Source organism: Polynucleobacter sp. CS-Odin-A6 (assembly GCF_018882095.1).
Classification (GTDB): domain Bacteria; phylum Pseudomonadota; class Gammaproteobacteria; order Burkholderiales; family Burkholderiaceae; genus Polynucleobacter.
The window spans coordinates 1-55,629 of the sequence record NZ_JACVPD010000003.1; the positions used below are offsets into that span (position 1 = coordinate 1).

A 55,629-nucleotide genomic window follows, 5' to 3' on the forward strand; every position below is an offset into this window, starting at 1 on the left:
AATTACTCACAGGCTAAGCTTAATGCCATAGCTAGGAAACTGAATGAGCGCCCTAGAAAGACACTAAACTATCAAACACCGGCAGAACGTTTTGCCCAATCTGTTGCGTTGACCGGTTGAATCCAAGGTCGTTAGCGGTCAATGGCCAAACAAGCGTTACTTTAGTAACGCTTATGCATTACACAGTTTATTGCACAGTACCATTTATATTCTGTAAGTCATTGAAATATATACATATTCCAGCAGCCACGAATTCTTCTAAGGCGTAGGTCGCACGTTCGAATCGTGCTGGGCAGGCCAAACTTTCCGATTAGATAAAGTCAAAATACTCTGTTTGTTAGGCTTTATTGACCAAGCTTACTTATTTTATGGGGCGCCGTAATAGGGCGTAGTATTGAGTAATTATTTAAATAAGGGGCGGGTATGTCAATACGCATTAATGATCTTTCACCAAACTTTACTGCTGAATCAACCGCTGGTAAATTAACTTTGCATGATTGGATTGGGGATAGCTATGCTATTTTGTTTTCACATCCTAAAGATTTCACACCAGTATGTACTACTGAGTTTGGTGCAGTAGCCCAACTGGCTCTCGAGTTCGCCAAACGAAATACTAAGGTAATGGGTATCTCAGTTGATAGTGTAGATGATCATCAAAAATGGAAAAAAGATATTGCTGCTTTTGCTGGTGTTCCTGCAGATTTTCCAATCATTGATGACACCTCACTAACAGTTGCTAAGCTCTATGATATGTTGCCAGCTGATGCCTATTTGCCAGATGGTCGTACTCCTGCACATAGCGCAACAGTTCGTACCGTATTTATTATTGGCCCTGATAAAAAGTTACGCTTAACGATGTCTTACCCAATGTCTGTTGGCCGTAATTTTGCTGAAATTCTTCGGGCGCTAGATGCTATTCAGATAACAGACGGTGTTCCATTGGCAACGCCAGCAAACTGGGTTCCTGGCCAAGATGTAATCGTGGCGCTGGCTTTAAATGATGATCAAGCCAGCGCTCGCTATGGCGTACTAGATATTAAGTTGCCTTATCTACGTTACGCTAAAGATCCAAAAAAGTAGCCAGCATTGATTTAAACTCAAGAGGTCCACTAAATAAATTAAGCTTTCTTAGCGTAGGCAGAACACCAACCCTTGCTTGAAACTTGTTTGCCAGCGAAGAGGGCGCAACCACCTGCAGCAGAACCTGCGGCACCTTGATACAGGGCGCAATTACTGCAAGCCTGTGGGGCAGCATATTTTGCGAACTTGGCTTTATCTACAGTCATAGCGTTTGCTTTGTAACCTAAAGCGACGGCTTGTGGATCAGTTTCAGCAACCATGGCTTGGGCTTGAACTTTACCGTTTAGAGCTAGAGTACAAGCACCAGCAGCTGACAAAATCATAAATTGGCGACGACTATTTTTCATATTGACTCCAGGGTTAAAAAATAAAAAACTTCAAATACTTCTTAAAACGCATATTTAAGTTAATAACATTACCATGAATAGGGGTTTTTAGTATTAAGTTGAGTAATTCCTGAAATCACTCTGGGAGCAAATGCATCTATGCGAATATATGGACTCAAATCGTGCCCACCTAATTAAAAGCTGACACATCGATAGGTGGACACTCTAAGCCTATGTAATCCTTATGATTTATTTTTTATATTCCCCTTTATTGTAAATAGGAATAATTCTCATTATAATATCGAAATGAGAATTATTCTTATTCGGTAAACGGAAAAGGTGGTCGTATGATTGATTTTTTTATGGTCCTATTTCGCGAAGGCGTTGAATCCTTTTTGATCGTCGCAATTGCGATTGCCTTTATTAAGCAGTTAAAGCAAGAGCAGTTGCTACCAACCGTCTATGGCGCAATTGCTTCGGCTTTACTTTTCTCAATTGGGTTAGGTATTGTATTGGCCTATATTGGCGCCTTAAGTCCTTTATGGGAAGGTGCATTAGCCTTTCTTGCTGCAATCTTAATTCTTAGTTGCACAATTCAGATGATTCGTTTGGGCCCAAAGATGGGTGCAATGATTCGTCAACAGTTAAGCGATATTACAAATAGAAATGAAAGCCTCTCTAGAGTCGGTCTTTTTGCGTTTATATTTTTAATGATTTCAAGAGAGGGTATTGAAAGTACCACCTTGGTTGCATCAATAGCTCAACAAAATAATACTGAAGCAATGCTAGTGGGTTGCGCGCTTGGAATAGTTGCTGCGACGATCTTATCCCTACTTTGGGTTCGTTATGGCAAGCAGATTAATCTAACTCTATTTTTTAATGCTAGCGCCATTTTTATGTCGCTATTTTTTATTCAATTGGTAGTTTATTCAATTCATGAATTTTCTGAGGCGAATGTATTGCCCTTGGTGGATAACGTAAGAATTCATTTATTGACTGAGCCATACGGGCCCGAAGGAGAAATTGGTACCTGGATCTCGTACATCATTGTAGTAATTCCAATGCTGTATGTTGTTGTTCAAATGCTCAAAAATTCTGGAAATAAAAGCGTTTCAGTTTGATTTAGCAAATAGCGGATTAAAGAATTAAAGATGGCGGTTCGTATCTGTTTTTTATCAATGTAGATTCAGATTCCAGTCTTCTGTCAGTTTCGTCTCGGGCGACCAAGACTCTCAATAGTCCACTTGTGGGCTATTTGATTTCATGGCTCAGGTCACACGCTATTAGTCTAGGATATTTTCACCAAGAACTGTCTTTTAAAAGGATGGTTATGAGTAGGGGGATTTTGACATCCTTGTAGTGATCGAATACCGGTTCAGTGACGCTGATTTAAGGTCGTTGCTGGTAACGTCGGGTAAACCGACATTTATGATTGCGATTAAGGGTTAATCCTAGCTATATTCAACCTCACTGAGGGCTAAATTGAATTGTCATAGTAAAAGCCAATTCAAGATTGTTATCGGTTGGAGGAGACACTAACCACCCTCGGGTGGTTTTTTATTTGTATAGGTTGGTGTGGCGTGTCGTTTAAAACGACAAATTTAGCAATCGGGTATAGTATCTGAACCATGTTGCTTCGCAAAAAAACGCTGGTTTTATTCATATGCTTTTTCATGATTGCATTCAAGGCGGCCGCTGGAAGTATTTTTATTCAAGCCGCAATTGAGCGGGCAGAGCTTGCTTATAGTTACGCCAACGGTTCAATAGTGATGCAAGTACAGAACATTGCAGAATCAGCAGATGACAAAGAGCCGGTTCACACCATGTACCTCATGAGTCATGTAACTGCAAATATTACCGAAATTGGGATTACTGTTTTTTCTCCACCGATTTCAGTTGCTACGTTTTCTATTGCAAATGAAGTTTTGTTTTCGCAAAACTTCCCCGACTCAGCCTTTAAGCCACCCAAAGTTACAGCCTAATTTTCTTAGGTGGGACATGCTTTAGCGGCATGCCTCTTTGCTATTTGGCTATAAATGTGTAGTCATGTTTGGGAAATTTCATCATGTTTAAATTTGTAAAAGTATTGCCTTTGGCGTTATTGGTTTTATTCGTTTCCGCTTGTAGTAGCGTTAAGTTAGATGAAACCAATGATGTCGCTACTGTAAATGCTGGCGGCTCAATGACTTACGATCCCATTAGTGATCCCAAGTCTAGTGTGTATGGCAAGCGATCCATTTATTTTGAGTTTGATAGCTATACCGTTGATCCGAAGTATGTTTCAACTATCTCCGCACACGCTGCTTACTTAAAATCGTTTCAAAAGCAAAAAGTCTCCGTGATCATTCAAGGCAATACCGACGATCGTGGAACTGCGGAATATAACTTAGCCCTAGGTCAAAAGCGCTCCGAATCTGTTAAGAAAGCCCTAGTTGCTCAAGGCGTTAGTGAATCTCAGTTAGAAGCCGTAAGCTTTGGTAAAGAAAAGCCTGCTGACCCTGCTCAGACAGAAGCGGCATTTAAAGAAAACCGCCGTGCTGATTTCGCATATCGCTAAACATAAAAGGCTATTTAATGAAAAATATATTCAAACTCAGTTTGATAGGGATTGCCTTCCTAAGTGGATGCGCAACAAACACTACATCCACTAGCCCGGTGCAGTCTGTTAAAGCGCCAGCACCAACGAAAGCAATAGCACCAATTCAGTCGGCCGCTGTTGCTAAACGACTCAATGACTGTATTGTGCGAACCAATCAAAGCGCCGATGCAACGCTGGTAGATAGTCAGATCATCGCCGTTACAAGGAACAATCCTCATGCAAAGGCTCTCTTTAATTCAGCCGATAAATTAACTGACCAGCAGATAATTGCGCTAAAAAGCTACTTGTCAGAAGCCAATACCTGTCGCCCAGTTGCTACTGAGGGCTTAAGCCCTGAGTTGAACTCAATTTATCAAGAGTTCTTTAAAAAAATTGATGGCGTCTATGCAGATCTCATTGCAAGAAAGATCACCATTGGTGTGGCTAATCAAGAAAGGCAATTACTCATTCAAGATGCTCGCATGAAGCGGTTAGCCGTGCAATCCAAAAAGAGTTAGCGAGCTTAATTTATGGCTAGATATAAATTTACATGCCACTCTTGCAGGTTCGAATGTATTAGTGGCATAGGTAGAGAGGTTGGGCCCCACTCCTCCAAAGTGGTGATGGTCTGTAAATCCTGCTCAACCATTGATGCTTATAAGGTTGCTCTCCCAGGGAGTATTAATACAGAAATTAGTATTTCACCTGCTTGTACAAGTTGCCTCTCGGGCAAGCATTTGGCGGAGTGGGATGGGCTTACTTGCCCACATTGCAATATGAATATGAGGGCAATAGGTGGTGATATAGATGCTGAGAAGACACGTTTCAAATACTGGTGAAGGTGAATTCTAATGAACATGAATAATAGAACTTTGGAAGAACTTTTTGAGCAATTAGGGCTTTCGTCACAAAAAATTCATATGGAGAGATACATAGAAAGGCATCAGCTCAAGCCAGGGTCAGCTCTTCACGATGCCATTTACTGGGCGCCAGATCAAAAAGCATTTTTGATTAAAGCTAAGGCCCAAGACTCAGAGTGGTCAGAGGCAGTTGATCAATTTGCTAATTTGCTCATAAAAAAGTTATCTGTTTGATACCTCGGCGATGAAGACCTTACAAAATAGTATTGCTATGAGTTTTGCTTATATTCCTGCCGGAAGTTTCTTAATGGGCAGTAATGAAACAGAAAATTCATTAAGACAAGATTTTCCTCAATATGAATTAGCCCGGCTCTCTGAATTTCATGATGAAAGCCCACCGCACAAGGTAATCATTACTAAGCCATTTTGGATGGGACAGCATCCTGTCACTATTAAGCAGTTTGAGTTATTTTTGACTCACTCTGGATATATACCCGAATCAATCCGTGATGGAACTGGTGGATATGGATTTAATCCACTGGATACTCACTTAAAGACTTCGGATGATGAGGTATTTGATGGTCGAAATATCCAGTATGCATGGGATGAAGCAGGGTTTACTCAGGCAGACGATTTTCCAGTGGTGAACATTACTTGGAATGATGCTAACGCTATGGCCAAGTGGTTAAGTGAGAAAGAGGGAAAAAAGTATCGACTGCCAACTGAAGCCGAGTGGGAATATGCCTGCCGAGCTGGCACGAATAGTAGGTACTTTACCGGTGACGATCCAAGTACGCTGATTTCACATGCCAAGGTATTTGACTTAGATACCCTAAAGATTTGGCCGCAGTGGAAACAGTATGCTCTTGACTTTCATAGTCATCATGAATTTGCCGCTCCCGTTGGGAGTTTTCTCCCGAACCCATTTGGTCTATATGACATGATCGGGAACGTATGGGAGTGGTGTTCTGATTGGTATGCTGAAAATTACTATCAATATTCACCTACCATTGATCCACAAGGTCCTAATGAGGGCGAGGCAAAAGTCAGGCGTGGCGGTTCATGGCACACATGGCCCTTATATTGTCGGTCTTCTTTTAGAAATGTGAATACGCCCGAGTCTCGTTACATCTTGTTAGGCATGAGGTTAGTATTAGAGGGCTCAGATTGAAAAAGATGATTTGGGTCTTTTATGACAGAATTGCCAAACAGTGGTATCCATAAAATAAAGCCAACGCTCCAGGACCATATGAAACTTCTTATTCTTACCATGATCATGATAGGTTCATCGTTAGCTATGGCTGATGACAAAATTTCTGATGATGAGATTAAGACAGTCTTAATTCAACAATCGATTCAATCCTATGGCGGCGAGTGTCCTTGTCCGTACAGTAAGTCACCCAAAGGCGTGCCATGTGGACTGAATAGTGCCTATTCCAAAATAGATCGATTTGCTATTTTGTGCTATCCATCAAATGTTACTCAAAAGATGATAATAGAATACCGAGACAAAAATGGGCTATGAAGGTGTGCTTTTAGTTATTGAATAAGGCATTGCACAGTTTATTACACAGTCCCGATTTAAGCGTCTAAGTCATTGAAATAATTGCATATTTCAGCAACCACGAATTCTTCTAAGGCGTAGGTCGCACGTTCGAATCGTGCTGGGCAGGCCAAACCACCATTAGTTCATATAAATCTAGGCTGAACTGGCTCGTTCCTGACCGAGCTCATTCATCTTATTGAGTACCCCAGAAAGGGCGTAGTAGATCTTGGAAGTCTCTCCGATGTGTCAACTAAACCAACCCTAAAGCTGATCCTGGCGGACTTTGGTCGACTCTGCGACTCTTTAAAGATCAGACCTTCTTTCCTTTTTTGTCCTTATTAAGAGGTTTTTTTAGATCGTTATTTGTTATAGTTAATCTAGAGTGCCCATTTCTTCAAATAGCCACTGTTTGGCATTATTATGTAAAAAAATTTAGCCCTGATTGATAACATTGTTCAACAAAACCTCAAACTTAACCCAATATAAAAAAATGCCTTTTCAGGGCATTTTGGGCGAGGGCAGTACCATTGAGGGCAAGCTAGAGGCCAATGGAAACTTCCGCATTTTGGGAAAAATTACAGGTGATATTTTGGAGGCTGATGGCGGGATTGGTATCCTAGTGATTGATAAATCAGCCCATATTCAAGGCAACATCTATTGGGCTAACTTAATTATTGTGGGTACCGTAGATGGCAATATTTTTGCCAGTGGTTCCGTTGAGATTTATCCGAGCGCTATTATTCGAGGTGATATTCAGTGTAAGCAGCTTAATATTCACCCAGAAGCCAAAGTCAATGGCAGGCTAAATTGCTTTGATCCAGACCAAAAGCTTGCTGATAATCTGCAGACTGTCTCAATAAACACAAACCAATCATTTGTCTAGATTCATAGTCTAATTATTATGAAAAATCACTCTTCTATCGCTTATATATTAGGGGAAAATTTCAAAAAAGCTAGAGAAGCAAAAGAAATATCAATTGAAGATTTAGCTAGAGAAGTTACTCTTTCCAAAACACATATTGAACAAATAGAAAATGGGCAAAGTAATGCCTTCTATTCTGAATCAATCAAAATGGTTGCTGCAAAAAAGATTGCATTAGCATTAGGATTAAGCGAAGAGGAGGCTTTTTTGATAAAGCAGCAAGCACTTGATTTGCAAATCATGCCAGAGACTCCTCAAGCTCCTGTCAAGGAGCTATTGACCCCAAAGCCTGTTACCTCAGAGCGGTTGGATCAAAAAGAGTTAGTAGAGAAAAGTCCCAAACCCATTACTAGTAAAAACAAAGAAAATTCTGCAGCAAAGATTGTGCGAAAAATTTCAATTTTGATTAAGGAAAAGATAGCCAGCTACCAAACTGTATTTCCTATACAAGCAGCTTTATCTTTGGGGGTCATTTTGGGGGTAGCGATATTGGTTATTTTATTTAAACCCCAGCCTGATGGGGCTGAGGCTAGACTAACTATTTCTGCTGAACCTTTGATTGAAGCCAAGGATGCCCAAGAGCCAATCAATAAAGCTCAAGATAATCCTGAGATAGTCAAAGAAAATGCTCCAGTAGTAGCTCCACCAGAAAGGTAAGTACGGTAAAGCCTTTTTTGAACTTGATGATTTACTGTCGGTTCGACCGACTCTACTTCTGTTAATGCTAGACACTAACCAGAGAATTCCACTACGAACCACAGATCTCGGTGCCTACTGAACACCTGATCTTGTCGGGCTTATGTCATTGTCTAAGCTATTGTTTTAGCTCATTTTTAAAGCTTCTAAGGCGTAGGTCGCACGTTCGAATCGTGCTGGGCAGGCCAAAACTTCCTTGGCCGATGACATAACACAAAAAAATCTTATTTCCAGTCGTTGACACGCATTCGTAATATTTCGTTGTCATATTGTCTGCATGTCATTATTTACCTGTGCCTTAGCTGACTTATACCAAGAAAAGGGCGATCTTTTTTATGATGGTGAAGGGATCTCTCAATTAGCCCACGCTTGGCAATGCGGGCAGCTTGCTAAGGCAGGTGGTGCCAGCCCTAAATTGCAATTAGCAGCTTGGCTGCATGACATTGGCCATCTTTTGTCTAAAAAAGAAGGCACTCCAACAACTTATGGGCACGATGATCGTCATGAGCATGTCGGCGGCAATTACCTCCTTAGCGTTTTTTCTGAAGAAGTGAGTCAGCCGGTACTGATGCATGTTTTGGCCAAACGTTACTTAGTGACTACATATCCAGACTATCGCAAAGCTTTGTCTGCTGACTCAATTAGAAGCTTAGAACTTCAGGGTGGCGCTATGTCTGAAAATGAGTGCTCCCAATTTATAGCCCTCCCTTTTGCAAAAGATGCCGTGTCATTACGAAGGTGGGATGATCTTGCTAAAAATCCTGATCTAAACATGCCCGCAAAAGCAGATGCGATAGCTGAGTTGCTCAATTTAGCCGAGGAGTGTCAATGAGTAGCGTACTGACAATCAAGGCAGCAACTAAGACATTCCATTCAAGCGGAAAGAAGAATCAGGCCTTAAGTAATGTCACCATAGATATTGTCGCTGGCGAGAGGGTGGCATTAATTGGTGCTTCAGGATCTGGTAAATCTACTCTGATTAGAGCGATTTCCGGCTTAGAGACTCTAGATAAAAGTAGCGGTGAATTATCCATTAATGGTCGCGAAATTCAGTCTCATGGACAGCTCTCTCATAACGTACGTCAAATTCGAAATGAAATCGGTATCATTTTCCAGCAATTTAACTTAGTCAATCAATTAGATGTAATGACTAATGTCTTAATTGGTATTTGCCCTCAAAAGAATATTTTCGAGATTATTTGTAGAAGATTTTCCTTAGAAGAAAAGGCTAGGGCATTGGATGCCCTAGATAAGGTCGGATTAGCTGATTTTGCCTATCAAAGGTCCTCAACCCTGTCTGGTGGACAGCAACAACGAGTGGCGATTGCTAGGGCATTGATTAAGGGCGCAAAAATTGTATTGGCAGATGAGCCGGTAGCGTCATTAGATCCCGAGTCCGCCAGAAAGGTAATGGAAACGATCGTTAATTTGTCTCAAAAATTGGATCTAACATTTATGACGAGCTTGCATCAGATTCCAGTTGCCAGGAAGTATTGCGAGAGAACGATCGCCCTGAATAAAGGCATTGTAGTTTTCGATGGTCCGACAAAGGATTTAAGTGCCTTCATATTGGCAGAGTTATACGGATCCAATTTGGAAGATTTGGAGATGGATGCAGATTCTTCTTCTCTTGAAGAGTCCAGTATTTCAGAGCCAAAACTCACATTAGTTCACTAGGTATTAATTTTTATTGGGAGATTGAAATGAAGTTAAGCAAAATACTAATGGCAGGCTTTATGGTTTTATCAGTTTGCTTAGTGCAGGCTAAAGAAATTAGTTTTGGTGTTATCTCAACAGATTCTGCGTCTGCGCAAAGGGATCGTTGGGAGCCGTTCTTCAGAGACATGGAGAAGCAAACTGGCCTCAAGGTCAAATCTTTCTATGCGCCAGACTATGCTGGAGTGATTGAGGCGATGCGCTTTAATAAGGTGCAAGTAGCTTGGTTTGGAAATAAAGCGGCTATGGAGGCAGTTGATCGTGCTAGCGGTGAAGTATTTGCGCAAGTAGTTTTTGCTGACGGCGCTTTAGGATACACATCCTATTTAATTACTCAAAAAGACTCCCCATATAACAATGTGGATGATGTGATTAAAAATGGTAAGAGCATTAATTTTGGCATTGGAGATCCGAATTCAACATCTGGATTTCTTGTCCCAACCTATTACATCTTCTCCAAGCGAAATATAGACGCAAGAGATACCTTTAAAACAGTAAGAAATGCAAGTCACGGTGCAAATCTTCAGGCGATCCTAGCAAAACAGCTTGATGTCGCGACCAACAATTCTGAAGAGATTGATCGCTTGACGGCAACTAAGCCTGAAGCAGCTCAGGAGATCAAGATTATTTGGAAAAGCCCATTAATTCCTAGCGATCCATTTGTATGGCGTACCGATTTAGATAAAGATACAAAAGAGAAATTAAAAAAGTTTGTATACAACTATGCTAAGTCAAATCCGGAAGAAAAGGCTGTACTCAAGAATATCTATAACTATGGCGGATTTAGACCTTCTACGAATGCTCAATTAAATCCTATTCGTCAATTGGAGTTATTCAAAGAGTTACGTAAGGTAGAGATCGATAACACGATTAGCGATGCAGATAAAGCTAAAAAAGTGGCTGAATTGAATGAGGCATTAGCTAAGATTAAATGAGCGACTACGCTTCAGAGCTCTCATTAAATCGAGTCAAAGTACGCGCTTTTGAAGAGAGGCATGGCCTATCCTATTACCTAGGGTGGGCCTTGTTCTTTTTAGTATTGACTTGGGCTTGGCAGGGTGCAGAAATGCGCCCCTTAGATCTGATTAAAGATTCTGGGAATATGAGCAAGTATGCCGCTGATTTTTTCCCGCCCAACTTTAAAGACTGGAAGCTCTATGTGAGTGAGATGCTGGTAACAGTTCAAATTGCAATTTGGGGGACTTTATTAGCAATCTTAGCTGCAGTACCTCTAGGTTTATTAAGTGCATCTAATGTGGTGAGTCCATGGGTATATCAACCCGTACGCCGCCTAATGGATGCATTTCGTGCCATCAATGAGATGGTATTTGCAATGTTGTTTATTGTGGCTGTCGGCTTAGGACCTTTTGCAGGGGTGCTTGCATTGTTTGTCCACACAACCGGAACACTGGCTAAGCTGTTTTCAGAAGCTGTAGAAGCGGTAGATCCAAGACCTATTGAAGGAATTAGGGCAACGGGTGCTCATCCTATTGCTGAAATTGTGTATGGAATTTTGCCCCAAGTAATGCCGTTGTGGGTTTCTTATTCCCTATATCGCTTTGAGTCAAATGTCCGCTCGGCGTCCGTTGTTGGCATGGTAGGAGCGGGCGGAATTGGAGTCATTTTGTATGAAGTCATACGCGGCTTCCAATACCCTCAAACTTGTGCAGTGTTGATTATTTTGATTGCAACGGTAACCATGATCGACTTGATTTCTTCCTATTTAAGGAAGCTTGCAAGTTAAATAATGTTTAAGCCCAGTATTTATTTCGGTGCCGGATCTATTCTAGAGTTAGGAAATCTTTATCCTGATCATGGATTTCATATTCTACGAATTCCAGAGATATCTAGCGAAGAGTTGAAAAAAATACGAACTGCCTTGCAAGGTAGGATTCTTTCTGAAACCCTCTACGAAAAGGGGATGCCAGATACTGCGACCATTCAAGAGCTTCAGGATGATTTTTGGAACCGAGCCGATTTAAAAAAATCAGCATTGCTGGGAATAGGGGGTGGCAGCGTGATGGATGTGGCGAAAGTATTGCGTTATAAGCCTGATGGAGCTGCTTGGTTGAGTAAACATCTTGATATATCAATGGATGATGAATCCTATCTCAAAATACCCTTGTTGCTAGCTGCAACAACAGCTGGAACAGGCAGTGAGGTCACGCCCACTGCAACTATCTGGGATTTTACAAAACAGCGTAAACATTCATTTTTTGGGCCTGAAGTTTTTGCTAATGTAGCGATCGTCGATCCTTGCCTATGTCTTGGTGCTCCGTGGGTCATTTCGCGAGATGCCGCAATCGATGCCCTTTCACATGCTTTAGAGGCGATTTGGAATAGCAATAGAACAGAAGAAACCACTCGTCTTGCCATCTTTGCAGCCAAAAAAATCTGTCATTACTTACCTCTGATTCAAGTTGATTTAGATAATTTAGAATCACGTACACATCTTTCAGAAGCAGCCTTATCTGCTGGTTTGGCCATGGCAACAACACAAACAGCACTCGTGCATGCTTTATCCTACGCTGAAACAGCAATAAATCAAAAAAGTCACGGTCAATCCTGTGCCTATTGGTTACCTTATGTATGGCAATTATTAATCGAGAGTGATTGTGATCCTAAGATATTGTTAAGCTTGAATCAGGCTGTAGATCAGTTTTTTTCAACTCCAGTAGAAATGCACCAATGGTTGCATACTTTAGGCTTGACTTCATATTCACCACTAGAGCGAGATAGAAGAGTGGAAGAGCAGGTCAACACAGTGAGGCTTTCTGCTCGTGGAAAGAATTTTGCAGGATTTAGGATAAATGGCGAATAAAAAGTATGACTTCTTAGTAGTTGGCTCTGGCATTGTGGGCCTAGCTCACGCTTATGAAGCTAAAAAAAGGGGTTTATCAGTCGCCATTGTTGAGCAAAATACTCGCTGTACTGGGGCCTCTATCCGTAATTTTGGTTTTATCACAGTGTCGGGGCAAGGTGCTCGGGATACCTGGCGAAGGGCAGTGTATTCAGCGCAAGTTTGGAAAGAATTAGCTGCCTTGGCGGAGATCAAAATCGTACATCAGGGTACTTGGATTTTATGCGAGCGTCCCGAGGCGGTTGAGGTTGCAAAAGCTTTTCTTCAAACTCCTATGGGTGCTAGCTGTGAGTACTATCCTCAAACTAGTTATTCAAAGTTAGAGTCTCTAGGGTTTAAAAACACTGCTAACCTCAATTTAAAGAATTCATTAGGTCTTCTGTACAGCCCCCACGAATTTCGAGTTGAGTCTAAAAAGGCAATTCCACAGCTAGCCAATTACTTGCAAAATGTCATCGGTGTGGATTTTTATTGGGAGACCGAGGTCTTATCAATTCAGGGGTCATCGGTTCATACGTCAGATCAACAATTTGATGCTCAAAGAATTGTGTTGTGTCCTGGCGCCGAGCTAACAGGAATAGCCAAACCCTATATTGAGAAACATGACTTAAAACTATGCACTCTTCAAATGCTCAGAATCAAAGTGCAGGATGGCTTTATCCTTCCGGGTAGCGTGATGACAGATAACAGCTTAGCTAGATACTTGGGGTGGTCGGAATTGCCTGAAGCTAAAGCTCTTAAAGAGCGGATCGCAATAGAGATGCCTGAATATGTTGAGAATGGTATACATTTGATTGTCGTGCAGAGTGCGGATGGTAGCCTCGTAGTTGGCGATTCACATCACTATGGATCTTCCGAAAATGTATTTGCGAGTGAAAAAATTGAACAGCTGATTATTCAATTACTGTATCGAGTTTTAAGCATTTCTGAGCACAGAGTGGTGGAGCGTTGGATTGGAGTGTATCCATCCTCAAATACATGCGATGCACTAATTCAAAAAGTATCACCCGAGATGAGGGTCGCCATAGTCAGCAGTGGAACAGGGGCAAGCACAGCTTTTGGGCTTGCAAAAGATAATTTTGATGAATGGTTAAGGTAATGATTAAAACTTCAGTTGAAGCAATTATTTTCGATTGGGCTGGTACAACAGTAGACTTTGGAAGTAGGGCCCCTATGGGCGCCTTCGTCAAACTATTCCAATCTGAAGGAATTGAGATGACCATTCCTCAAGCCCGTATTCCAATGGGAATCAATAAGTGGGATCATATTAATGCACTCTTAAGCCTTTCGGAAATTCAATCTCAATGGTTTAAGATGCATGGAAAATCGCATACTGATGCTGATGTTGATCGTCTGTTAGATATTTTTGTTCCCATGAATAAGGTCAGCATTCGAGAGTGCGGCCAACTGATTCCAGGTGTAGCAGAGCTAAGCAAAACACTCCGTGAGCGCCATATTAAAATTGGATCTACAACTGGATATACAAAAGAGCTTTTAGACATATTGTTGCCAATTGCTAAGGAGCAGGGATATGAGGCTGATGCCCTCTCATACTCCGGTGATACTCAACTTGGTAGGCCATCCGCTCAAATGATGCACAAATGTGCGGTGCAACTGGGATTAGATAACCCGCTCGCATTCATTAAGGTCGATGATACCGAGCCGGGGATTCAGGAAGGTAAGGCTTTTGGTTGCTGGACTGTTGGTGTAGCAGTCAGTGGCAATGCGCTTGGTCTTTCTTTTGAAGAGTTGAATGCGATGCCAGATGGAGAGGCTAATCGTCTTAAAAATTCAGCGAGACTGAAAATGCAAGAAATGCACCCTGATTACGTGATTGATTCTGTTGCGGATTTACTGCCCATTATCGATGAGATTAATACACGTTTAGACTTGGGTGAAAAACCAAACTCTTACAATAACTAGCTTAGGGTATCTGAGAAATAGGTTGCAAGTTCGAATCGTACTAGGCAGGAGAATTCTTGAGGGCAAAAGGAATGAGCTAACAGTTGATAAAAGCCCTTTTTAGCAATGCTGATAGTGCTTATTCTTCCAGCAAGCTCCTTAGCATCCAAGCGGTTTTCTCATGGATATCTTGTCGTTGAGTAAGTAAATCAGCTGTTGGCTGATCATTTGCTTTTTCTACCAAGGGAAAAAGTTTACGAGCAGTTTTCGCTGTGGCTTCTTGTGCTTTGACAAGATGTTGAATCATATCTATTGCCTTTGGTACCCCCTCAACTTCTTTGATTGAGGTTAGTTTTGCAAACTCCTTATAAGTGCCCGGTGCTGGCTCACCAAGTGCCCTGATGCGTTCTGCGATTAAATCGAGCGCTGCCCATTGTTCTGTGTATTGAGCCATGAACATGGTGTGTAGGGTGTTAAACATCGGACCCTTCACATTCCAATGAAAGTTATGAGTCATCAAATATAAGGAATAGCTGTCAGCTAATAGCCCTGACAATCCTTTAGCAATCGCTTTACGATCCTTTTCGCTGATCCCAATATTCATTTTTGCGCTCATTTCATACTCCTCTTTTCGTTGAAAACCCTGTTTTGAAATCATTGTTCCATCATCCGCCTATTTTGTTTCTAAAGGAATGAAATCACAATACAAAAGTCAATTTTTAAGCATTTGCAGAGGCTTTTTTACCGTCATGTAAATTTCATAAATCCAATTTAATATATTGCAGTGCAATATTGGTTGTAATTCCTATTAGTACTTTTTTAAGGAGAATCACGATGTATCAAACAGAGAAATTGATTGCAGCACAAGCAAAAGCCATTGAATCAGCGCAAGAGTTGGCACAGTTAGCTATTGATAATGCCAAGGCGATCACTGATATACACTTTGACGTTACTAAAGAGGCAGTAACTTCAACTCAAGCTAAAGCTGCACACATCCTTAGGATAAAAGATGCTAAAGAGGCTTTGGAGTTATTCAGGGTTGAAGAAGCTCAAGAAGTGATCTCTGAGGTGTCAGCTGTTCAGAGTAGGGTCAATAAAGTGATCAGTAAGAGTAATAAAGAGGTGGTAATAATGATTGAATCCGCCATTGATGACTCTCAAGCCGAATTAAGACAAATGGCTAAAGAGATCACTGGTATGGCTCCAGTGGGTTCAGCTTCAGCAGTAACTGCATTTGACTACATGTTTGATGCTGCCTTACAGAGCTTTGATCAGGCCTATGCGGTATCAAAAGATGCCTATACCAGTTTTGAAAAAACTATGGAAAGCACTTTAAGCGCATTTCAGGGGCAATTGATGTCAGCCAAAAAGACAGCGGCTAAAAAGACAAAGGCTATCGCTGCTTAACTGGTGCTATGACCTTAAAGAGCAAATCCCCGTCAGTAGCGGTCGGGGATTTGCTTTTAGCACTACTCTTAGTGAGGGATTATGAGTGGTGATTATGTTAATTCAGATACTTCTTTATATTAGAGCTATATGACCCAGTTGATCGAATTAACTTACATAAGCGAGCCTGCCCAAGAAATGTCCTTTCTAGGTCTAATGCGCTTGCTCTATCACTCGTATTTGAGTAACACTCATGATGGAATTACAGGCGCCTTAATTTTTGAAAATAATCGCTTTGGTCAAATCATTGAGGGACCCAAAGTCCAAATTGAAGATTTGTGGAAAAAAATTCAAAAAGATAGTAGACATAAAAATGTTCGTCTCATAGATTCAAAGCCAATTGACCATAGAAGTTTTAGTAAGTGGACAATGGTTTTTCAGGGCAGTGAGGAAGTGGCCCAACAATTACCTGAAGTCGCAGCAGCTGTTGAAGATGTGAATTTTCCAATTGGGCATCCCCTCCTAGTTGCTCTTAGGGATTTGAAGTAATCCATCGATTTCAATTGCTGAGATTTTAACTACCAAAAAGTTAAAAATAGCATACTTGAAATAAAGAACACATTAATGGGCTCCAAATACAAATTCGAATGTAGTTCTTGTAAGCTGCAATGCATTAGTGAAATTGGAGTCGAAATGAGTCTTCATCACATGACGGTTGCTATGGTGTGTCACTCATGCACTGACTTTGATAGTTACACATTGGCAAAACCAGGTTGTATTAACCCCGAGCTCAGTACCAGGCCAGCTTGTAAAACTTGCCACTCCTTGGACGGCTTAGAGCCGTGGGATGGTTTAACTTGCCCTCATTGCGAGGGTCATATGAGGGTGATCGGGAATCCCTTGGGGACTAAGAGATCTTCCAAATAGTAGTGAGGCAGGCCTGAGCACTGACTGTCGGCTTTACCGGCTCCAATCAATTCCGCTGCTCTGGGTGAATATCCCACAACTGATCTTGTCAGGTTTAAGACTTAGCTACTTAGCTACTTAGCTACTTAGCTATTTAGCCTCTGCTGAGTAGTGAGCGCTCGGCTTTTACTTTTAATTTCAATGAAGAATCACTTGGGACGTTAATACTGGAGACTTCTAGCCTCTATGTACTTATTTAGATCTTTGAGCAAAACGGTATTGTGCCGCTCACTTTTTTCATCAGAATTTAATTTAAAAGCAGTGCGCGTATCAATTAAGATCTCCCCCTTCTTTGCTCCGCGGGATAAATTCATGGCATGATCTCCGACCTCTCCAATTGCTGAATAGACCTCTCGATCAAGAACTTTAAACATATTTAACAGGGCATAGCCAGTTGCGATACCCGTCCCTAGGGACAACGATTCGGTGTAGCCCTTTTCGGCCCAACGAACCTTGAGATTAATAAAGGCAGTATTAAATCGTTTAGCCAAACTAACTGCCTGTAAGGTTGGGTTTTCTACGGGTATGGGATCATTAAAAAAGATGACAACTTCATCGCATGAAAACCGCTGCACTTTTCCAAAGAACTGACTGATTAATTTACCCAAAACTTGATGCACTTCACTCAAAATGACCATGACCTCTTCTGCTTGTCGGTCGCTGGCTAGGTAGCTAAAGCCACGTAATTCAATAAAAACAATGGTGATTTCACTTCGATGCGCTTGATGCAAATTGACTTGATTTTCACTGACGCTGATTTCTGCAGCGGTTGGCGATACGTATGTTTTGAGGTGATTTAAGCCCTCAATTTCTTTAGTTTGCTGGACAACCTTTTTCTCTAATTCTTTGCGAATATGAGCAATTTTGAGCAAGGATTCAATCCTTGCAAATAATTCAGCCTGATTAAGGGGTTTAGTTAAAAAATCATCTGCGCCTGCTTCAATGCCCTTGATCTTTTCAAGGGCGGGATCGAGTGCTGTTAGCATGACTACAGGTACTGACATTGTCGCTGGATCTTGTCGAATAGCTGTACACACCTCATACCCTGACATTTCGGGCATCATCACATCTAGTACCACTAAATCGGGTATCGACTCTTTCATAGCCGCTAAAGCCTCAGCACCACTAGATGCTGTGCGGACTTTATAGTTGCGACTCTCTAAAACCGCCTGCAGTAAATCGAGATTTACTGCTGTGTCATCCACTATTAAAATAGTTGCGTCATTCATCGCTTCCTTCATGTTGAATTTACATTAGCGCAAAGTATCTGCTGCTGGTTAAATGCGTCTTGAGCGTAAACTAGAATAGTTAAAGCTTATGTACGCGATCGAACATATAGGTTCACTTTTAAAGCTTCCAAGGGGTTGTTAGCACGCTCGAATCGTGATGGGCACCCAAAATCCAATAAAATCAACCTTGTTGATATCTTAGCTATTTAAATAGCCTTCAATAACACTTTGATAAGTTATAAGCATGAGTGAAATTCCTTCCTGGCTTCAAGCGGCACGAGACGCTTGGCATTGGCGTGGTTCAAGCAGGCCTGATTTTGCCCAATTGCCCGGACCGGGCCAAGTATCCGTATGGGATTTTCCGCGTCCACCGCAACTACTTTTAGATCATCGCGAGGTGATCGTGCGCTGGGGCAATGTGCCAGTTGCTCGAACAGATCGTGCGATTATGGCATTGGAGACTGCGCACCCACCGACCTTTTATTTGCCTTGGGCAGATGTTGATCAGAGCCTATTCCAGCTAGCGGGGGGAGGTTCTGTTTGCGAATGGAAGGGACCTGCTAAGTACTGGTCTTTGGTAGATGGTTCGCGCTCTTTAGTAAAGGTTGCGTGGAGTTATCCGAGCCCCTTACCTGGCGCTGAGTTATTAAAAGATTGTGTAGCGCTCTACGCAACCTCACTGCAGTGCACGGTTGGAGGTCAGCCAGTAACACCCCAGCCCGGAGGATTTTATGGTGGCTGGATTACACCAGAACTGGTTGGCCCATTTAAAGGGGGCCCTGGAAGTCATGGCTGGTAAAACCCGCTATAGCCCTAAGGTGAAAAGTCGCTTTCACATTTGGCCAATGATCAGTAAGACCTTCGGCTTTACTTTTTTCGATTCAAACGGATTGAAGCGTTTTAAGTTGAATGGCAAAACTACCTGCTTGATGATTAGAAATCAGGATGCCAAACTCAATGACATCAGAAAAGGATAGGATAGGTGCATTAACAAGCTGTCCACGAACAGTTGTTTTAAATTGACTTGCACTAAATTGATACGTTTGCCAAGTTGGTTCAGCAATGAAATCTGCTGCATAGGTTACCCGCGGCGCTAAGGCAGTTCGCAAGATGAGCTTATAACGTTGGCCATCCCCTTTTGTTAAAAGTTTAAGCAGTTGAGTACCCCGGGGGAATCCGGCTGATGAGCGCATAGAGGCAAATCCACCGTTATTTTCAAGTGAAACTAGGCCTTCAAAAACCATACCCTGCGCATCTTGACGCAGGCTTGATTGAGACATACCACCCATTACGCCATCATTCACAATCCAGCAATCACGCATCACATTTGGGTTAGTGAAATCCATATCAATTCCTTGCGCACGAGATAGTCCTGCCCAGCTTAAACAGTAAACGCTGCAGGTGAAAAGAAAGTGCCTTCTTGAGTTCAATGAGTTTAGAAATAAGCTGACAGGTGGACTATTGATTTGATTAGATAGACTCCATCAAGGAGTCTATCCCCCGTTACAAGCCCGGGTTCTTTCGTATACTTTCCACCAGAGATTTAGTCACATTGGGGTCAGCGCCATTTCCCCAGCTAGATCTGACGTAATTCGCAATCTCTAGAATCTCTTGATTGCTTAGTCGAGAGGCAAAAGACGGCATCGCAATGTAACCATCACGTCTTTTGATGCCTCGAACCATCACCTTAATAATGTTGTTGGGCTGGTCAGCCATGACTACTGGGTTGCCTGCCAAGGGCGGGATGACCCCATTAATACCTCTACCAGAGGACTGATGACAGCCGCTGCAATTCTCAACATAAAGCTTAATACCAGTCAGAGCCGTAGCATCCACCTTTTTGCGTTCCTCAGAGAGGCTGGAATTAGCGGGGATGGATTTGAGATACGTGCCCATTGCGAATAAATCCGCATCCGTCATTTTCCCAGTGCTGTTATGGACTACTTCCTCCATCGGGCCTAATACAGTGGTTTTATTCTCATATGAGCCTGTTTTCAAAAAACGCGCAATATCTGCGGCAGACCATTTGCCAAGACCTGTTAATGGGTTTGAGGTGAGATTGAGGGCATACCAGCCATCAATAACAGAGCCCGTATAGGCCTTTGAGTTTTCAATTGCCCCCATCAAATTGCGAGGGGAGTGGCAAGAGCTACAGTGGCCTAGACCCTCCACTAAATACGCTCCACGATTCCAGACTGTAGATTGAGCTGGGTCAGGCTTATAGGATCCCGCCTTGAAGAAAAGCTCCCGCCACACAATCATGCTGGCGCGAATATTAAAAGGGAAATCCAAGTTGTTGACATTCACGGGATTAGAAACTGCTGGAATCGTTCTTAAATAATCATAAATCTTGTCTGAATCTGCTCTAGTTACTTTGGTGTATGCCACATAAGGCATAAACGGATAGAGATCCTGATCTTTTTTATTCACACCATCATGCAAGACCCGAAAAAAATCATCTTTACTATATGCGCCGATGCCTGTTTCCATATCGGGAGTAATGTTTGGTGTTAGTAGATAGCCAAACTGATTTGCCATTTTGAGCCCACCGGCAAACGGTTTGCCACCAGGCGCAGTATGACAAGAAGTGCAATCGCCCGCGATAGCTAGGTAGGCACCTTCTTTTACAGCATCATTGGCAAGGGCACTAAAAGACAAGAGTGCAATGGTTACGCAAACAAATAAATTTTTGAATCCGTTGACTACAGTTGACAAAGTGCGCACCATCAGACTGACCTTTTGCAATATTAGAAAATGAGTAGATGAATTATCTTATAGATTTAGCTATGCATTTTAAATAACACGATAACCACAATGTCTGGCCATTATGAATCAATTGGATAGTGTGGATGTAGCCCCTAATGAATGTATCTAAGATCTAGTTCGCGCCTTGAAATCGCATCAGGCAGGTCAGAAAATCTAAGTCCAAAGTAGGTAAAGTTTTTACGGATTGGATGCCCCTGAAGCTAGGTACGCTCTACACAGTCTAATTTCTACATTTCCCCCCGTATTAGAACCATGTTTAAGAGGTCTTTTATATGGCGAATTCCTTTGGAGTGCGCTCTTTGACTTGTGTATAGCCCCTCTAAACGCATCAATTTGAGACATCCGCTAGATTAATATATTAAAGTCTGTTAAAACATGGAGGGTATATAGATGGTGATAAAGTTGTTAGCACCAAATTAATTGTTAATGGATTTGAAATTAACCATTTAGTAATGGTAAAGATTAATGAGTAAAAAGAATTTAAATTTTGGAGATTGAATTATGAATAATAAAATGCGATTAGTTTTTTTTAGCGCTTCATTAGTATCGATAGTTTTTTCTGGCGCCACTTTTGCCCAATCTACTATTGACAAGGTAAAGTCATCTGGCGGAATTACTGTCGCGTACAGAGAGTCTTCAATTCCTTTTTCGTTCCTCAACGATAATGGCCGCCCAACCGGATTTGGATGGGAAATTTGTGGAAGAATTGTTGATAAGGTTAAGCAGACTGCCGGCCTAAGCGTCATTGAAGTTAAATCTCAAGCGGTTACATCGCAGAACCGGATCCCGTTACTACAGAATGGAACAGTGGATATTGAGTGCGGTTCAACGACGAACAATTCTGAGAGGGGTAAGCAAGTTAGCTTTGCTACCAACTATTTCTACACTGGGACACGCTTTTTGGTTAAAGCCAATAGTGGTATCAAGGATATCAATAGTCTTAAAGGTAAAACAGTAGTTTCAACTACGGGCACTACTAATTATCAAATATTGAGAAAACTCAATACGGATTCCAATCTTGGATTTAATTTAATTGGCGCCAAGGATCATGCTGATGCATTCTTAATGGTTGAGACTGGTAAAGCAGATGCTTTTGGCATGGACGATATTTTGCTGTACGGTTTGCGTGCTTCGTCTAAGAATCCAGCTGAGTTTGCAGTAGTTGGAGCGCCTATTCAGGTTGAGCCGTATGCAATCATGATCAGAAAAGATGACCCGTCCTTTAAGGCATTAGTTGATGGTGTACTTGCTGATTTGATCAAGTCCGGCCAGTTTGAAGAAATGTATAAAAAATGGTTTATGTCCCCAATTCCACCTAAGGGCATCAACTTAAATGCCCCGATGAGTAAAGAGTTGAAGGACAACCTGAAGGCTCTGTCAGATAAGCCTGCAGCATAATTTACGTATTATTGTGTAGTGTTGATGTGATTATGAAACCCGGAGCTTAGGCTTCGGGTTTTTTTATAGGGCGTATATTTCAGTGCTAAAGTCAAAAGACTATCGCTTGGTAGGGGTGCTAGGAGGCATGGGCCCTCTAGCAACTGTAGACTTTATGACCAAGGTGATTGAGTCAACCCCTGCAAGTTGCGATCAGGACCATATTCCATTGATCGTTAGCTGTATTCCTCAGATACCCGATAGAACCCAAGCTTACAAAGGTGAGGGCGCCTCTCCCTTGAGCGAATTGATAGCGAATGCCAAACGATTAGTCGATGCTGATGCTCAGGTCATTGCAATTGCCTGTAATACTGCGCACCTTTGGTTTGAGCAATTAGAGAAGGCAGTTCCTATTCCAATCATCCATATTGTCGATTCTGCAATTGAGGCTATTTATAAGATAGGAAGCTCTCGACCTGTTGTGGGTTTACTGGCTACGGAAGCCACGATTTCTTCCGGTTTATACGTTGATAGGGGTAACTCGATTTTAAGGGCGCAGTGTAAAGAGCTTGCCTGGCTACTCCCATCACCAAAAGAGATTTCAGAGTGGGTTATGCCTGCAATTACAAGTATTAAAGAGGGTAATTTAAAAGTAGGGCATGCCTTATTGATAAAAGCCGCAAATGCCTTGAAAGATAGAGGCGCTACTGCAATTATTATGGGATGTACTGAGATACCTTTGGTTTTAAGGTCATCAGATATTGACGTGCCCTTAGTTGATCCGACGCAATCTCTAGCTTCTAAGGTGGTGGAGTGGTCAACTCAGCAGGATGTAAATTTAATTCAACCTAGACCTCGATCAATTGATTCAACCAGCAGATAAACTTGGCCACGTATGTGTTGTAGGTGCTGGCATCGTCGGTGCAGCAACTGCATATGCCTTATCTAGGGCCGGTTGGTTAGTGACGATCGTAGATAAAGAATCTGGCCCCGCACAACAAACTAGTCAGGCGAATGGTGGCCAATTAAGTTACTCCTATGTTGAGCCTTTAGCTACGCCCTATGCCCTAAAAAGAATTCCATTTTGGCTATTTTCAAAGAATAGCCCTATCAAGTGGGCTCCACAATTTTCGATGCGCCATTTTCGCTGGCTGCTTGCATTTGTACTGGCATGTAACACCAGGCAAGTAAGGCGCTCGACTATCGATCTATTGGCTCTCTCTGGCTTAAGCAGGGAGGTTTTGCAGCAATGGCTTAGTGAAACCGGAGTGAATGTAGATGACATTGGTTTTAGACGATCAGGTAAGTTGGTTATATTTAGAGATAACCAGCAGTTAAAGGCTGTTCAACAACAAGTGGCATTTCAGGCAAAGCATGGCTGTATTCAGCGAATACTAGATAAGCAGGGCTGTTTACTAATTGAGCCTGCTTTGAGGCATGATGAAGGTGCAATTGCCTTTGGTGTTTATACGGAGTCTGAAGAGGTGGTCGATTGCGCCAAACTCACCAAGTTACTGCTCGCTGCAAGCGGTGCAAAAACGATTTTTGCTAACGAGGTAGTCAATTTTAATATTGCACAGAGAAAAATTCAGTCTCTTGAGCTAAAAGACGGCACCATATTGAAGGCTGAGCAATTTGTTTTATCTGGAGGCAATGGGGTAAATCACTTACTAGAAAAGTTGGGAAAAAGCCTCCTAATCGAGCCAATTAAAGGATATAGCATCGATTTTGCTATCAAAGACACGTCAGCGGTACCCTCAACTTGTATAACGGATCAGGGTCATAAGGTAGTCTTTGCTAAGATTGGAAATCGCCTTAGGGTCGCCGGCTTTGCTGAAATCGTAGGGGACACGCTTGAAATTCCACAAGACCGGATTGATTCGTTAGCAGCAGATACCGAGACACTATTTCCCGGAGCCATTGATCAAAATGATGCCCTCCCTTGGGCGGGATTAAGGCCGGCCTCGCCAACAAGCCTTCCTTACCTAGGTCGAATTGCGTATGAAAACTTATGGATCAATGCAGGTCATGGCGCATTAGGTTTGACCCTGGCACCAGGCTCTGCCAAAGTCTTGGCCTTTATGATGATGGGTAAAGTTCCTCCAATTAATGTGGATAATTTCACTTGCCGATAAAACTAGCAGTTTTACTTATTATTAGGTCGTATCTATGAAATACACGTTTGAGTGGGATGTCTTTCTCAAAAGTATAGGCGGTAATGAAACTTATTTAACCTGGCTTATGACAGCTTGGCGCTGGACCTTACTTGTTTCTGTTTTATCTTTTGCATTGGCTTTCTTTGCTGGTTTTTTATTTGGGGTATTGCGCACCACAAACAATAAATACTTAGAACGTATTGGTAATGCTTGGGCGGAATTATTTAGAAATATTCCTCTTTTAGTTCAATTATTTCTTTGGTATCACGTAATACCTTCCCTGTTTCCAATCATGAATAAGATCCCCAGCTTTTTATTGGTGGTGATTGCATTGGGGTTGTTTACATCGGCTCGTATTGCTGATCAAGTGAAAGCAGGGGTTTTCACCCTTCCGACCGGTCAGCGATACGCCGCTCTAGCTTTGGGCCTCACAGTGGTTCAGTCCTATCGCTACGTTTTGCTTCCGCAAACCCTTCGAATTATCATTCCGCCACTGACGAGTGAGGCGATGAATATTGTTAAAAACTCTTCAGTTGCCTTTGCGATTGGAATTGCTGAGCTAACAATGTTTGCAATGCAGGCCCAAGAAGAAACTTCTCGGGGTATCGAAATATATTTAGTAGTAACGGGGTTATATTTTATTTCAGCTTTTATTGTCAATTTAGTTGCTCAGTTTATAGAGTATAAAATCTCCATCCCTAGTTCAACAGGAGCAAGAAAATGAGCCTGATGAATCTTGACTTTAGTTTTTTTACTTGGCACATAATCTCAACTTTTATTCTTAAGGGGCTCGTATTTTCTTTGCACCTTACGCTGGTAGCCATGATAGGAGGCATCATTCTTGGCACCATTTTGGCGATGATGCGTTTGTCTAGTCTGAAATGGTTAAGTGTTCCTGCTTTGGTATATGTGACTACCTTGCGTTCAATCCCACTGGTAATGGTGATTTTGTGGTTCTTTCTTCTGTTGCCCTTGCTCACCGGCCAGACCTTAGGCGCTGAATATTCAGCGCTCATTACCTTTACTGTTTTTGAGGCGGCTTACTATTCTGAAATCATGCGCGCAGGTATTCAAAGTGTAAAAAAGGATCAGGTAAATGCCGGATACGCTTTAGGGTTAACCTACTTTCAAAGCATGCGATACATCATTCTGCCTCAAGCCTTTCGAAATATGCTCCCTGTTTTGCTTACGCAAACGATTATTTTATTTCAAGATACTTCTCTGGTTTATGCCATCGGTGCTTATGATCTTCTGAAAGGTTTTGAGATACTTTCTAAAAATTACAACCGACCTGTAGAGGCATACCTAATAGCTGCCGTCTTATATTTCATCATCTGCTTTGGACTGTCATATTCAGTAAGACAAATTCAAAAGAAAATTCAAATTATTCGCTGAAGGTTTATATGATTGATCTAAAAAACGTTTCAAAATGGTACGGATCTTTTCAGGTCTTAACTGACTGCTCCACATCGATTCAAAAAGGCGACGTGGTTGTGATTTGCGGGCCATCGGGTTCTGGTAAATCCACTCTTATTAAGACAATTAATGCGCTTGAGCCATTTCAGGCTGGTGAAATTATGGTCGACGGAATTGCACTGCATGATCCAAAGACGAATTTACCTCAGTTACGAGCGCGAGTTGGGATGGTATTCCAAAGCTTCGAACTTTTTCCACATTTAAGTGTTACTGAAAACTTGACGCTGGCACAAATGAAAGTGCTCGGTAGATCAATTGACGAGGCTAAAACCCATGGCCTCAAGTATCTTGAGCGGGTTGGCTTAATGGCGCAAAAAGACAAGTTTCCAGGTCAGTTATCTGGTGGGCAGCAGCAGCGTGTTGCTATTGCTCGTGCCCTGAGCATGGATCCGATTGTGATGTTATTCGATGAGCCAACCTCTGCGCTGGACCCTGAGATGGTTGGTGAGGTCTTAGATGTCATGGTGAAGTTAGCCAATGAAGGCATGACGATGTGTTGTGTGACCCATGAAATGGGCTTTGCTCGCAAAGTCAGTCACCGAGTGATCTTCATGGATGAGGGAAGAATTATTGAAGACTGCAGTACGGATGATTTCTTTGGTAAGCCCGAGGCCAGATCTCCAAGAGCTAAAGACTTCTTATCCAAAATTTTGGACTATTGATTCAAACATGTATTTCGGTAAAGACTTCCTTTGTATGCCTAGGCTATTAAAGGAAAAATCTCCCTCTGAGTAAATTACTTTAGCCAAGCATGGGGCGCATGAACATGATTCAATTTTTCCGTTTAAGCTTTTTCCTAATCAGCTCATCCTTACTCCTTTTAGCCTGTAGCGTGGATAAATTGGAGGCTAGGCTCCAAGCGGATCCGCAGTGCAAGTCTGTTTTGAATCAAAAAACGGGTGCTCTGATGCCTTGTCCCGGAACCGATAAGGAGTTTTATCGTTCTATACCGGCTTTGAATGTAGTTGCTTCTGAGTCGAGCCAGACTCAAGCGCTTGCAAGCAAAACCCTTTCAAGCCAAGTAGCAAGTCCTAAGATTGCCGTCCCATCACCAGAGTGCAAGCCTCAGTTGCACCAAAAGTCGGGAAGTCTGATGCCGTGTCCAACCCCTTAGTCCCTGAAAGTGCGGTGAAATTTAGATTGCTATGTATGATGGACGGATTAGTCTAAAGGAAACTCCTTGGGCAAACCACTACCCGGGAATCAAAATGAAAAAACTTGGCACTGTATTGACGATGCTATCTTTAGCGGTGTTATTGGCTGCTTGTAGCAATACCCCCAAATTGGCAAGTCGGCCAATGCCAAAATCCGGTTTCTTGCCTAACTATTCACTCTTGGTTCCGATGTCAATTAGTGAGTCCGATACTCGTATTTGGAGATATCGCAAAGCTGGCATCAATCCTGGTTTTTACACGGCAGTAATATTGGACCCTATTTACTTAAATCAGAATGCCACCAAAGAAGTGACAGCCGATGTAATTAATCAAGCTAAAGTGGCTTTGCAAGCTTCGATGGTGGAGGCTATTAATAGTCGTGGCAATATCAGCATTGTTAATCAGCCAGGTCCAGGCGTAGCGCGTATCTCGGTTGGTATTACCGGTGCAGAGAGTTCAACAGATAGCATGCAACCTTGGAATTTTACTCCCATTGGCCTGGCATTAAGTGCGGCTGCTTATGCCGGTGGTGTGAACTCCAAAACGCCTGCTATGTTGGTAGAAAGCAAAATTACCGATAGTCAATCCAAAGAAGTGATTGGAGAGGGCTTAGTGACCATTGAAGGTGAATCGTTCAGAACGAGTGGCGGCTCCGTAGAATCATTTATAGCCATGGCTAAGAAGGTTGTGAGGGTAGCGCTTGAAACCTCAGCAGACCCAAGAACTACTAGCGCTAAATAATAGCGGCGGGCGCAGCCCTGTCTTTGTCACTGCTGCGGAAATTCAGGCAATGGCCAATTGCTAATCTATTTAGAGAGCTTCGGTAATTTTTTAGAATCCGCCGCCCAGGTCAATACGATCTTTGGATCAATCTTGAGGATTTTCTTATTCTTATTCGGGTAATGCACTCGGGTCAACAGATTGGCAATCAAGTTGAGGTGAGCTAGTTTCTTATCATTTGCGTTGATCACAGTCCAAGGCGCAAGGGTTGAGCTGGTCTGCTTCAGCATTTTATTGCGTGCATCCGAATATGTTTTCCACATCTTCTGAGCTTTTTGGTCAATCGGACTAATTTTCCATTGCTTCAATGGATCCTTGGCGCGATCTTTCAGTCGAATGGCTTGCTCTTCCTTGGTGATGTCGAGGTAATATTTAATTACTTGTATGTCGGAGCTCACCAACAAAGATTCAAACGCATTCACAGTCGCCATGAACTGCTTATATTGATAATCGGTACAAAACCCCATTACCTTTTCAACGCCAGCACGGTTATACCAACTGCGATTGAATAAGGTGAATTCACCGGCAGCGGGGAGTTCGGCAATGTACCTTTGAAAGTACCATTCACCTTCCTCGCGGGGGGAAGACTTATTGAGGGCAATTATTCGAGTATCTCTAGGGCTCAAATTCTCAACGATGCTTTTAATTGAGCCATCTTTACCTGCGGTATCACGTCCTTCTACGATGACTAAGAGACGCTTACCTTTATCAATGATGTGATGCTGTAATTTGACTAACTCAATCTGTAGCAGTCTTAAGTCTGCCTCGTAAGTATGCTCAGGGACTGCTGACTTACTCACGGGCAGATCTTGCTTATCATTAAATCTTATTCAGTGGGTGTTGTTGGAACTACTTTTTTTGCCGGAATCTTCTTAGCAACCGCTTTTCTAACTACCGCCTTCTTAGCAGGCACTTTTTTTGCCGCCACTTTTTTGGCGGGCGCTTTCTTTGCTACTGCCTTCTTAGCAGGCACTTTCTTGGCTGGGACTTTCTTTGCTACTACTTTTTTAGCCGGAGTCTTTTTCTCCATCTTGTCCAAAGCTTTGGCAAGCTTATCGATTAATTTTTCTCTATCGGCTTCCAACTTGTCTAATTTTTTTAATAACTGCTTAACCAATTTTTTTTGACTCATGATGTCTTCCTTTTAGGAGGGTGCTTTTAGTGAAATTTGATAAAAGGCTGGTGCCCACCCCTTTATCCTACGTTTAATTACAGCGAGATTCAAGTCATTATTGCAGTTAGGGTTATATTTAATTTGATGCTACATTGAGACGCTATGTTCAAAACTTTGCGATCTCTACCACATACGGTCTGGTTGATTGGTTTGATTAGCTTTGTCAATGATGCCGCTAGTGAAATGCTGTACCCATTGATGCCTTTGTATCTGGCAACTGTGTTGATGGCTGGTCCAAGAGCTTTAGGTCTGATTGAGGGGGTAGCGGAGGCTAGTTCGAGTATCTTTAAATTGGTTTCAGGTGTCATTGTTGACCGAACTAAAAAGACTAAGCCTTGGATCGTGATTGGCTATTTCTTGGCTGGAATTGGGAGGCCGCTCATCGCCTTGGCTAATTCTTGGGCATGGGTATTGTGTATTCGTTTTACTGATCGTCTTGGAAAGGGCTTAAGAAGCTCTCCTCGAGATGCGTTATTGGCGGAAAGTGTTGCCCCCAATCAACGAGGGCTTACTTTTGGATTGCATCGATCCATGGATAATGCTGGCGCGGTGTTGGGCCCGCTCATAGCAGCTTTTCTGCTATCGATGCAGGTGCCTTTGCGAGATATTTTTCTCTGGGCTGCGGTGCCTGGAGTTATTGCGGTGACGCTAGCGCTTTGTCTCCGAGAGCCGCCTCGAGACCACCGGCTAGTGCCCCCATTTTCTTGGTCACTCAAGGGCTTATCTCCGCAGTTTAGGCGCTACATTCTCGTTGCTGGAATTTTTGCTTTAGCTAATTCCTCAGACATGTTTTTATTGTTAAGGGCGAGAGAGCTTGGGGTGCCGCAGGAACAGATTCCTTTGCTCTGGGCAGCGATCTCCTTGATCACTACTTTATTTGGAACGCCACTATCAGCACTCTCAGACCGATTTAGCCGGAAGCATTTTATTCTGATTGCCTGGCTTGCTTTTGCATTCTTTTATATAGCGATGAGCTTTACTGGTATCACCATTTGGATTCTCTGCGGTCTATTTGCAATCTATGGGTTATTTAAAGCAGCAACCGAGGGGGTAGAGAAGGCACTGGTGGCTGACCTAGCTCCTGCAGGAATGGCGGGCACCGCCTTTGGCTGGTTCAATCTCATTACCGGATTAATGTTGTTACCAGCCTCCCTAATATTTGGTTGGCTTTATGAATCCTTCAATCCCCAGTATGCCTTCCTATTTTCAGGCTCCTGCGCCGTGCTGGCATTTATATTGCTTGCTTTTTGGGTATTTAAGAGTAAACCAGAAGATCGAGTTAACATTTAGCCATCATTTCACTTTAATCAGAAAATATCCCTATGCAGCTTCTCTTCAAAAACTTCCTCGTAATGAGCTTATTGCTGATCAGCGCTTTGGCTACGGCACAAAAAAATGACGCCATCATTCAGACTGCGCAAATGCAGGAAGCCCTTGCGCGCGGGGCAATCGTGTGGGATGTCCGCGATGAAAAAAGTTATTTAGAGGGCCATATTCCAGGCGCAATTAATATTGGCGAAGTGGGTAATGTACTCCGTGATCCCAACAAAGAGGATTACATCGCTACCGAGAAGATTCAGGCTATTTTTAATCGGGCTGGTCTTGATGTGAATCGCGATATCGTGGTGTACGGCTCGCGAGGAAACCCTTATGTATATTTCGGCTTGTATACCGTTAACTACTTTGGCGGTAAGCAGGCGCAAATCTATCACGACGGCATTGATGCATGGAAATCCGCTGGTTTACCGATTCAAAAAGAGCGCGCTACCTTGCCTACGATTTCGGTCACGCTCGTTCCTCAGCCTCAGTTATTGGTTACGAATGAAGAAATGCTCAAGATGGCCCAATCCAAATCGGTTCAAATCATTGATGCTAGAACGCCCGATGAGTTTTCGGGTAGAGATGTGCGTGCGATTCGTGGTGGCCACATTCCGAATGCGATCAATATTCCCTTTGAGAGCAATTGGCAGGATCCTGACGCTGCGATTAAGCTGAGCAAGAAGCAAGTTTCTGATAACTCAGGCATGACTCTCAAAAGTCAGGAAGACTTGAAGAAGCTCTATTCTGGCCTGGACCCCAATCAGGACACGGTCGTTTATTGTCAGAGTGGAGTGCGTGCAGCAGAAACGGCTACGGTCTTAAAAAACCTCGGGTTCAAAAAAGTCAAAGTCTATGACTCATCCTGGTTGGGCTGGGGAAACAACCTCAAAGCACAGGTTGCGGATGAAACTTTCTTAAATGTCGGCGCACTGAATGCGAAGATGTCGGCAATGCAAAACAAGATAAATCAGCTAGAGGAAGCCTTAAAGGCCAAAAATAACTGATGGATTGCTTGATGGCTTATTGATTGTTCGTTCTTAATTAAAAAACCCCAGAGAGTCAATTCTTCTGGGGTTTGTCTAAATAACGCCAATTACTCCGGGTGGAAGTTATTGCTAGCCATGAAGCTAATGGTGCGCTCGAAGCCAAGGATGCGGATATAGCGCCAAGCAATGTCACGATATTTGCTATCCAGGTAGCCAATAGCAACTTCAGGAGTCCTGCTTGACAGGTCGATTTGTTGAATAGAACGGGCCCAGCGTTTAAGTCTTGTTGACATATTTGTCACCTCCATGGGCATACAACGCCTAGAAAAGTGACTGAGATGACAAGAATTACAGAATTTTTTAATAAATTGTCTAAAAACAGCAATATTGCGGCTTTTTTTGTTCCTCAGTCCTGTATTTCAGAAGCAGCACGCTCCTTTTTAGCTGCTTTGGCACGCGCTTTAATGGGTTTTAGGTAAATAAGCAGGCTAATAAAGCCAACGGTACCTAGAATAGTTTCTAAGGCGGCCATCCAGAAATTAGCCCCCGTTTCCAGAATGCGGACCAAACCCTCGGTGATGTACAGCAGGATCATCAACGCAGCCCATTGCATGGTGTACACCTTGCCCTTCCACAGGCCGGGAATGGCAAATAGGAGCAGAATGCCTTTGAGTATTAACCAAGAGCCGCCTGGCCTAAGGGGGGAGATAAACCACTCCCAGGCAACGCACTGAATGAACAGCGCAACGAAGGCAGCAGTTGCAAGCAGTTGGTATGGATCTTTATTGCGCCAGTCCTTGAACATGAATTACCTTTATATGAGTTTGAGTGCGGCAGTGCCTAGGCGCTTGCCTTGGGCAATAGCCAGACGTTGCTCCTCTGCGCTAATCGGCGCTCGACCATCGGCGTGAGCCAAGTGGGTAAGGCCATAAGGACTACCTCCAGAAGAAGTGCTCATCAAATCTGGTTCACTGTAGGGGATGCCCATGATCACCATGCCGTGGTGGAGTAGGGGAATCATCATCGTCAGCAGGGTGCTTTCCTGGCCACCATGGAGGCTGCCGGTGCTGGTAAAGACGCAGGCTGGCTTACCAATGAGAGCGCCATTGAGCCACTCTGAGGAGCTGCCATCCCAAAAGTATTTCATGGGGGCAGCCATATTGCCAAAACGTGTGGGTGAGCCTAGCGCTAGACCAATACATTCTTGTAGATCGGCATACTCCACATAAGGTGCACCATCGTCAGGAACGGCTGCCTCAGTAGCCTCACAAACAGTTGAGATTGCCGGTACAGTGCGAAGTCTGGCGTTGACTCCGGGGATGCTTTCAATACCTTCGGCAATGAGGCGCGCTAAGTCACGGGTAGCGCCGTAACGGGAGTAGTACAAAACTAAAATATCAGATTGGCTCATATTCTTCTCTTATGATATGGGCGATGCGCCTCATTCGGAATCCTCAATTATGGCTCTCTCTTGGAAAAGAGATCTGGGAGCGTAATCGTGGTCAGAATTTGCAGCAGGTGGCAGCAAGCCTGGCCTTTACTACAACCTTGGCACTGGTCCCGATGCTGACAGTGGCCTCAATTTTGATTGGTTACTTGCCTAGCGTTGTGCGAATTAAGTATGCGATTCAGGATTGGCTGCTCGATACCTATATGCCTGGGGGCTTAAACCAGCAGGTCTTTAATTACCTAGATCAATTCTCTGCCCAGGCCAAAGGCTTAACTTTGATTGGCATTATTGGACTTGTCATCACCACGATCATGACAATGGCAGTCATTGAGGGCGCCTTTAATCAGATCTTTCGAGTCACCCAAAGGCGGCCTATCTTAAAAAAAATTAGTATTTATTCTGCTGCAACCATACTAGGTCCTATATTGCTGGGTATCGGCACGTACTTGAGCGGACTCTTATTTAGCGCCGCAGAGGGCTGGACTGAGGCACTCAGCTTGGGCTTGGGGCTGGTGGCAACGATTGTTCCAATTCTGCTGGCAATGTCGGTATTCTCGGTAGCTTATAAAGTCCTGCCTTATGCATCTATCCGGTGGCGCGATGCATTCTACGGCGGATTCTTTGCTACGCTCACCTTTGAAATCATGAAGTTTGGGTTTGGACTGTTTTTGACGAATGTCGCCTTTTACAAAACAGTCTATGGCGCCTTTGCTATCTTTCCTCTGGCGCTCCTGTGGATTTATTTAACTTGGTGGATCACCTTGGCTGGGGCAGTGCTGGTTGCCAATCTTCCCAGTGTCCGCAGCGGTCTTATCAGGGTTATTCGTTATTGAACTATCAAATTGATCCTTGATTCCATGAGGGCTTGAGAATATATTGTTTACATAGGCACTGATTCCTGGAGACGACATGAAGGTATCTGACATATTGCGTGTGAAGGGCGGCACACTATTCACCGTGGCGCCCGAGACGTCCTTGAAGACTGCGGTCTTGGTGATGAGTGAGCATGACATTGGTTCACTAGTAGTGATGGAGTATGACAAGCTTGTTGGCATGCTGACATTTCGTGAGGTCATGACAGCCTTAGCCCAACATCACGGTACATTGGATGATCTGAAGGTACATAGCGTGATGAATTCCAAGCCCCTCACTTGCAACATGGAGACGGAGATCGATGAAGTCCGCCGCATGATGCTTGTAGAGCATGCACGCTATCTACCAGTTGTCGATCAAAAAATGCTGATGGGGGTCATTTCTTTCTACGATGTTGCTAAATCGGTTGTGGAGTCACAAGATTTTGAGAACACCATGCTCAAGGCGTATATCCGTGACTGGCCTGAAGAGGCGGAAAAATCGGCTCCTTAGGTCGGCCCTAGCCCAAGCCCCAGACAGATGACATAATGTCGTTATGTCAGGAAATACTTTAGGCCTTCTCTTTACGGTCACCACTTTTGGTGAATCTCATGGTCCCGCGATTGGCGCTGTCGTCGACGGTTGCCCTCCAGGAATGCTTCTGTGTGAAGCCGATTTGCAGATGGATTTAGATCGTCGTAAACCGGGAACGTCGCGTCACGTGACTCAGCGCCAAGAGGCTGACATGGTTGAAATCTTATCTGGTGTATACGAGGGCAAAACGACTGGTACGCCTATTTGTCTCATGATTCGCAATACGGATCAACGCAGCCAAGATTACGGCGATATTCTGCAAACATTTAGGCCTGGCCATGCTGATTACACCTATCACTATAAGTACGGTTTGCGCGATCCTCGCGGTGGCGGTCGTTCATCAGCAAGACTCACTGCGCCGGTAGTGGCAGCAGCAGCCATTGCGAAGAAGTGGCTTAAAGAACAATACGGTACTGAGATTTATGGCTACATGAGCCAACTCGGTGAAATCAACATTCCATTTCAAGATGCTTCGCTGATTGGGAGCAATCCTTTCTTCTCTGCAAACGCCGAAATTGTGCCTCAGCTAGAGGCGTATATGGATGCGCTACGCAAAGCAGGAGATTCTTGTGGGGCAAAGATTGAAGTGCGGGCGCGCCATGTTCCAGTGGGGCTAGGTGAGCCTCTATTTGATAAGTTGGATGCCGATATTGCGCATGCCATGATGGGGATTAATGCTGTAAAAGGGGTTGAGATCGGCTCAGGCTTTCAATCGGTAGCTCAACGCGGCAGCGAACATGGTGACGAGCTTCATCCGGATGGTTTTGCCAGTGATCATGCTGGCGGTACTCTAGGGGGCATTAGCAGTGGACAAGATTTGCGCGTATCGATTGCGATCAAACCAACCTCTAGCATCTTAAGCCCGAAACAATCAGTTGATTTGGATGGAAAACCCATTACGGTACAAACCAAGGGGCGTCATGACCCATGCGTAGGTATTCGGGCAACACCAATTGCAGAGGCCATGCTCGCTTTAGTATTGATGGATCATGCTTTGCGGCATCGCGCTCAATGTGGTGACGTAAAACATCCTGTTGCAGCAATCCCAGCAGCACGCCCCGGTTCTGTAGCTGACTAATTTATCCCTCTAAGAAAAAGAAAATGACAGCTTCCGTGCGTTGGGCCTTCGGGTCCTTTTTCTTTTTATATTTTGCTTATGTAGGTTTAGTTTCTCCGTTCGCTAGCCTCTTTTTTCTAGAGCGTGGTTTTAGTGTGATTGAGATTGCGGTGCTAATGTCGATGTTGCAAGTGACGCGAATTGTTGGTCCTTTCTCATGGGGCTGGTTATCTGATTATCTTTCTAATCGGATTGGCATTATTCGTTTCTGTGCTTGCTTGGCCGCGGCGGTATTTCTGTGCATCTTTTTCTTACAAAGTTACGCTGCATTCTTTGTTTGGATGTTCGTGTTCCACACGATTTTGAGTAGCCTCATGCCATTAGGTGAATCCGCTACGGTTCATGCCTTGTTCAAAGATAATTCTTTTGATAAACGGTATGGGCGTTTGCGCTTGTGGGGCTCAATTGGCTTTATTGCAATGGTGCTGTTTGCAGGAGAGCTGTTTCAGCGAAATGGTATTGAACTTTATCCAATTGTAGGCATGGTCATCTTGGCCTTTTTAGCGCTAGTGACCTTTCGATTGCATGAGCCTAAGATCGAGCGTCGCAAGATGGTGAAGGGCGAACTCTTAGTAGTGTTATTTAATCCGGATGTGCGTTGGTTTTTGTTGTCTGGATTTTTTATGATCTTTGCACATGCCGCTTTGTACGTATTTTATTCTCTGTACTTAGCAGATTTGGGTTACAACAAATTTCAAATCGGTTTGTTTTGGGCGCTAGGTGTTGCTGCTGAAGTGATCTTCTTTTATTTCCAAAGCAAGGTGCTTAGCCGCTTAGATCCAGAAGTGATTCTCCAAATTGCCTTTGGTATTGGTGTGTTTCGATTTGTCCTGATTGCTTTCTTTCCGTTGACTTGGGTATTGATTCTCGCGCAACTCATGCATGCTGCTACTTTTGGGGCTCACCATAGCGCTGCAACTAAATTACTACAGCGTTGGTTTACTGGCCCCCTGCAGGCTCGTGGCCAAGCATTAATGGCGACAGTCTCTTATGGCTTAGGCGGAACACTAGGTGGTTTAGTTGCTGGATGGCTGTGGGATGCAACGCAGCCACGCAATGTATTTGTGATGTCCGCTTTAGCTTGTGGTCTAGCGGGTATGGCAATTCAGAAACTGCGTCCTAGTCACAATCGAACTACATAGAAGCATAGTTTGGCCCGCCGCCGCCCTCAGGGGCAATCCAAATAATATTTTGGCTCGGATCTTTGATGTCACAGGTTTTGCAATGGACGCAATTTTGTGCATTAATTTGCAGTTGGGGCTGACCCTCTTTTTCCACATATTCATAAACGCCAGCAGGACAGTAGCGTTGCTCCGGACCTGCATAGGTTTTGAGATTCAGGCTTACCGGAACGGATTGATCTTTGAGCGTTAAATGACTCGGCTGATTCTCTGCATGATTTGTATTGGATATAAAGACAGAGGAGAGTCGATCAAAGGTGATTTTGCCATCGGGCTTTGGATAGTCGATTGGCTGATGCAGTGAGGCTGGTTCTAGACACTCATGATCTGCATGTTTTAGGTGAATCGTCCAGGGCATATTTCCTCCTAAGAGTTTTTGCTCTAGACCGACCATCAAGGTGCCAAGGTAAAGTCCTTTAGACATCCAAGGTTTAAAGTTCCGTGCCTGACTAAGCTCAGTGTGTAGCCAACTATTGTTGAATGCCTTCGGATAGGCAGTCAAGACATCAGCGGAACGATTTTCTGCAAGAGCGGCAACGGCTGCTTGGGCAGCCAGCATCCCCGTCTTAATCGCAGCATGACTTCCCTTAATACGCGAAGCATTTAAAAATCCTGCATCGCAGCCGATCAAGGCGCCGCCCGGAAATACGGTTTTTGGTAGGCTATTTAAGCCGCCAGCGGTGAGTGCGCGGGCCCCATAAGCAAGACGCTTGCCGCCTTCAAATGTTTCCCGAATCTTGGGGTGCAATTTGTAGCGCTGGAATTCTTCAAAGGGGGAAAGGTAAGGGTTCTTGTAGGACAAGCCTACTACCAAGCCAACCGCCACTTGATTGTTATCTAAGTGATATAAAAATGAGCCACCATAGGTATCGCTTTCTAAAGGCCAACCCGCGGTATGCACTACTAGACCAGGTTTACTCTTAGAGGGCTCTACTTCCCAAAGCTCTTTAATCCCAATCCCGTAGCTTTGTGGATCCGACTCTTGATCTAATGCAAACTTGGAGATGAGCTGCTTGCCTAAGTGACCGCGTGAGCCTTCGGCAAATAGGGTGTACTTCGCGCGTAACTCCATTCCTAACTGGAATTGATCTGTAGGCTGGCCTTCTTTATCCAAGCCCATCGAGCCCGTGGTCACACCACACACTGCACCTTGCTCGTCGTACAAAATCTCCGCCGCAGGAAAGCCGGGGAAAATGTCGACACCCAGACTCTCGGCCTGTTGGCCAAGCCAGCGAGTGACATTAGCCAAGCTAATAATGTAATTACCTTCATTCTTAAAGCAATGAGGCAGCATCCAATTGGGTACTTGAAATGAACTCTCTTTCGTCAGAAATAAAAACTGGTCTTGAGTGACTTCAGTATTCAGTGGCGCCCCTAATTCTTGCCAGTTGGGGAAGAGCTCTGTGAGCGCCTTGGGATCCATCACTGCACCGGACAAAATATGCGCGCCGATTTCTGAGCCTTTTTCCAGTACGCAGACACTGATTTCTTTGCCAGAATCCTGGGCAAGTTGTTTGGCTTTAATGGCTGCAGAAAGACCAGCTGGGCCGCCACCCACGATCACCAGGTCGTAATCCATGGATTCTCTGGGTCCAAATTGGGCGAGTAATTCTTGGGCAGTCATTCAATTTCTCCAACGGGGCTTAAAAACTGGGGTGAATAAGTGATTTCCAGCATTTTTACTAAATATCCAGCTTCAAACCACATCCCATAGTTTAGTTCTAAGCAGAAAAGCCAGTGTGGCGCCTATTGCGATCGGTCTTTGGAATCTAAAGCGTTATGATTACTTTTTACCTTTTTTAGCAATATTAGGACGAATTTATGAATAAAACTTACCCATCGGCTGTAGATGCCTTAAGGGATGTCTTGAAGGATGGTCAGAAACTGGCTGTTGGCGGTTTTGGTCTGTGCGGCATACCTGAGGCATTGATTGCCGCAGTGAAAGATTTGGGCGTGCAAAATCTGACGGCAATTGCCAATAATGCTGGGGTAGACGGCTTTGGTTTGGGTTTATTGCTTAACTCAAGACAAGTGAAAAAGATGGTCGCTTCTTATGTTGGCGAAAACAAAGAATTTGAGCGTCAATATTTGGCCGGTGAGCTGGAGTTGGAATTTACTCCGCAAGGTACCTTGGCTGAGAAATTGCGTGCTGGTGGTTGTGGTATTCCTGCTTTCTACACCAAAACTGGAGTAGGTACTCTGGTCGCTGAGGGCAAGGAAGAAAAAGAATTCGATGGTGAGCGCTACATCATGGAGCGCGCCATCATTGCGGATGTCTCTCTAGTGAAAGCATGGAAAGCGGATAAGTCAGGTAATTTGGTTTATCGCTACACAGCGCGTAACTTCAATCCCATGGTTGCGATGGCAGGCAAGATTACGGTCGCTGAAGTCGAAGAAATTGTGGAGAACGGTGAATTAGATCCTGATCAAATTCATACGCCAGGCATTTATGTGCATCGCTTAGTTCTCAATACAACGCCTGAGAAGCGTATTGAGCAACGCACTTTGTCTGCAGCTTAATACCTATAGACACCATATAAAAACAGTAGAGAATATTTAGGAAGATCGATATGCCTTGGAATAGAGATGAAATGGCAGCACGTGCTGCTAAAGAGTTAAAGGATGGTTACTACGTTAATTTAGGTATTGGCATGCCAACCCTAGTAGCTAATCATGTGCCTGAAGGAATGGAGGTATGGCTCCAATCGGAAAATGGTTTATTAGGAATTGGGCCTTTTCCGACCGAGCAAACGATTGATGCTGATTTAATTAATGCGGGTAAACAAACCATTACAACCTTACCTGGTTCATCTATCTTTTCTTCTGCAGATTCTTTTGGAATGATTCGTGGTGGAAAAATTAATATTGCCATTTTGGGTGCAATGCAGGTGAGTGAGCATGGCGACTTAGCAAACTGGATGATTCCGGGGAAGATGGTCAAGGGCATGGGTGGGGCTATGGACTTGGTTGCTGGTGTGAAGCATGTAGTTGTCTTAATGGAGCATGTCGCAAAGAAGAAAGATGGCACTGAAGAAATCAAGATTCTGCCAAAATGCACTTTGCCTTTGACTGGTGTAGGCGTAATTAGCCGCATTATTACTGATCTCTGCGTGTTGGACATTACTCCTAAAGGCTTGAAATTGGTGGAACTGGCTCCTGGAGTCACTAAGGAAGAAGTGCTCTCTAAAACAGGTGCTCCTATTGACACTGCGGGCGTCTAATCTCGGCCTTCACTATTTCCACTACTTCTTATTAATGGATTAAGGGAATTACCATGTCGGGATCCGATCATTCCCATTCAAAGCAGGTAAGATCAAAAAGTCCTTTTGGGGCTGATTCCTCTCTGCATGCGCATAAAAAAGGCGATGCTCAACACGGCCATAGCAAAGAAGTCTCTAATCAAAATCTACTCCTGATTGCATTACTACTCACCTTAGGGTTCTCTGGAGTGGAGGGTGCCGCTGCCTATTTTGCGAATTCATTAGCCTTGATTTCTGACGCAGGTCACATGGTGACCGATGCGGCTGCATTAGGTCTTGCACTATTAGCGCAAATGATTTCGCGTCGTCCACCTTCCCCAAAACATTCTTTTGGCTTCGGGCGTGCTGAAGCACTGGCTGCTTTCGTGAATAGTATTGCCATGTTGGCTTTGGTTTTTTGGATTGTGATTGAGGCAGTTAGTCGGTTTGCTAATCCTCATCAGGTAGATGGCTTTACTGTCACAGTGGTGGCGGCAATTGGTCTTGTGATGAATATCGTTGTTGCATGGGTGCTCTCTCGTGACAAGAAGAGTGTCAATACGCGCGCAGCTTTAGTGCATGTGATGGGTGACTTATTAGGCTCTATAGCCGCTCTAGCCGCCGGTATCGTGATTCAGTTGACAGGCTGGATGCCTATTGATGCGATTCTGTCTATTTTGGTGTCACTCCTTATTCTGAAGTCAACAATCTCGATCTTAAAAGAGTCCTATCACTTCTTAATGGAGGGTGTGCCCTTACATATTGACTACCTGCAGGTGGGTAGTGATCTTAAAAATGTGCCAGGCGTGCTAGCAGTTCATGATCTTCATGTGTGGGAGATGACCCCAAACTTTCCGGCATTAATTGGCCATATTGAAATTGCACAGATGTCTGAGTGGCCACATATCATGCGGCTAATTAACACCATGTTGATAGATAAGCACGGCATTGATCATGTGACGCTTCAGCCTGAGGAAGTGGGTGAGGCAAATGACCATAATCATGATCATGATGAACCTCGTGAACAGGCTAAGCCTGTGGCTGCTTTTCACCAGGGTGATACTTTTTATGTTCAGTGCACCAGTGGCGATTCTGAACATCGCATGGCTTATCACGCTTGGGGCGATCCCACTAATAGCAAAGTATTGCTGTGTGTCCATGGTTTAACCAGGCGCGGTAGCGACTTTCAGACTCTGGCAGAAACGATGTGCCAGGATTATTACGTGGTGTGTCCTGATGTCGTTGGTCGAGGCGACTCTGACCATCTGAGCAACCCCATGCTCTATGCAGTTCCTCAATATGTCTCTGATATTGCGCAGTTGATTGAAACATTGGGCGTCTCTCAAGTAGATTGGTTTGGAACCTCTATGGGCGGCCTTATTGGGATGGTTTATGCTGCTATGCCCAACTCGCCTATTCGAAGAATGTTGATTAATGATGTGGGGCCCAAGATTGAGCCTGAGGCTCTGAAACGTTTGGGTTCTTATGTTGGTCAACCTTTTGTCTTTGCAAATCGCGCTGATGCACTCAATCGTTTAAACGCGATCTGCGCCACCTTTGGTGAGCACACGCCTGAAGAGTGGGAGACTTACAATGGCCCCATGTTAGTTGAGCGTAATGGTCAATGGATCATGCACTATGACCCGAATATTGCTGTGCCATTTGCTTCAGTCAATCCGATTATGGCTAAAGCTGGTGAGATGGCGATGTGGCACGCCTTTAAACAGATCCATATTCCGATGTTAATTGTGCGTGGCGGCAATTCTGATTTACTCTCTGCAAAAACAGTCGCTGAAATGTGCAAAGTCAATCCTTATATTCGGAGTATTGAAATTCCAAATGTAGGTCATGCACCTGCATTTGTTAAGCCAGAGCAAGTCGCTTTAGCAAAAGAATTCTTTAGTTAATTTTTGCCAATGGCGAATACACCTAGCAAATTAGCATCACCTTCAGCAACACCAGAAATCTTCACTGATGCGTGGTACGGCGAGTCAGCAGAACTGCATGCATCTGGCGTTCACCAAATTTTGCAATCCCTCAATCTAGATGAAGCAACATTGGTTGCTGCAAGCAATATTGCTCGCACCCATGGCAAAGAAGCCCTTATTAAGCTGATCGGTGAGGATCCGGCTAAGTTATTGATTGGTTATCGAGGGCTTCGTCAAGCGCAGGCCAAGTTGGTTCGTGAGGATGGTGGCTTAAATGTTACTGGTCAAGAAGAAATGCTGCGTAAGATGCTCTTGGCATTTGGTGATGATCTACGGGTAGTGTTAATTTATCTCGCATCACGTCTGCAAACTTTGCGTTGGGTTACTCAAGAAAATAGGGAGATGCCGGCCTCTTGGGCGCAAGAGATTTTAAATATTGATGCCTCATTAGCCAATCGATTAGGTATCTGGCAAATGAAATGGGAGATGGAGGATTTAGCTTTTCGTGCTCTATCACCACAAACCTATCGCGATATTGTCACGATGTTGGATGCCAATAGAATTGAGCGTCAATCGTTTATTGATCAAATCGTCTTGCAGCTTAAAGACGAATTAAAAGCTGCACAAATTGATGGTGAAGTACTAGGTAGGCCAAAACACATTTACAGTATTTGGAAAAAGATGCAAGGCAAGTCTCTCGATTTTGCGAACCTGTATGACGTCAGGGCATTTCGAGTGCTGGTGGATGATGTGAAGTCTTGCTATGCCGTATTGGGTATTGTGCATAACGTCTGGCAGCCGGTGCCGCGCGAGTTTGATGACTATATCGCCAGACCAAAGCCCAATGGCTATCAATCGCTTCATACCGTGGTGATGAATGAGGAGGGCGCTGCATTTGAGATTCAGGTTCGCACATCAGAAATGCATCAACAAGCGGAATATGGTTTAGCAGCGCATTGGCGTTACAAAGAGGGAGCCTATGTCGGGATGTCTTCGTCGCCTAAGTCTCAAAAGACAAATCAGCCTAGCACTCCTCATCAAGCAGGCACCCACAGTTCTGAAGTAGCTTATGAGCGACAAATCGCTTGGGCACGACAGTTGATCTCTTGGAAAGAGGATGCTTGGGAGCAGCTCAAGCATCAGCAGATCGATGATCATATTTATGTGCTTACGCCACTGGGGAAGGTGCTCTCTCTGGAGAGGGGTTCTACACCCATTGATTTTGCTTATGCAGTGCATACCAACCTTGGGCATCGCTGTCGTGGTGCCCGCGTAGATGGTGCAATGGTGCCGCTAGAGACTGCTCTGCAAAATGGGCAGACGATTGAGATCATTGCAGTGAAGCATGGCGGACCATCGCGCGATTGGATTAGCCCGAGTCGTCACTACCTTCGCTCACAGCGCGCCCGTTCGCGAGTGCGTGCCTGGTTCAATGCTCTAGATGATGAAGAGGCTGGGTCAAAGGCGGTAGACGTCAAGACTGAACAGAAGTCAGAAGCGAAAGTCAGCCTGCCAACGCCTGAAATTATTCTCAAGCAAAGTACTCGTAAGCAGGGTCAGGCTGGTGATGTCCTAGTAGTGGGAGTAGATTCTTTATTGACCCAATTGGCTCGTTGTTGCCGACCTGTTCCACCGGATGCAATTGCGGGTTTTGTAACTCAGGGTAGAGGCGTTTCGATTCACCGGCGATCTTGCAAAACCTTTAGAGGGCTTTTAGAGAGAGCGCCCGAGCGCGTCATTCAGACAGCTTGGAATGAGCCCAATTCTGATGCGATGTTAGGAAATGAGCTGAAGAAGGTATTTCCTGCCGATTTAGCAGTGACTGGCCTCGATCGCCCAGAGCTGATGCGCGAGTTGTTTGAAATCCTGACAAGGCAGGGTATCCATGTCATTGATTTGCGTAAATCCGTGAAGCGAGGCATAGCGCAGATACTCCTGACCGTGGAAATCAAAGACTCTGAAGCCCTCCGTATCATTCAAAACAGTCTAGAAGAAGTCAAAGGGGTGACCCAAGTACGCCGCCGGTGATAAACTCTATGGCTATATAGGCTCGTAGCTCAGCTGGTTAGAGCACCACCTTGACATGGTGGGGGTCGTTGGTTCGAGTCCAATCGAGCCTACCAACGAATAAAGACCCAAAAGAGCGCGGCTGCCGAAATGCTACCGCGCTTTCTTTTTTGTAAGTTAATTGATGGAGTTGTCATGCTTGTAGTTACTCTGCCAGACGGATCTAAACGGGAGTTTGATGCCCCCGTGCGTGTGCTTGATGTCGCACAAAGCATTGGGAGCGGCCTTGCTAAAGCCGCCCTAGGTGGCATGGTTGATGGCACTCTGGTGGACGCCAGTTTTGTCATTGATAAGAATAGTCAGCTGTCCATCATTACCGATAAAAGCCCAGAGGCGCTGGAGATTGTGCGGCACTCGACTGCGCACTTGCTCGCTTACGCTGTGAAAGAATTATTTCCTGAGGCGCAAGTCACCATTGGTCCTGTTATTGAAAATGGTTTTTATTATGACTTCTCATTTCATCGCCCATTTACACCTGAAGATCTAGTCGCACTTGAAAAGAAAATGGCTGAGCTCGCCAAGAAAGATGAGCCCGTTGTTCGCACCGTGATGCCGCGTGATGAGGCAGTGCAGTTTTTTAAAGACCAGGGCGAAAACTACAAAGCAGAAATTATTGCCAGCATTCCGCAGGGTGAGGATGTGTCTTTGTATGCCGAAGGCAAGTTCACAGACTTATGTCGTGGCCCGCACGTACCTTCCACTGGGAAGCTCAAGGTATTTAAGCTCCTAAGCGTTGCTGGTGCCTACTGGCGTGGCGATAGCAAGAATGAGATGTTGCAGCGGATCTACGGCACTGCCTGGTTAAAAAAAGAAGATCAAGACGCCCATTTGCATATGTTGGAAGAGGCTGAGAAGCGAGACCATCGTCGCCTTGGTAAGTTTCTGGATTTATTCCACTTCCAACCAGAAGCTCCGGGCCTCGTTTTTTGGCACCCTAAAGGCTGGTCGATTTGGCAAGAGGTTGAGCAGTACATGCGACGTGTTTACCAGCGTGAGGGCTACCAGGAAGTAAAGGCACCGCAAATTTTGGATCGGGGTCTCTGGGAAAAGTCAGGCCACTGGGATAACTACAAAGAAAACATGTTTACGACTGAGTCAGAGAATCGGGCCTATGCCTTAAAGCCGATGAACTGCCCAGGACATGTCCAAATCTTTAATTCAGGACTGCATAGCTATCGGGAATTGCCATTGCGTTACGGTGAGTTTGGTCAGTGCCATCGCAATGAACCCTCTGGCGCTTTGCATGGCTTAATGCGCGTCCGAGGCTTTACCCAAGATGATGGCCATATTTTCTGTACAGAAGATCAGATTCAGTCTGAAGTGGCTGCTTTCGACCAGGCAGTACGTGAGGTCTATCAGGATTTTGGGTTCACCGAAGTTGCCGTCAAGCTGGCATTGCGTCCTGCTAAGCGGGTTGGTGATGATGCCATTTGGGACAAGGCAGAAGCCGCATTACGGGGAGCTTTGACTGCTTCTGGCCAAGAATGGGAAGAATTGCCAGGCGAGGGGGCTTTTTATGGTCCCAAGATCGAATATCACCTTAAGGATTCGATTGGGCGTACTTGGCAGTGCGGCACGATTCAGGTGGATTTCTCGATGCCAGCCCGTTTGGGCGCTGAATATGTGACAGAAGAGAACACTCGTAAAGCCCCAGTCATGCTCCATAGGGCAATTGTGGGCTCTTTAGAGCGATTTATCGGTATTTTGATCGAAAACCACGCTGGAAATATGCCCGTTTGGCTTGCTCCAACTCAAGCTGTGGTGCTCAATATCTCGGATAATTCCGCTGCCTATGCACAACAAGTCCAGCAATCTCTGAAAAAACAAGGGTTTAGAGTCGAATCAGATTTGCGGAATGAGAAAATAACCTATAAAATACGCGAGCACGCATTACAGAAGCTCCCATTTTTATTAGTTGTAGGGGATAAAGAGGCTGAAAGTAATACGGTGGCCGTTCGTGCCCGTGGCGGAGTTGATTTAGGCGTAATGCCTCTTGATGCCTTCGTTGCCCGACTCCAGCAGGATATTTCCCAGAAAGTCGGACCCGAGCCTAGCTAGGGGTGGAATGGTTTTGATTGTTTTTTTAAAGGAATTAAGAAGATCGCTACTGATAAATCGCAGCGCATAAATCGGGAGATTACTGCTCCTGAAGTGCGTCTGATTGGACTGGATGGAGAACCCATCGGTGTAGTTATGTTGAGTGAAGCCCTGGCTTTAGCAGAAGAGAAAGAAACCGATTTGGTGGAAATTGCTCCTACTGCTGTGCCACCTGTAGTCCGGATCATGGACTTCGGCAAATTCAAGTACCAAGAAGCCAAACGTTTGCATGAAGCAAAGCTCAAGCAAAAGGTGATTCAGGTGAAGGAAGTGAAGTTCCGCCCTGGCACAGACGATGGTGACTATGGTGTGAAGCTACGCAATCTAATCCGTTTTTTAGAAGATGGCGATAAGACAAAGATTACGCTGCGGTTTCGGGGTCGTGAAATGGCCCACCAAGAAATCGGAGTCAGAATGTTGGAACGTTTGAAGTTGGACCTGGTTGAACATGGCCAAGTCGAGCAGTTTCCAAAAATGGAAGGTCGCCAGATGGTGATGGTATTGGCCCCCATTCGTAAGGCTAAGTAATTTAAAGGTCGTAAGGCGTTTAGGTTCTTAAGTAGGGAGGGGTTCCTAGTAGATTACTAAGGTCTCCGGTAGTAAGAAGTGCTTCGAGGTACAGGAAGCGTAACCGTCGGTTACCACCTTTGTCGCACAAGTAAAAGAAGGGGTGCTTTATGCCCAAGATGAAGAGCAAGAGTAGCGCTAAAAAGCGCTTCACGGTTCGCGCAGGCGGAACGATTAAACGAGGTCAGGCTTTCAAACGCCATATCCTCACCAAGAAAACCACTAAGAATAAGCGTCACCTCCGTGGTACTACTGAAGTTGCGAAGGCAGACGTTAAGTCCATTCGCTCCATGCTTCCATACGCTTAACCTCAGACTAGATTAGGAGAACTAAATGCCAAGAGTCAAACGTGGGGTTACAGCAAGAGCCCGTCATAAGAAAATCACCGATGCCGCCACTGGTTATCGTGGACGTCGTAAAAACGTATTCCGTATTGCCAAGCAAGCGGTTATGCGTGCTGGTCAGTATGCCTATCGCGACCGTCGTAATAAGAAGCGGGTATTCCGTGCTTTGTGGATTGCTCGTATCAACGCGGCAGTTCGTCAGCATGACATGACCTATAGCGTATTCATGAATGGGATGAAGAAAGCAGCGATCGAACTCGATCGTAAAGTGCTTTCCGATATGGCCATTGCTGACAAAGCGGCCTTTGCTGCTTTGGTTACTCGGATTAAATCCGTAGTAAGCGCTGCAGCTTAATTCTTAGTTCATTTAAAAACTAAGCTGCAATGGTTTCTCTCGACCACATTGTCGAGGATGCTAAACGTGATTTCCTCGGAGCTGCCGATTCGGCGGCTCTTGAGGACGCGAAAGCCAAGTATCTCGGTAAGTCAGGTGTTCTCACTGAGCGTTTAAAAGCGCTTGGTGGAATGTCGCCTGATGAGCGCAAGAGTGCTGGCGCCCAAATTAATCAAATCAAAACCCAAGTAGAGACTGCATTACAAGAGCGTCGCCAAGCTTTGGCGGATGCGGTATTGATGCAACGTCTTGCTGCTGAGTCGATTGATGTCTCTTTGCCTGGTCGTGGCCAAGCAGTGGGTAGCTTGCATCCTGTGATGCGCACCTGGGAGCGAGTTGAAGATATTTTCCGCTCGATTGGTTTTGATGTCGCTGACGGCCCTGAAATTGAAACCGATTGGTTTAATTTCACTGCCTTAAATAGCCCTGAAAACCATCCTGCGCGCTCAATGCAGGATACCTTTTATATTGATGGCAAAGACTCCGATGGGAAGCCTTTGCTATTGCGCACGCACACCAGCCCTATTCAAGTTCGCTATGCAAGCGAGCACGTCAAGAAATATGCCAACGCAGAGGTGATGCCGCCAATCAAAGTGATTGCACCGGGCAGAACATACCGAGTTGATAGTGATGCGACACATTCGCCCATGTTTCATCAAGTTGAGGGGTTGTGGATTGCTGAGAGTGTTTCCTTTGCAGACCTCAAGGGTGTGTATACGGATTTCTTAAGAACTTTTTTTGAGACGACTGAGTTACAAGTGCGTTTTCGTCCATCCTATTTTCCATTCACAGAACCTTCAGCTGAAATCGATATGGCCTTTGGTAGCGGCAAGTTAGCCGGCCGTTGGTTAGAGATTTCTGGAGCAGGGCAGGTGCATCCCAATGTATTGCGCAATATGGGCATCAATCCTGAGCGTTATACCGGTTTTGCTTTTGGCTCTGGCTTAGAGCGCTTAACGATGTTGCGTTATGGCATTGATGATTTAAGACTGTTCTTTGAAAATGACCTCCGTTTCTTAGCTCAATTCCCGGCTTAAGAAACCCGCAACAAGATACTTATATACTGCTATGCAATTTTCTGAATCCTGGTTACGTCAATATGTAAACCCATTGCTTGATAGCGATGCACTTGGTCACGCTATGACCATGGCGGGTTTAGAGGTTGAAGAACAGCATGCTGTAGCTCCGGCATTTACGAAGATTGTGATTGCCCAAATCCTGTCAGCCGAGCAACACCCTGATGCAGATCGCTTGCGTGTCTGTAAGGTAGATGCGGGTACTGGTCAAGAATTACAAATTGTTTGCGGTGCACCCAACGCCCGCGCTGGTATTAAGATTCCTTGCGCCATGGTTGGTGCAGAATTACCTCCGGCAGAAGCAGGTGGCAAGCCGTTTCTGATTAAAGTTGGAAAGCTCCGTGGTGTAGAAAGTCAAGGTATGTTGTGCTCTGGTCGTGAGCTTGGCCTAGGTGATGATCATGAAGGCATCTTAGAGTTACCTGCAGATGCGCCTGTAGGTCAAGATATCCGTGAATATCTCGATCTAGATGATCAAATCTTTGTGATTAAGCTCACACCTAATAAAGCAGATTGTTTATCTCTAGTGGGTATTGCCCGCGAGGTCTCAGCCATTACCGGGGCTGCCTTATGTGCGCCCAAATGGACTGCTGCTCCTAACTCCATTCCAGATAAGCTCAGTGTAACCGTTGAAAATACCGAGCTCTGCGGGCGTTTTGCTGGTCGCGTAATTCGTGGTGTGAATCCCCAGGCTAAAACTCCCGAATGGATTGTGAAGCGCTTAACACGTGCAGGGCAGAGAAGTATTTCAGCATTGGTTGATCTATCAAACTATGTCATGTTAGAAATGGGGCAGCCAACCCATGTATTTGATATTGATCAGCTAGACGGTGATATCACTGTTCGCTGGGCTAAAGACGGTGAAACTCTTGAGCTTCTCAATGGTCAAATAGTTACCTTATTAGGCCCTGATTCTTCGGGCAAGATGCAAGAGGCTGGCGTTGTTGCTGATCAAAAAGGCCCTGTAGCACTTGCCGGCATCATGGGTGGCAATCATTGCGCTGTGACTGATGACACCAAAAATATTTATGTGGAGGCAGCTTACTGGCAGCCTTCAGCAATCCAGGGCCGTGCCCGTCGTTTTAACTTCAGTACGGATGCTGCCCATCGTTTTGAGCGTGGTGTTGATCCACAAAATACCGTCAATTGTTTAGAGTATTTAACTTCCTTAATTATTGAGGTTTGTGGCGGACAGGCAGGCCCAATCGATGATCAAGTATTAGCGTTGCCTGATCGTAAGCCGGTAAAAATGCGTTTGGCTCGCTCAGAAAAAGTGATTGGCATTTCGTTAACGAATGAGATCGTTGCCGACGTCTTTAAGCGCCTTGGTTTTGAATTTACACATGATGCAAATGACGTCTTTGTTGTGACTCCACCAAGCTATCGCTTTGATATTGAAATCGAAGAAGATTTGATAGAAGAAATCGCCCGAATGTACGGCTTTGAAAATATCCCAGATATTCCGCCGGTGGCTTCATTGAAGATGAGTGCTCAGGCAGAGGCCAAACGTGGGGTCCATTTATTGCGTCAACGTCTGGCACTTCAAGGCTATCAAGAGGCGGTCAATTTTGGTTTTACGGACCTGGAGAGCGAGGAGCGTTTAGCTGCAGCCAGTGAAAAAGAGCTGATTTCAGTACTCAATCCAATTGCTAGTCAGTATGGTGTGATGCGTAGCAATCTTTTGGGTGGCTTACTCGGCAACCTCAAGTCAAACCTCAATCGCGGCGCTGGACGCGTGCGTTTATTTGAAACAGGTCGGGTGTTTAAGCGAGATACCGGCTCTCAAGAAGAGATTGGCAAAGTGGTCGGTTTCCATCAGCCGCAAAAGATCGGAGGCCTGGCCTATGGTTCTTTTGTGCCAGAGCAGTGGGCAAGTGATAATCATTCAGTAGATTTCTTTGATGTGAAGGGCGATCTCGAGCGTGTTCTTGACCCCTTACATTTCACGACTGAAGCGGCTGTTCATCCGGCATTACACCCTGGCCGTAGCGCCCAAGTTCTCCTCAAGGCCAATCTAGGTTCTGTCGCGATTGGTTGGATTGGTGAATTGCATCCAGCATTACAGCAGGCATATGAGTTACCTCAGGCGCCAGTCTTATTCGAATTAGATTTAGATCCAATTCGTGAACTGGGTTTACCTATGCCCGAACAATTAAGTAAATTTCCAGCAGTGCAGCGAGATTTAGCCGTGGTGGTTAAGCAAAGTTTGCCCGCTCAATCTGTATTAGATGCCATGTCAGATAGCAAGCAAAATTATGTGCGCTCTATTGAGCTCTTTGACGAGTTCAAGCCCAAGACTGGATCAAGCAGCATGGCAGATGATGAAAAGAGTTTGGCCTTCCGCATTACCCTGTTAAACCCTAATGAAACTTTGCAAGATCCCCAAATAGATGCAGTAATGGCAAACTTATTAGGTGCATTAGAAAAAAAGTGCGCAGCCCGTCTGCGCTAGGTTTAGTATTAGGAAAATATTAGAAAAGCTACAGAAGAGATATGCAATGAGCGAAATAGTGAGCAACGATACGGTTACCAAAAATGAGCTATCTGAGGCTCTCTTTGATCAAGTGGGTCTAAATAAACGGGAAGCGAAAGATATGATTGATGCTTTCTTTGATCGGATTGGTGAGTCGCTTGAGACAGGAGTGGAAGTGAAAATCTCTGGATTTGGCAACTTTCAATTGCGCAATAAATCGGCTCGTCCAGGTAGAAACCCAAAAACAGGTCAAATGATTCCGATTGCTGCTCGCCGGGTTGTTACTTTTCATGCAAGTCAAAAACTCAAGGACGCAGTTGAATCGCATGCTCGAGAAAACAGTATTTGATTCTGGTTCGGTGCTGCTAAGTTCGCAGCTCCCTCCAATCCCCGCAAAGCGTTATTTCACTATTGGTGAGGTATCTGACCTCTGCGGCGTCCGTTCCCATGTACTACGCTATTGGGAGCAGGAGTTCTCTCAATTAAGTCCACAAAAGCGCCGAGGGAATCGTCGCTACTATCAGCACCATGAAGTTGTTTTAATTCGCAAGATTAGAGCGCTTTTATATGAAGAAGGTTTCACTATTAGTGGCGCCAGAAATCGACTAGAAGAGGCTCGCGGCGAGTTTCAATTACGCGATGAGTTACAAGCCGTTCTGCAAATTCTCTCCAAATAGTTACTGATACAATTTCTTTTTCCGTCGGGGCGTAGCGCAGCCTGGTAGCGTACATGCATGGGGTGCATGTGGTCGGAGGTTCAAATCCTCTCGCCCCGACCATCCAATTCTCAATTTCTCTTCTTATGACATCTAGCGCAAAAGAAACAACTTATTTTGGCTTAACCATCCCCTTTTTGGCTCATTTAGGTGTGGTGCCTGAGTATGCTGAGGGCGGTAAGGCGCGCATTAGCCTAGTGATTCAGCCAGAGTTTGAAAACAGCTTTCACATTGCCCACGGTGGGGTAGTGATGACTTTATTGGATTTTGCGATGGGAGCAGCAGCTCGAAGCGTTGTTAATCAGCCGCTTGGCGCCATGACAATCGACATGACTGTGAGCTTCTTGCGCCCTAGTATTGGCAAAATTACCGTCGAGGGTACTGTCCTGAAGTCTGGCAAAACGATTCATTATTGCGAGGCTGTGGTTTTGAATGAGGCTGGCGAGATTACTGCTAAATCTAGTGGCACATTTATGCTGAGAAGATAAAGTTAATATAAATACTGAATATAATATTTATAATGATTATATTGCTTATATAGCTATAAATAAGCAATTTCATCAGATAACCGCTCCAGGGTTATTGACAATATTCCAAAATATAAGGTTATTGATTAATATCTGACTATAATGACCATTCAGAGATAACTAATTCCTAGTTATTAAAAATGAATGTATATTCGGAGAAATTAATACATGTCTTCTTATAAAGAGCTTTTAGCCCAACGTGAACAGTTGGATAAACAAATTAAAGAGGCGGTTTTACGTGAGAAGGCTGATGGCATTGCCAAAGCTAAACTCATTATTGAGCAATATGACCTAAGCGCCTCAGACTTATTCAGTCGAAAGGCGGGCTCACGAAGTTCTAGTGGCAAGGTCGCTCCTAAGTACCGTAATCCATCCACTGGTGATACATGGACTGGCCGAGGTAAGGCGCCAAAGTGGATCGAAGGTAGAGATCGCACGAACTTTTTGATTTAAACTATTGATTTAAATAGAATTTAAATAATAACGGCCACTCAGTATCCATTGAGTGGCCATGACTCTTTATAGGCCTAGCTACGCACTAGGCACATTTTCTGTTCAGAGCTTGGACAAAAATAGGCTCTAAAAGGTCATGTCGGTTTTTATTGCCCATGGCGGTCTCTAGCTCTGGATTGGTTGCTGGATAGCCAATAATGAGGGGATTTTGATCGATTAAGCCGTTTTCAAGCTCTTCCTGAAGTATTTCAGGATATTGATGTCTTACCCCAACGGTATTCTCATCCACTAAGCCCATTACTCCAGGGTGCAGTCGGATAAAGCCCTCATCTACCAAAATAGGAATACGCTGGGTATCCTTGTTTTTACTCAGGTAATGGATGAGATGCACCTGCTCAACTGGAGGAATGAGGGCATCGAGGAAAATTAAGTCTGGAGCAATCGAAACAGCCTTCATAAGACCTTCTAGGCTATCTACAGATACCTCCATTTCTACCTTTAATTGCCAAGATTGGATCGATTCAATTAGTTCATGGCTATTTTCAGCTCTTCTGAATATTCCCATTGCAATGCAGTTTTGAGTAGTTTTTTGCCGCATTGCTCGCTTACGTCGGGCTAGCTGCTGATCTAATGAGCTGGCCAGGATGCGACGATGGCCGCCACGGGTCTTCCAGGCAATCAATTCACCCAATTCAACCATTTTCTGGACGGTGCCAAGGGATACCTGCAATACCTTTGCGCTCTGCCGTGTACTTAAATATTCTATTTCCGGGGTAATTGCTTTCATATTTCCTTAATCTCATTAATTCATTCGAAGATTTAGAGAATACGAATCAAATCTACCGGAATATGTCAGCAGAGGTTTAAATCTCAGTAGGAAAATTCTTATTCAGAGATTGATGAAAAAAATAAATTGGCAATCTAGAAAATTCAGCCAACTCCTTTGTGTCGGAATGGGTAATCGTGTTAAATTAGTGTTGTTGTAAATGTATTCGCACAGATCAATTCGCAAAGCGGTAAAGCCGTGGAGCGAGGGGTTTAAACCACAGTTTTTAATCGGGATACCCGATGAAAGGTGAGCATCATGATGCAGGATCAAAGAGATACCTCTTATCTCTTCGGCGGAAACGCTCCTTATGTAGAAGAACTCTACGAATCTTATTTGCATGATCCCGCTTCCGTGGCCGATCATTGGCGAGATTATTTCGATGGTGTGAAGCAAGTTCCCACCGCAGATGGCTCATCTAGAGCTGATATTGCTCATGGACCCATTGTTGCTTCATTCGCGGAGCGAGCTAAGCGGGGTCCAATCCGGACGGTTTCCGACTCTGCTGACTCTGAGATGGGTCGTAAACGGGTTGCTGTTCAGCAGTTAATTGCCGCCTATCGTAACGTTGGTAATCGCTGGGCTGATATTGACCCCTTAAAGCGTTCAGAGCGTAAAGATATTCCCGAGTTAGATCCCGTCTTTTATGGTTTTACTGATGGCGATATGGATATCGTTTTCAATACCAGTAATACCTTCTTCGGCAAAAATGAAATGACCTTGCGGGATTTACTGCAAGCGCTGCGTCAAACCTATTGCGGCACTTTAGGTGCTGAGTACATGTTTATTGCCGATCAAACTATCAAAAAATGGTGGCAAGAACAATTAGAGTCGATTCGCTCAACCCCCAGATTTAATGTTGAAGAGAAGCACCAAATTTTAGATCGCGTTACTGCGGCAGAGGGTTTAGAGCGCTATCTTCAGGCCAAGTATGTTGGTCAAAAACGCTTCTCCCTTGAGGGTGGCGAAAGTTTCATTGCTTGCATGGATGAATTGATTCGTGAGTCTGGCGCTAACGGCGTGCAAGAGATAGTGATTGGCATGGCCCATCGGGGTCGCCTTAATGTATTGGTGAACGTCCTAGGCAAAATGCCATCAGACCTCTTTGCGGAGTTTGAGCACAAAGGGCCAGAAACTTTACCTGCAGGTGATGTGAAGTATCACCAGGGATTCTCAAGTGATATTTCTACTCCAGCTGGCCCCGTCCATTTATCTCTTGCATTTAATCCCTCCCATTTAGAAATCGTGAATCCCGTAGTAGAGGGCTCTGCGCGTGCTCGCATGGAACGTCGTGGGGATATGTTGGGTGAGCAAGTATTGCCAGTATTGGTGCATGGCGATGCGGCCATTGCAGGTCAGGGCGTCATGCAAGAAACCCTGGCGATGGCAGAAGTGCGGGGCTACTACACTGGTGGCACGATTCATATTGTGATTAATAACCAGATTGGTTTCACTACATCGGATCCGCGCGATTTACGCTCTAGCTTGTATTGCACGGACATTATGAAGATGATTGATGCGCCTGTCTTGCATGTCAATGGCGATGATCCAGAAGCAGTTGTCTTAGCTACCAAGTTGGCTGTCGAGTTCCGTACTCGATTCCATAAAGATGTTGCTATTGATATCGTTTGTTTCAGAAAGTTAGGTCACAACGAACAAGACACTCCTGCGATGACTCAGCCATTGATGTACAAAATCATTGCTGAACATCCTGGTACCCGTAAGTTGTATGCAGATAAGCTAGAAACCCAGGGAGTCTTGCCTGCTGGGACTGGTGAGTTAATGGTCAAGGAGTACCGCGCAGCCATGGATGCGGGTAAGCAGACCTCCGATCCAGTGCTCAGCAATTTCAAAGGGAAGTTTGCGGTTGATTGGTCCCCATTTTTAAATAAGCGTTGGACCGATGAGGCTGACACGGCCATTCCTTTGACGGAGTGGAAACGCTTGGCTGAACGCGTTTCTTCAGTTCGGGAAGGATTTAAAGTTCATCCATTAGTCGAAAAAGTCTTGAAAGACCGGGCGGCAATGGGGCGTGGAGAAACCAATATTGACTGGGGTATGGGCGAGCACATGGCTTTCGCATCCTTAGTGGCTAGCGGATATCCAGTACGTCTCTCTGGAGAAGATAGTGGTCGAGGCACCTTCACCCATCGTCATGCCGTTTTGCACAATCAAAATCGGGAGAAATGGGATACCGGCGTTTACATTCCTCTGCGTCATATTGCCAAAGATCAGGCACCATTTTTAGTGATTGACTCTATCTTGTCAGAAGAGGCCGTGCTAGGTTTTGAGTATGGCTATGCTGCTGCTGAGCCAAATACATTGACTATTTGGGAGGCTCAGTTTGGTGACTTTGCGAATGGCGCTCAAGTTGTGATTGATCAATTTATTGCTTCTGGTGAGGTGAAATGGGGTCGTGTAAATGGCTTGGTCATGATGTTGCCTCACGGCTATGAAGGTCAAGGTCCAGAG

The 55,629-nt window shown here is 44.5% G+C and carries 60 protein-coding genes, 2 tRNA genes and 1 pseudogene (1 of these 63 only partly in view); 51 read left to right on the forward strand and 12 right to left on the reverse strand.

What is annotated here, in order from left to right; translation table 11 throughout:
- Positions 1-120 (forward strand): annotated as a pseudogene (locus ICN15_RS07490) (IS30 family transposase); the annotation flags it as partial.
- A gap of 303 nt (positions 121-423) precedes the next feature.
- A complete protein-coding gene (locus tag ICN15_RS07495; RefSeq protein ID WP_216202097.1) occupies positions 424-1,080 on the forward strand; it encodes a peroxiredoxin in 657 nt (218 codons plus the stop codon).
- Positions 1,081-1,118: 38 nt separating this feature from the next.
- Here ICN15_RS07495 and ICN15_RS07500 read toward each other — a convergent pair whose 3' ends face one another.
- Positions 1,119-1,427: a high-potential iron-sulfur protein gene (locus tag ICN15_RS07500; protein ID WP_216202098.1), complete on the reverse strand. Its 309-nt coding sequence runs from the start codon at positions 1,425-1,427 to the stop codon at positions 1,119-1,121.
- 326 nt (positions 1,428-1,753) lie between these two features.
- Here ICN15_RS07500 and ICN15_RS07505 point away from each other — a divergent pair, with 326 nt between their 5' ends.
- The 15 genes from ICN15_RS07505 (at position 1,754) to phnX (ending at position 14,507) form a co-directional block, all read left to right on the forward strand.
- Positions 1,754-2,527: an FTR1 family protein gene (locus ICN15_RS07505; RefSeq protein ID WP_216202099.1), complete on the forward strand. Its 774-nt coding sequence runs from the start codon at positions 1,754-1,756 to the stop codon at positions 2,525-2,527.
- A gap of 552 nt (positions 2,528-3,079) precedes the next feature.
- Positions 3,080-3,388, forward strand: coding sequence for a hypothetical protein (locus ICN15_RS07510; RefSeq protein ID WP_215319339.1), 309 nt, complete (start codon positions 3,080-3,082; stop codon positions 3,386-3,388).
- 83 nt (positions 3,389-3,471) lie between these two features.
- Complete coding sequence (gene pal / locus ICN15_RS07515) at positions 3,472-3,963, forward strand: peptidoglycan-associated lipoprotein Pal (protein WP_216202100.1); 492 nt, start codon at positions 3,472-3,474, stop codon at positions 3,961-3,963.
- Positions 3,964-3,980: 17 nt separating this feature from the next.
- Positions 3,981-4,502, forward strand: coding sequence for a hypothetical protein (locus ICN15_RS07520; protein WP_216202101.1), 522 nt, complete (start codon positions 3,981-3,983; stop codon positions 4,500-4,502).
- A gap of 333 nt (positions 4,503-4,835) precedes the next feature.
- Entirely contained in the window at positions 4,836-5,078 is a 243-nt protein-coding gene (locus ICN15_RS07525; protein ID WP_216202102.1) for a DUF2789 family protein, read from the forward strand.
- A gap of 10 nt (positions 5,079-5,088) precedes the next feature.
- Positions 5,089-6,015, forward strand: coding sequence for a formylglycine-generating enzyme family protein (locus ICN15_RS07530; protein ID WP_216202103.1), 927 nt, complete (start codon positions 5,089-5,091; stop codon positions 6,013-6,015).
- A gap of 865 nt (positions 6,016-6,880) precedes the next feature.
- Positions 6,881-7,273: a polymer-forming cytoskeletal protein gene (locus ICN15_RS07535; protein WP_216202104.1), complete on the forward strand. Its 393-nt coding sequence runs from the start codon at positions 6,881-6,883 to the stop codon at positions 7,271-7,273.
- Between the two features lie 18 nt (positions 7,274-7,291).
- Positions 7,292-7,969 carry a RodZ family helix-turn-helix domain-containing protein gene (locus ICN15_RS07540; RefSeq protein ID WP_216202105.1) on the forward strand — a complete coding sequence of 226 codons (678 nt, stop codon included), beginning with the start codon at positions 7,292-7,294 and terminating at the stop codon, positions 7,967-7,969.
- Between the two features lie 316 nt (positions 7,970-8,285).
- The gene (locus ICN15_RS07545; RefSeq protein WP_216202106.1) at positions 8,286-8,840 is read left to right on the forward strand and encodes a phosphohydrolase; all 555 of its coding nucleotides are present in this window, start codon (positions 8,286-8,288) and stop codon (positions 8,838-8,840) included.
- Positions 8,837-9,685: a phosphonate ABC transporter ATP-binding protein gene (gene phnC, locus ICN15_RS07550; RefSeq protein WP_216202107.1), complete on the forward strand. Its 849-nt coding sequence runs from the start codon at positions 8,837-8,839 to the stop codon at positions 9,683-9,685. The genes ICN15_RS07545 and phnC overlap by 4 nt, the downstream gene beginning before the upstream one ends.
- A gap of 26 nt (positions 9,686-9,711) precedes the next feature.
- A complete protein-coding gene (gene phnD / locus ICN15_RS07555; protein WP_216202108.1) occupies positions 9,712-10,659 on the forward strand; it encodes a phosphonate ABC transporter substrate-binding protein in 948 nt (315 codons plus the stop codon).
- A complete protein-coding gene (gene phnE, locus ICN15_RS07560) occupies positions 10,656-11,468 on the forward strand; it encodes a phosphonate ABC transporter, permease protein PhnE (protein ID WP_216202109.1) in 813 nt (270 codons plus the stop codon). Before phnD ends, phnE begins: the two co-directional genes overlap by 4 nt.
- 3 nt (positions 11,469-11,471) lie before the next feature.
- Entirely contained in the window at positions 11,472-12,545 is a 1,074-nt protein-coding gene (locus ICN15_RS07565) for an iron-containing alcohol dehydrogenase (protein WP_216202110.1), read from the forward strand.
- The gene (locus ICN15_RS07570) at positions 12,535-13,683 is read left to right on the forward strand and encodes a TIGR03364 family FAD-dependent oxidoreductase (protein ID WP_216202111.1); all 1,149 of its coding nucleotides are present in this window, start codon (positions 12,535-12,537) and stop codon (positions 13,681-13,683) included. The genes ICN15_RS07565 and ICN15_RS07570 overlap by 11 nt, the downstream gene beginning before the upstream one ends.
- Positions 13,683-14,507, forward strand: coding sequence for a phosphonoacetaldehyde hydrolase (gene phnX / locus ICN15_RS07575; RefSeq protein WP_216202112.1), 825 nt, complete (start codon positions 13,683-13,685; stop codon positions 14,505-14,507). Before ICN15_RS07570 ends, phnX begins: the two co-directional genes overlap by 1 nt.
- Positions 14,508-14,625: 118 nt before the next feature.
- Here the strand turns inward: phnX and ICN15_RS07580 are convergent, their stop codons facing one another.
- Positions 14,626-15,102, reverse strand: a complete 477-nt coding sequence (locus tag ICN15_RS07580) for a Dps family protein (protein ID WP_216202113.1) — start codon at positions 15,100-15,102, stop codon at positions 14,626-14,628.
- A gap of 218 nt (positions 15,103-15,320) precedes the next feature.
- On the opposite strand from ICN15_RS07580, the gene ICN15_RS07585 reads away from it, so the two are divergent.
- Entirely contained in the window at positions 15,321-15,893 is a 573-nt protein-coding gene (locus ICN15_RS07585; RefSeq protein WP_216202114.1) for a phasin family protein, read from the forward strand.
- A 129-nt stretch (positions 15,894-16,022) separates the two neighbouring features.
- A complete protein-coding gene (locus tag ICN15_RS07590; RefSeq protein WP_216202115.1) occupies positions 16,023-16,421 on the forward strand; it encodes a BLUF domain-containing protein in 399 nt (132 codons plus the stop codon).
- A gap of 578 nt (positions 16,422-16,999) precedes the next feature.
- Here ICN15_RS07590 and ICN15_RS07595 read toward each other — a convergent pair.
- The gene (locus ICN15_RS07595; RefSeq protein WP_216202116.1) at positions 17,000-18,067 is read right to left on the reverse strand and encodes a response regulator; all 1,068 of its coding nucleotides are present in this window, start codon (positions 18,065-18,067) and stop codon (positions 17,000-17,002) included.
- 244 nt (positions 18,068-18,311) lie between these two features.
- On the opposite strand from ICN15_RS07595, the gene ICN15_RS07600 reads away from it, so the two are divergent.
- A complete protein-coding gene (locus ICN15_RS07600) occupies positions 18,312-18,866 on the forward strand; it encodes a DUF427 domain-containing protein (protein WP_216202117.1) in 555 nt (184 codons plus the stop codon).
- Positions 18,867-18,948: 82 nt separating this feature from the next.
- On the opposite strand, the gene ICN15_RS07605 is transcribed toward ICN15_RS07600, so the two are convergent.
- Both ICN15_RS07605 and ICN15_RS07610 read right to left on the reverse strand, forming a co-directional pair.
- Positions 18,949-19,413 (reverse strand): CIA30 family protein, encoded by a 465-nt coding sequence (locus ICN15_RS07605; RefSeq protein ID WP_216202118.1) that lies wholly within the window; start codon positions 19,411-19,413, stop codon positions 18,949-18,951.
- A gap of 157 nt (positions 19,414-19,570) precedes the next feature.
- On the reverse strand, positions 19,571-20,794 hold the full coding sequence (locus ICN15_RS07610; protein ID WP_216202119.1) for a cytochrome c: 1,224 nt from the start codon (positions 20,792-20,794) through the stop codon (positions 19,571-19,573).
- Between the two features lie 552 nt (positions 20,795-21,346).
- Between ICN15_RS07610 and ICN15_RS07615 the strand changes: the two genes are divergently transcribed.
- The 8 genes from ICN15_RS07615 (at position 21,347) to ICN15_RS07650 (ending at position 27,737) form a co-directional block, all read left to right on the forward strand.
- On the forward strand, positions 21,347-22,231 hold the full coding sequence (locus ICN15_RS07615) for an amino acid ABC transporter substrate-binding protein (protein WP_216202376.1): 885 nt from the start codon (positions 21,347-21,349) through the stop codon (positions 22,229-22,231).
- 82 nt (positions 22,232-22,313) lie between these two features.
- Positions 22,314-23,093, forward strand: coding sequence for an amino acid racemase (locus ICN15_RS07620; RefSeq protein ID WP_216202120.1), 780 nt, complete (start codon positions 22,314-22,316; stop codon positions 23,091-23,093).
- Positions 23,074-24,345 carry a D-amino acid dehydrogenase gene (locus ICN15_RS07625; protein WP_216202121.1) on the forward strand — a complete coding sequence of 424 codons (1,272 nt, stop codon included), beginning with the start codon at positions 23,074-23,076 and terminating at the stop codon, positions 24,343-24,345. The genes ICN15_RS07620 and ICN15_RS07625 overlap by 20 nt, the downstream gene beginning before the upstream one ends.
- Before the next feature lie 34 nt (positions 24,346-24,379).
- Positions 24,380-25,090, forward strand: a complete 711-nt coding sequence (locus ICN15_RS07630) for an amino acid ABC transporter permease (protein WP_216202122.1) — start codon at positions 24,380-24,382, stop codon at positions 25,088-25,090.
- A 5-nt stretch (positions 25,091-25,095) separates the two neighbouring features.
- Positions 25,096-25,761 carry an amino acid ABC transporter permease gene (locus tag ICN15_RS07635; protein WP_370625435.1) on the forward strand — a complete coding sequence of 222 codons (666 nt, stop codon included), beginning with the start codon at positions 25,096-25,098 and terminating at the stop codon, positions 25,759-25,761.
- Between the two features lie 8 nt (positions 25,762-25,769).
- The gene (locus ICN15_RS07640; RefSeq protein ID WP_216202124.1) at positions 25,770-26,504 is read left to right on the forward strand and encodes an amino acid ABC transporter ATP-binding protein; all 735 of its coding nucleotides are present in this window, start codon (positions 25,770-25,772) and stop codon (positions 26,502-26,504) included.
- 104 nt (positions 26,505-26,608) lie between these two features.
- On the forward strand, positions 26,609-26,956 hold the full coding sequence (locus ICN15_RS07645; RefSeq protein WP_255532926.1) for a hypothetical protein: 348 nt from the start codon (positions 26,609-26,611) through the stop codon (positions 26,954-26,956).
- 94 nt (positions 26,957-27,050) lie between these two features.
- Positions 27,051-27,737 (forward strand): DUF3313 domain-containing protein, encoded by a 687-nt coding sequence (locus ICN15_RS07650; RefSeq protein WP_216202126.1) that lies wholly within the window; start codon positions 27,051-27,053, stop codon positions 27,735-27,737.
- 65 nt (positions 27,738-27,802) lie between these two features.
- On the opposite strand, the gene ppk2 is transcribed toward ICN15_RS07650, so the two are convergent.
- Together ppk2 and ICN15_RS07660 are read right to left on the reverse strand one after the other, a co-directional pair.
- Complete coding sequence (gene ppk2, locus ICN15_RS07655) at positions 27,803-28,576, reverse strand: polyphosphate kinase 2 (RefSeq protein WP_370625431.1); 774 nt, start codon at positions 28,574-28,576, stop codon at positions 27,803-27,805.
- Positions 28,577-28,602: 26 nt separating this feature from the next.
- A complete protein-coding gene (locus ICN15_RS07660) occupies positions 28,603-28,908 on the reverse strand; it encodes a serine/threonine protein kinase (RefSeq protein WP_216202127.1) in 306 nt (101 codons plus the stop codon).
- 144 nt (positions 28,909-29,052) lie between these two features.
- Between ICN15_RS07660 and ICN15_RS07665 the strand changes: the two genes are divergently transcribed.
- Together ICN15_RS07665 and ICN15_RS07670 are read left to right on the forward strand one after the other, a co-directional pair.
- Positions 29,053-30,240: an MFS transporter gene (locus ICN15_RS07665; protein WP_216202128.1), complete on the forward strand. Its 1,188-nt coding sequence runs from the start codon at positions 29,053-29,055 to the stop codon at positions 30,238-30,240.
- Positions 30,241-30,302: 62 nt separating this feature from the next.
- A complete protein-coding gene (locus ICN15_RS07670) occupies positions 30,303-31,274 on the forward strand; it encodes a sulfurtransferase (RefSeq protein ID WP_216202129.1) in 972 nt (323 codons plus the stop codon).
- A gap of 89 nt (positions 31,275-31,363) precedes the next feature.
- Here ICN15_RS07670 and ICN15_RS07675 read toward each other — a convergent pair whose 3' ends face one another.
- The 3 genes from ICN15_RS07675 to wrbA form a co-directional block, all read right to left on the reverse strand.
- A complete protein-coding gene (locus tag ICN15_RS07675) occupies positions 31,364-31,549 on the reverse strand; it encodes a hypothetical protein (protein ID WP_216202130.1) in 186 nt (61 codons plus the stop codon).
- 113 nt (positions 31,550-31,662) lie between these two features.
- Positions 31,663-32,061 carry a DUF2069 domain-containing protein gene (locus ICN15_RS07680; protein ID WP_216202131.1) on the reverse strand — a complete coding sequence of 133 codons (399 nt, stop codon included), beginning with the start codon at positions 32,059-32,061 and terminating at the stop codon, positions 31,663-31,665.
- Positions 32,062-32,070: 9 nt separating this feature from the next.
- Positions 32,071-32,667 carry an NAD(P)H:quinone oxidoreductase gene (wrbA, locus tag ICN15_RS07685; protein WP_216202132.1) on the reverse strand — a complete coding sequence of 199 codons (597 nt, stop codon included), beginning with the start codon at positions 32,665-32,667 and terminating at the stop codon, positions 32,071-32,073.
- A 23-nt stretch (positions 32,668-32,690) separates the two neighbouring features.
- On the opposite strand from wrbA, the gene ICN15_RS07690 reads away from it, so the two are divergent.
- From ICN15_RS07690 to ICN15_RS07705, 4 genes are all read left to right on the forward strand, one after another.
- Entirely contained in the window at positions 32,691-33,539 is an 849-nt protein-coding gene (locus ICN15_RS07690) for a YihY family inner membrane protein (protein ID WP_216202133.1), read from the forward strand.
- A 76-nt stretch (positions 33,540-33,615) separates the two neighbouring features.
- Positions 33,616-34,071, forward strand: coding sequence for a CBS domain-containing protein (locus ICN15_RS07695; protein ID WP_216202134.1), 456 nt, complete (start codon positions 33,616-33,618; stop codon positions 34,069-34,071).
- 43 nt (positions 34,072-34,114) lie between these two features.
- The gene (gene aroC / locus ICN15_RS07700; RefSeq protein ID WP_216202135.1) at positions 34,115-35,230 is read left to right on the forward strand and encodes a chorismate synthase; all 1,116 of its coding nucleotides are present in this window, start codon (positions 34,115-34,117) and stop codon (positions 35,228-35,230) included.
- Between the two features lie 23 nt (positions 35,231-35,253).
- Entirely contained in the window at positions 35,254-36,411 is a 1,158-nt protein-coding gene (locus tag ICN15_RS07705) for an MFS transporter (protein ID WP_216202136.1), read from the forward strand.
- Here the strand turns inward: ICN15_RS07705 and ICN15_RS07710 are convergent.
- Entirely contained in the window at positions 36,404-38,074 is a 1,671-nt protein-coding gene (locus ICN15_RS07710) for an electron transfer flavoprotein-ubiquinone oxidoreductase (protein ID WP_216202137.1), read from the reverse strand. The two genes, ICN15_RS07705 and ICN15_RS07710, sit on opposite strands and share 8 nt — an antisense overlap.
- A gap of 197 nt (positions 38,075-38,271) precedes the next feature.
- Here ICN15_RS07710 and ICN15_RS07715 point away from each other — a divergent pair, with 197 nt between their 5' ends.
- The 16 genes from ICN15_RS07715 (at position 38,272) to ICN15_RS07790 (ending at position 52,331) form a co-directional block, all read left to right on the forward strand.
- Positions 38,272-38,970 (forward strand): CoA transferase subunit A, encoded by a 699-nt coding sequence (locus ICN15_RS07715; RefSeq protein WP_216202138.1) that lies wholly within the window; start codon positions 38,272-38,274, stop codon positions 38,968-38,970.
- Between the two features lie 50 nt (positions 38,971-39,020).
- Positions 39,021-39,671 carry a CoA transferase subunit B gene (locus tag ICN15_RS07720; RefSeq protein WP_216202139.1) on the forward strand — a complete coding sequence of 217 codons (651 nt, stop codon included), beginning with the start codon at positions 39,021-39,023 and terminating at the stop codon, positions 39,669-39,671.
- Between the two features lie 53 nt (positions 39,672-39,724).
- Entirely contained in the window at positions 39,725-41,596 is a 1,872-nt protein-coding gene (locus ICN15_RS10975) for an alpha/beta fold hydrolase (protein WP_216202140.1), read from the forward strand.
- A gap of 9 nt (positions 41,597-41,605) precedes the next feature.
- Positions 41,606-43,645: a bifunctional (p)ppGpp synthetase/guanosine-3',5'-bis(diphosphate) 3'-pyrophosphohydrolase gene (locus tag ICN15_RS07730; RefSeq protein ID WP_216202141.1), complete on the forward strand. Its 2,040-nt coding sequence runs from the start codon at positions 41,606-41,608 to the stop codon at positions 43,643-43,645.
- A gap of 18 nt (positions 43,646-43,663) precedes the next feature.
- A tRNA-Val gene (locus ICN15_RS07735) sits at positions 43,664-43,740 on the forward strand.
- 79 nt (positions 43,741-43,819) lie between these two features.
- On the forward strand, positions 43,820-45,742 hold the full coding sequence (gene thrS / locus ICN15_RS07740; RefSeq protein WP_216202142.1) for a threonine--tRNA ligase: 1,923 nt from the start codon (positions 43,820-43,822) through the stop codon (positions 45,740-45,742).
- 42 nt (positions 45,743-45,784) lie between these two features.
- Positions 45,785-46,309 (forward strand): translation initiation factor IF-3, encoded by a 525-nt coding sequence (infC, locus tag ICN15_RS07745; protein WP_216202379.1) that lies wholly within the window; start codon positions 45,785-45,787, stop codon positions 46,307-46,309.
- A 149-nt stretch (positions 46,310-46,458) separates the two neighbouring features.
- Positions 46,459-46,656, forward strand: coding sequence for a 50S ribosomal protein L35 (rpmI, locus tag ICN15_RS07750; RefSeq protein WP_046330084.1), 198 nt, complete (start codon positions 46,459-46,461; stop codon positions 46,654-46,656).
- A 25-nt stretch (positions 46,657-46,681) separates the two neighbouring features.
- Entirely contained in the window at positions 46,682-47,047 is a 366-nt protein-coding gene (gene rplT, locus ICN15_RS07755) for a 50S ribosomal protein L20 (protein ID WP_015421011.1), read from the forward strand.
- Positions 47,048-47,076: 29 nt separating this feature from the next.
- Entirely contained in the window at positions 47,077-48,123 is a 1,047-nt protein-coding gene (gene pheS, locus ICN15_RS07760; protein ID WP_216202143.1) for a phenylalanine--tRNA ligase subunit alpha, read from the forward strand.
- Positions 48,124-48,154: 31 nt separating this feature from the next.
- The gene (pheT, locus tag ICN15_RS07765) at positions 48,155-50,614 is read left to right on the forward strand and encodes a phenylalanine--tRNA ligase subunit beta (RefSeq protein ID WP_216202144.1); all 2,460 of its coding nucleotides are present in this window, start codon (positions 48,155-48,157) and stop codon (positions 50,612-50,614) included.
- 46 nt (positions 50,615-50,660) lie between these two features.
- On the forward strand, positions 50,661-50,984 hold the full coding sequence (locus tag ICN15_RS07770; RefSeq protein ID WP_216202145.1) for an integration host factor subunit alpha: 324 nt from the start codon (positions 50,661-50,663) through the stop codon (positions 50,982-50,984).
- Complete coding sequence (locus ICN15_RS07775) at positions 50,962-51,312, forward strand: MerR family transcriptional regulator (protein WP_216202146.1); 351 nt, start codon at positions 50,962-50,964, stop codon at positions 51,310-51,312. Before ICN15_RS07770 ends, ICN15_RS07775 begins: the two co-directional genes overlap by 23 nt.
- A gap of 25 nt (positions 51,313-51,337) precedes the next feature.
- Positions 51,338-51,414, forward strand: a tRNA-Pro gene (locus tag ICN15_RS07780).
- Between the two features lie 23 nt (positions 51,415-51,437).
- Entirely contained in the window at positions 51,438-51,839 is a 402-nt protein-coding gene (locus ICN15_RS07785; protein WP_216202147.1) for a PaaI family thioesterase, read from the forward strand.
- A gap of 207 nt (positions 51,840-52,046) precedes the next feature.
- Entirely contained in the window at positions 52,047-52,331 is a 285-nt protein-coding gene (locus tag ICN15_RS07790) for an H-NS family nucleoid-associated regulatory protein (protein WP_216202148.1), read from the forward strand.
- An 85-nt stretch (positions 52,332-52,416) separates the two neighbouring features.
- Here the strand turns inward: ICN15_RS07790 and ICN15_RS07795 are convergent, their stop codons facing one another.
- Positions 52,417-53,118: an excisionase family DNA-binding protein gene (locus ICN15_RS07795; protein WP_216202149.1), complete on the reverse strand. Its 702-nt coding sequence runs from the start codon at positions 53,116-53,118 to the stop codon at positions 52,417-52,419.
- A gap of 297 nt (positions 53,119-53,415) precedes the next feature.
- Between ICN15_RS07795 and ICN15_RS07800 the strand changes: the two genes are divergently transcribed.
- Positions 53,416-55,629, forward strand: partial view of a 2-oxoglutarate dehydrogenase E1 component gene (locus ICN15_RS07800; protein ID WP_216202150.1) — the 5' portion only. Its footprint extends 642 nt past the window's final position; 2,214 of the gene's 2,856 nt are visible here — the first part of the coding sequence; it begins with the start codon at positions 53,416-53,418; the stop codon falls past the right edge of the window.

What these genes read in the sequence shown, in the direction of transcription:
- ICN15_RS07495 (WP_216202097.1), top strand. Translation starts at nt 424, where the DNA reads ATGTCAATACGCATTAATGATCTTTCACCAAACTTTACTGCTGAATCA.
- ICN15_RS07500 (WP_216202098.1), bottom strand. Translation starts at nt 1,427, where the DNA reads ATGAAAAATAGTCGTCGCCAATTTATGATTTTGTCAGCTGCTGGTGCT.
- ICN15_RS07505 (WP_216202099.1), top strand. Translation starts at nt 1,754, where the DNA reads ATGATTGATTTTTTTATGGTCCTATTTCGCGAAGGCGTTGAATCCTTT.
- ICN15_RS07510 (WP_215319339.1), top strand. Translation starts at nt 3,080, where the DNA reads ATGATTGCATTCAAGGCGGCCGCTGGAAGTATTTTTATTCAAGCCGCA.
- pal (WP_216202100.1), top strand. Translation starts at nt 3,472, where the DNA reads ATGTTTAAATTTGTAAAAGTATTGCCTTTGGCGTTATTGGTTTTATTC.
- ICN15_RS07520 (WP_216202101.1), top strand. Translation starts at nt 3,981, where the DNA reads ATGAAAAATATATTCAAACTCAGTTTGATAGGGATTGCCTTCCTAAGT.
- ICN15_RS07525 (WP_216202102.1), top strand. Translation starts at nt 4,836, where the DNA reads ATGAACATGAATAATAGAACTTTGGAAGAACTTTTTGAGCAATTAGGG.
- ICN15_RS07530 (WP_216202103.1), top strand. Translation starts at nt 5,089, where the DNA reads ATGAAGACCTTACAAAATAGTATTGCTATGAGTTTTGCTTATATTCCT.
- ICN15_RS07535 (WP_216202104.1), top strand. Translation starts at nt 6,881, where the DNA reads ATGCCTTTTCAGGGCATTTTGGGCGAGGGCAGTACCATTGAGGGCAAG.
- ICN15_RS07540 (WP_216202105.1), top strand. Translation starts at nt 7,292, where the DNA reads ATGAAAAATCACTCTTCTATCGCTTATATATTAGGGGAAAATTTCAAA.
- ICN15_RS07545 (WP_216202106.1), top strand. Translation starts at nt 8,286, where the DNA reads ATGTCATTATTTACCTGTGCCTTAGCTGACTTATACCAAGAAAAGGGC.
- phnC (WP_216202107.1), top strand. Translation starts at nt 8,837, where the DNA reads ATGAGTAGCGTACTGACAATCAAGGCAGCAACTAAGACATTCCATTCA.
- phnD (WP_216202108.1), top strand. Translation starts at nt 9,712, where the DNA reads ATGAAGTTAAGCAAAATACTAATGGCAGGCTTTATGGTTTTATCAGTT.
- phnE (WP_216202109.1), top strand. Translation starts at nt 10,656, where the DNA reads ATGAGCGACTACGCTTCAGAGCTCTCATTAAATCGAGTCAAAGTACGC.
- ICN15_RS07565 (WP_216202110.1), top strand. Translation starts at nt 11,472, where the DNA reads ATGTTTAAGCCCAGTATTTATTTCGGTGCCGGATCTATTCTAGAGTTA.
- ICN15_RS07570 (WP_216202111.1), top strand. Translation starts at nt 12,535, where the DNA reads ATGGCGAATAAAAAGTATGACTTCTTAGTAGTTGGCTCTGGCATTGTG.
- phnX (WP_216202112.1), top strand. Translation starts at nt 13,683, where the DNA reads ATGATTAAAACTTCAGTTGAAGCAATTATTTTCGATTGGGCTGGTACA.
- ICN15_RS07580 (WP_216202113.1), bottom strand. Translation starts at nt 15,102, where the DNA reads ATGAGCGCAAAAATGAATATTGGGATCAGCGAAAAGGATCGTAAAGCG.
- ICN15_RS07585 (WP_216202114.1), top strand. Translation starts at nt 15,321, where the DNA reads ATGTATCAAACAGAGAAATTGATTGCAGCACAAGCAAAAGCCATTGAA.
- ICN15_RS07590 (WP_216202115.1), top strand. Translation starts at nt 16,023, where the DNA reads ATGACCCAGTTGATCGAATTAACTTACATAAGCGAGCCTGCCCAAGAA.
- ICN15_RS07595 (WP_216202116.1), bottom strand. Translation starts at nt 18,067, where the DNA reads ATGAATGACGCAACTATTTTAATAGTGGATGACACAGCAGTAAATCTC.
- ICN15_RS07600 (WP_216202117.1), top strand. Translation starts at nt 18,312, where the DNA reads ATGAGTGAAATTCCTTCCTGGCTTCAAGCGGCACGAGACGCTTGGCAT.
- ICN15_RS07605 (WP_216202118.1), bottom strand. Translation starts at nt 19,413, where the DNA reads ATGGATTTCACTAACCCAAATGTGATGCGTGATTGCTGGATTGTGAAT.
- ICN15_RS07610 (WP_216202119.1), bottom strand. Translation starts at nt 20,794, where the DNA reads ATGGTGCGCACTTTGTCAACTGTAGTCAACGGATTCAAAAATTTATTT.
- ICN15_RS07615 (WP_216202376.1), top strand. Translation starts at nt 21,347, where the DNA reads ATGCGATTAGTTTTTTTTAGCGCTTCATTAGTATCGATAGTTTTTTCT.
- ICN15_RS07630 (WP_216202122.1), top strand. Translation starts at nt 24,380, where the DNA reads ATGAAATACACGTTTGAGTGGGATGTCTTTCTCAAAAGTATAGGCGGT.
- ICN15_RS07635 (WP_370625435.1), top strand. Translation starts at nt 25,096, where the DNA reads ATGAATCTTGACTTTAGTTTTTTTACTTGGCACATAATCTCAACTTTT.
- ICN15_RS07640 (WP_216202124.1), top strand. Translation starts at nt 25,770, where the DNA reads ATGATTGATCTAAAAAACGTTTCAAAATGGTACGGATCTTTTCAGGTC.
- ICN15_RS07645 (WP_255532926.1), top strand. Translation starts at nt 26,609, where the DNA reads ATGATTCAATTTTTCCGTTTAAGCTTTTTCCTAATCAGCTCATCCTTA.
- ICN15_RS07650 (WP_216202126.1), top strand. Translation starts at nt 27,051, where the DNA reads ATGAAAAAACTTGGCACTGTATTGACGATGCTATCTTTAGCGGTGTTA.
- ICN15_RS07660 (WP_216202127.1), bottom strand. Translation starts at nt 28,908, where the DNA reads ATGAGTCAAAAAAAATTGGTTAAGCAGTTATTAAAAAAATTAGACAAG.
- ICN15_RS07665 (WP_216202128.1), top strand. Translation starts at nt 29,053, where the DNA reads ATGTTCAAAACTTTGCGATCTCTACCACATACGGTCTGGTTGATTGGT.
- ICN15_RS07670 (WP_216202129.1), top strand. Translation starts at nt 30,303, where the DNA reads ATGAGCTTATTGCTGATCAGCGCTTTGGCTACGGCACAAAAAAATGAC.
- ICN15_RS07675 (WP_216202130.1), bottom strand. Translation starts at nt 31,549, where the DNA reads ATGTCAACAAGACTTAAACGCTGGGCCCGTTCTATTCAACAAATCGAC.
- ICN15_RS07680 (WP_216202131.1), bottom strand. Translation starts at nt 32,061, where the DNA reads ATGTTCAAGGACTGGCGCAATAAAGATCCATACCAACTGCTTGCAACT.
- wrbA (WP_216202132.1), bottom strand. Translation starts at nt 32,667, where the DNA reads ATGAGCCAATCTGATATTTTAGTTTTGTACTACTCCCGTTACGGCGCT.
- ICN15_RS07690 (WP_216202133.1), top strand. Translation starts at nt 32,691, where the DNA reads ATGCGCCTCATTCGGAATCCTCAATTATGGCTCTCTCTTGGAAAAGAG.
- ICN15_RS07695 (WP_216202134.1), top strand. Translation starts at nt 33,616, where the DNA reads ATGAAGGTATCTGACATATTGCGTGTGAAGGGCGGCACACTATTCACC.
- aroC (WP_216202135.1), top strand. Translation starts at nt 34,115, where the DNA reads ATGTCAGGAAATACTTTAGGCCTTCTCTTTACGGTCACCACTTTTGGT.
- ICN15_RS07705 (WP_216202136.1), top strand. Translation starts at nt 35,254, where the DNA reads ATGACAGCTTCCGTGCGTTGGGCCTTCGGGTCCTTTTTCTTTTTATAT.
- ICN15_RS07710 (WP_216202137.1), bottom strand. Translation starts at nt 38,074, where the DNA reads ATGACTGCCCAAGAATTACTCGCCCAATTTGGACCCAGAGAATCCATG.
- ICN15_RS07715 (WP_216202138.1), top strand. Translation starts at nt 38,272, where the DNA reads ATGAATAAAACTTACCCATCGGCTGTAGATGCCTTAAGGGATGTCTTG.
- ICN15_RS07720 (WP_216202139.1), top strand. Translation starts at nt 39,021, where the DNA reads ATGCCTTGGAATAGAGATGAAATGGCAGCACGTGCTGCTAAAGAGTTA.
- ICN15_RS10975 (WP_216202140.1), top strand. Translation starts at nt 39,725, where the DNA reads ATGTCGGGATCCGATCATTCCCATTCAAAGCAGGTAAGATCAAAAAGT.
- ICN15_RS07730 (WP_216202141.1), top strand. Translation starts at nt 41,606, where the DNA reads ATGGCGAATACACCTAGCAAATTAGCATCACCTTCAGCAACACCAGAA.
- thrS (WP_216202142.1), top strand. Translation starts at nt 43,820, where the DNA reads ATGCTTGTAGTTACTCTGCCAGACGGATCTAAACGGGAGTTTGATGCC.
- rpmI (WP_046330084.1), top strand. Translation starts at nt 46,459, where the DNA reads ATGCCCAAGATGAAGAGCAAGAGTAGCGCTAAAAAGCGCTTCACGGTT.
- rplT (WP_015421011.1), top strand. Translation starts at nt 46,682, where the DNA reads ATGCCAAGAGTCAAACGTGGGGTTACAGCAAGAGCCCGTCATAAGAAA.
- pheS (WP_216202143.1), top strand. Translation starts at nt 47,077, where the DNA reads ATGGTTTCTCTCGACCACATTGTCGAGGATGCTAAACGTGATTTCCTC.
- pheT (WP_216202144.1), top strand. Translation starts at nt 48,155, where the DNA reads ATGCAATTTTCTGAATCCTGGTTACGTCAATATGTAAACCCATTGCTT.
- ICN15_RS07770 (WP_216202145.1), top strand. Translation starts at nt 50,661, where the DNA reads ATGAGCGAAATAGTGAGCAACGATACGGTTACCAAAAATGAGCTATCT.
- ICN15_RS07775 (WP_216202146.1), top strand. Translation starts at nt 50,962, where the DNA reads ATGCTCGAGAAAACAGTATTTGATTCTGGTTCGGTGCTGCTAAGTTCG.
- ICN15_RS07785 (WP_216202147.1), top strand. Translation starts at nt 51,438, where the DNA reads ATGACATCTAGCGCAAAAGAAACAACTTATTTTGGCTTAACCATCCCC.
- ICN15_RS07790 (WP_216202148.1), top strand. Translation starts at nt 52,047, where the DNA reads ATGTCTTCTTATAAAGAGCTTTTAGCCCAACGTGAACAGTTGGATAAA.
- ICN15_RS07795 (WP_216202149.1), bottom strand. Translation starts at nt 53,118, where the DNA reads ATGAAAGCAATTACCCCGGAAATAGAATATTTAAGTACACGGCAGAGC.